Origin of the sequence: Neorhizobium vignae (genome assembly GCF_000732195.1) — a bacterium.
GTDB classification, from domain to species: Bacteria; Pseudomonadota; Alphaproteobacteria; order Rhizobiales; family Rhizobiaceae; genus Neorhizobium; species Neorhizobium vignae.
This window is the reverse complement of record NZ_JNNU01000002.1, coordinates 490223-547633: the sequence shown is the minus strand read 5'-3', so window position 1 is coordinate 547633 and position 57411 is coordinate 490223. Positions and strand designations below refer to the sequence as shown.

Sequence of the window (57411 nt, the reverse complement as noted above, 5' to 3'; positions counted from 1 at the left end):
CGCCATTTGCCGTCGGGGTCGAGGCGCCAGATGGAGCTGCGGTTGGCGAAGAGCCTGTTGCCGTCGTCGTTGACCCGGGTGCCGCGGTAGGTGGCGAGCGCGATCGTGTCGCTCAGCATCGTAGCGCTGAAATCGGAGATCGACGTGTTGTCCGGGCCGATCTCTGCGACAAGGCGGGTGACGATGTCCTCGAACGTGTAGGCGAGGCCGGAGCGGCCGAATTCGCGGAATTCCGGGTCCAGCAGTTCGCGCAGCTTTTGTTCGGAGCCGCGGACCTCGCGGCTCTGCAGCGCGATCTCGAGCGCAAGCAGATGATCCGCAAGGGTTTCGGATGCGGCCATTTACCGGCCCGCTCGGGCCATTTTGGCGGGGCGGGCGGCCTGCCGAGGGGCTTCCGCCGGCATTTCAGATCGGGCCGCCTGGGCGACGAGTTCGGCGGGGATCAGGCCGCGCAGCGAATTGCCGACGAAGAAGCGGCGGTTTTCGAGGTCGGCGAGCCGGAGAACATGGCTTTTCGCTTTTCCCTCGCGGATCAGGTCGGCGCGCAGGATGCCGGGTAGCAGGCCGCTCGAGAGCGCCGGCGTGAGGAGCGAGCCGTCCGGTTGTTCGACGAAGACGTTGGTGATCGTGCCTTCGCAGACCTCGCCGCGCTCGTTGAGAAGAATCACCTCATCGGCCTCTTCGGGCGTAAATTCGTCGCGCGCGGCCTCGTAGAGTTCGCGGCGGGAGGTCTTGTGGCGATAGGTCGGATCGTCCGAGGGCAGCGTCGTCCTGGCGACCTGGATCCGCCAGAGCGTATCGGCGGGCAGGGGCGTGAACGGCGTCGTGGTGATCTCGATCTTGCCGCGATAGGTCATGACGAGACGGACACGGAGCGGCGTCTCTGCGCCGGCCGTGGCCGCTTGAAGCTGTTTCAGCGTATCCGCCGGCGGCTGGCGGAAACCCAACGCGTCCGCCGACCGGCTGAGCCGGCGCAGATGCTGGTCTACCCGAAGCAAGCCGTCGCCCGGTTCCCAGCGCATTGTTTCGATCAGCGAGAAATCCATTGGTCGCCCACCGCAAAGCGTGCCTTCAACAGGCACTCATCATACTCGGCTTCGGCCTTCGAGTCGAAGACGATGCCGCCGCCGACATTGAAGACGGCTTTTTCGTCATTGAAAAGCGTGATCGTGCGGATGGCCACCGAAAAACGCATCGGGCCGGCCGGATCGCACCAGCCGATCGCGCCGCAATAGACATCGCGCGGTGCCTTTTCGAGATCGGCGAGGATGCGCATGGCCCACATTTTCGGCGCTCCGGTGATCGAGCCGCAGGGGAAGAGAGCCGCAAGAATGTCCGGAAAGCCGATCTCGGGCAGCAGCTTCGCCCGCACGTGGCTGACCATCTGGTGGACGGTCGGATAGGTCTCGATCGCGAAAAGTTTCGGCACCGAGAGGGTGCCGACCTCGCTGATCATCGAAATGTCGTTGCGCAGCAGATCGACGATCATGCGGTTTTCCGCGAGCGTCTTTTCGTCGGCGAGCATGTCCGCGATGATCGCTTCGTCTTCCTCGTCCGTCACGCCGCGCGGGGCGGTGCCCTTCATCGGATGGGTCTCGATAAAGCGATCCGCATCGACCGAGAAGAACAGTTCCGGCGAGCGCGACAGGATGACCGGATCTCCTGAAACTCCCCCAAGATCGACGAACGCGCCGTAGCGCACCGGCTGGCGGGCGACGAGGGACCAGAAGGCGGCAAGCGGATCGCCGTGCCAGCGGGCGGTAACCGGCATTGTCAGGTTCGCCTGATAACAATCGCCGTTGCGCAGGTGCCGGTGGAGCCGGTTGAACCGTTCCCGGTAGGTGTCCAGATCCCACATCGCGCGGGGTTCGCTGAGAAACGAACCCTCTGAGGAGCCATCATCGACGACGGTGCCGGGCGGACCCGCAAGCGGATGCTCGTTGCCCGAGGGGTGATCGAATATGCCCATGGCAATCAGCGGCGTCGGCCGGTCGTCGACGATCAACGGCCGTAGCTTGTCCTCGAAGACGTATCCGGCCTCATAGGAAATATAGCCTGCCAGCCATTGGCCGGCGAGGCGCGCCTCTTCCAGGCGCCGAAGTGCGGGCAGCACCTCGGCGGCGGTCCGGGCCATGACGATGTCCTTCGGCCGGTCGAAGACGAGGCTCCGGCCGGCGGGATCGTCACGAAAGAGCGCGAACGGGGAGTGATTTGTCATTCCATTGCGATATCCAATTGCCCCTTATGCAGGGTGCGTGCCCTCATCCGGCTGCCGCCAACTTCTCCCCGCATGCGGGGAGAAGGTTAGGGTGAGGGACTTTGGGCCTTACGCCCGATCCAGAGCCTCCAGCTCCTCGATCAGGCCTTCGATCATCGACAGGCCCCTGGACCAGAAGGACGGGTCGGTGGCGTCGAGGCCGAAGGGTTTCAGCAGTTCCGAGTGATGCTTGGTGCCGCCGGCCTTCAAGAGCTCGAAATACTTCTGCTGGAAGCCCGGAGCGGCTTGTCTGTAGACCGCGTAGAGCGAGTTCACCAGGCAGTCGCCGAAGGCATAGGCATAGACGTAGAAGGGTGAGTGGATGAAGTGGGGGATATAGGTCCACCAGCTTTCATAACCCTCCGAGATCTTGATCGCCGGTCCCAGGCTCTCGCCCTGGACGGAGAGCCACAGTTCGCCGATCTGCTCGGCGGTCAGTTCGCCTTCCTTGCGGGCGGTGTGGACCTTGCGCTCGAACTGGTAGAAGGCGATCTGACGCACGACCGTGTTGATCATGTCCTCGACCTTCTGGGCGAGCATGGCCTTGCGCTCGCGTTTGTCGGTGGTCTTTTCCAGCAGCGCGCGGAAGGTCAGCATCTCGCCGAAGACGGAAGCGGTTTCGGCCAGCGTCAGCGGCGTCTGGCACATCAAAGCGCCCTGGTCGCCGGCGAGAACCTGGTGCACGCCGTGGCCGAGTTCGTGGGCTAATGTCATCACGTCACGCGGCTTGCCCATGTAGTTGACGAGCACGTAAGGGTGGGCGGAGGGCACGGTCGGGTGCGCGAAGGCGCCCGGCGCCTTGCCGGGGCGGACCGGCGCGTCGATCCACTCCTCCTCGAAGAAGCGGCCGGCGATATCCGCCATTTCCGGCGCGAAGCCGCGATAGGCGTTGAGTACGGTATCCTTAGCCTCGGTCCAGGAGATCAGCGCGTTCGGGGTTTCCGGCAGCGGCGCGTTGCGGTCCCAGAAATTCAGCTGCTCCATGCCGAGCCATTTTGCCTTCATCGCGTAATAGCGATGCGAGAGGCGCGGATAGGCTTCTCTGACGGCTTCGGCCAGCGCATCGACGACTTCCCGCTCGACGCGGTTGGCCAGATGGCGACTGTCGGCGATGTCCTCGAAGCCGCGCCAGCGGTCGGAGATTTCCTTGTCCTTGGCGAGCGTATTGGTGATCAGCGTGAAGACGCGCAGGTTGTCGCCGAAGGTTTTCGACAAGGCTGCCGCTGCCTTGGCGCGGATTTCCGGCTGCGGCTCCTGCAGCATGTTGAGGGTGATTTCCAGAGGCAGCTTCTCGCCGTCGACCTCGAAGCGGAGTTCGGCCATGGTCTCGTCGAAGAGACGGTTAAAGGCGGCGGCGGAGGTCATCGACTTTTCGAGGAAGAGCTGTTCCAGCTTGTCGTCGAGCTGGAAAGGCTTGTCCTTCCTGAGGTCGACGAGCCAGGGACGGTAGTGGCCGGCGGCAGGATCACGGTCCATGCAGGCGTCCATCACCGCGTCGTCGATGCGGTTGAGTTCCAGTGCGAAGAACAGCAGGTGCGCGGAGAGGTCGGTGAGCTTTGCCTGCACATCGCCGTAGAACTTGCCGTTGGCCGGGCTCGACGTATCGGAGAAATAGGTGAGGCCGGCGAACGAGCCGATCTTGCCGAGCAGGTCGTCGAGCGCCTCGTATTCCTTGAGCGCCTCGCCGATGCCGCCAGCGCCGGTCTTCGTCGCGGCTTCGGCAAGCCTGCCCTTCCATTTTTCCTCGAAGGCGATCGAGAGCTTGTTTGCCTTTTCCATGTCGGCGGTGAAGGCCGGGGCGTCCTTGGCTTCATAGAGGTCCGAGAGCTTCCAGACCGGCAGGAGGCCGAGCGCCGGGTCGGAGGCGGCAGCGCCCGCGGTGGGCGCGGCCGGAATTTCGGGGAGGGCGGGTGCGGACATTCTCATCGCTTTTTCCTTCTCAACCTGTTGCGCCTGTTTTCCTTGCCGGCCGTTAAAATGCAAGCTTTTCTCAAAAGGGGATGTTCAAGGCTTTCTGACACAACCAGCGGCATAACAGCCTAAAAGGGCCATGATGACCATTGCTGGGAGCCGAGCATGATTGCGCAAATCCTCGTTGTCGATGACGATCCGATTCAGCGTCGCCTGTTGAAGAATGCGGTGGAACGTTACGGCCATGCCGCCCATCTTGCCGAAAACGGACTTGCGGCGCTGGAGTTCCTGAAACGCACCGCGACCGACATCAATGTCATCGTGCTTGACCTGATGATGCCGGAAATGGATGGCCTCACCTTCCTCGCCGCCATCCGCGAGCTCGGCATCGAAACGCCGGTCATCGTCCAGACGGGCCAGGGCAGCATCGAATACGTGGTGCAGGCGATGCGCGCCGGCGCCTTCGACTTCGTCGTCAAGCCGGTATCGCCGGAACGGATCGGCGCCTCGATCACCAATGCCCTGAAGGTCGACCAGAAGGAATCAAAGGCCCGCGTCGGGCGGCGCCATCGCACCGGGGCGGTCGGCTTCGGCGACATCATCTCGGCGAGCCCGGACATGCTGAGGGTCATCGATCTCGCCCAGCGCGCCGCCCATTCCAACATCCCGGTGGTGCTGGAAGGCGAATCCGGCGTCGGCAAGGAAATGATCGCACGCGCCATCCAGTCGAACAGCGACCGCGCCGGCAAGCCGTTCATCACCGTCAACTGCGGCGCCATTCCCCACAATCTCGTGGAAAGCATCCTCTTCGGCCACGAGAAGGGCGCTTTTACCGGCGCCTCGGAAAAACATACCGGCAAGTTCGTGGAAGCCGACGGCGGCACGCTTTTCCTCGACGAGATCGGCGAACTGCCGCTCGACGTGCAGGTGAAGCTCTTGCGCGCCGTCCAGCAGGGCGAGGTCGAGACCGTTGGCGCCTCCAAGGTCCAGAAGGTCAATGTCCGGCTGATTTCGGCGACCAACAAGGACCTGATCGAGGAAGTCCGGGCCGGTCGCTTCCGCGAGGACCTCTATTATCGCCTCAACGTCTTCCCGATCACCATTCCGGCGCTGCGCCGCCGCAAGGAAGACATCCCGCATCTCGCCCGCGTTTTTGCCGAGCGCTTCTCGACTGAACAGAAGCTCAACAGGACGCTGTCGGTCGGCGCCGGCGCGCTGGCGCTTTTGACGGCCTACGACTGGCCGGGCAACATCCGCCAGCTCGAGAACGCCGTGTTCCGCGCCGTCGTGCTTGCCGAGGGCACCGAACTCACCGAGGACGATTTTCCGCAGATCGCCGCGCAAATCCCGGAATTCAGGCAGGCGGAACTGGCGGCGACCGCCGTCATGCCCGCACCGGGCGTCCTGTCCGACCACGCCATGCGCGAGGCGCTTGCCGATTCGCCGGTATTTGCCAACAGCGACAAGGCTCGCGCCGGCAGGCCGGACGCGAAGGCGATGCTCGCCGCGGCTTATCCCCAGGAAAACGTCATCGTCAGCACCGACGAGACCGGCGAAGTGAGAAAGCTTGCCGATGTCGAGGAGGAGCTGATCCGCTTTGCCCTGAAGTTCTATCGCGGCCAGATGAGCCAGGTTGCCCGTAAACTCGGCATCGGACGCTCGACACTCTACCGCAAACTCAAGGATTACGGCATCGATCCCGATGATCCGCTGAAGGAAGCCGCGTAATTCCTAATGTATTAGCTAATGTTAACCTTCGCGCAAGGATGTCCTGTCAACGTCTGTCAATCTTCGATTAGTCAATTGTTGACTATACGTGAGAAGCTTGTACATGTGTGGCACATTTGCCATCGTGTCACCGCAATTGACAGTCATTTGAGGCAACGTGGGACGTTGTCGACAGGACGGGGATCGTTTTGCCGGATCAGTATGCAAAAGAAGCGCCTTCGGGTGAGAAAAGGCGCGGCGGCAAAGCTGGGCTTTTTGTCGGTCTGACCCGGCGCGTCATGGCCTTTACCCTGCTGGCGTTGATGGCACTGCCCGTGCTTTCGGTCTCCGCAAGCGGTGCCGCGGCCCAGGACAAAAGCCTCAAGCTCTATTTCGTCCATACCGGCGAAAAAGCCGTCATCACGTTCAAGCGGAACGGCAAGTTCGATCCCAAGGGCCTCGCCCAGATCAACCAGTTCCTGCGTGACTGGCGCCGCAACGAACCGGCCCGGATGGACCCGCGGCTCTTCGACCTCGTCTGGGAAGTCTATCGCCGTTCCGGCGCCTCCGATTACATCCACGTGGTCTCCGCCTATCGTTCGCCGACCACCAACAACATGCTGCGCACCCGTTCGCGCACCACCGGTGTGGCCAAGAACAGCCAGCACATGCTTGGCAAGGCAATGGATTTCTACATTCCGGGCGTGAAGCTCTCGACCCTGCGCGGGCTCGCCATGCAGATGCAGGTCGGCGGCGTCGGCTATTACCCGACCTCGGGTTCGCCTTTCGTGCATCTCGACGTCGGCGGCGTGCGCGCCTGGCCGCGCATGACGCGCCAGGAACTGGTGCAGATCTTCCCGAACGGCAATACGATCCATCTTCCCGCCGACGGCAAGCCGCTTCCCGGCTACGAAACCGCGATGGCGGATTACAAGCGGCGTGTCGGCTCCGATTCGATCCAGATCGCCAGCACCGCCGGTGGCGGCATCCGCGGCGACTCGGAACGCAAGCGGCAGCCTAACCTTCTGGCATTCCTGTTCGGCGGCGGCGGTGCCGACGAGGAGGAGGATAACGAGGAAAGCGCTGCTCCGGCCGTGGCGCGGCGTGCGGCTCCGGCTGCAAAGCCTGCTGCGGACGACGAGGGCGAAGCTCCCGTCGCGGTTGCGTCGGCTTCGCCTCTGACAGGCCAGATGCAGAACCAGGCCCAGCCTCCGGCGCAGGCGCAGATGGTTTCAGCGCCCGTACCCCTTTCGCGCCCGGCCTTCCGTTCGGACAGCGGCGGGCTTGCCACTGCGCTCTATTCTCCGGCACGCAACCCGGCCCAGGAGGCGCTCGCCCTGCAGGCGTCAGCTCCGGTCCAGCCCGGCGGCGAGAGTTTCGCCGATCTTTCGACCTACAATATTCCGGTTCCGACGCTGCTTGGACCGCGCGGCTTCAAGGGTGATGCAGAAAGCGGCGTGATGACCGCGTCCGTCGGCCCGATGCAGCCGCCGGAGGATCTCGCGTCCGTTCCGCTTCCCAGTCAGCGGCCGAACATCGCCGCTGCGGCTCCCGCCGCAAAGGCAGAGGAACAGCAGGAGCTGACGCCGGCCCTCGTTGCGGCGCTTGCCCAGAGTGTCGAGCCGCCGCGCCAGTCGGCGGTGCCTACGCCTGTTGCTCCGGCCCAGCCTGCTCCGGCAATGGCGGCGGCTGCGATGCCGGTCCAGAAGCCGATCGAAACTGCATCGGCTTCCCCGAAGGTGATCCATTCCAACAAGGGCGTGCAGTTCGGCGACGGTTTCGACACGCCGCGCAGCCCGGTCACGGCTTCGACAAGCGCGCTTCCGATCCCTGCCAAGGGCGGCCGTCCGAACCAGAATGCCCCGCAGTCGGCAAATGGCGGCACGCTGACGGGCGATGCGCTGGCGAAATGGGCTCTCAACAACAATCGTGCCAGTGCGGCCGCCTCGATGAAGGCCCCGCGCGTCGTCAGCCGGACCCTCAACAACGAATATTCGGCAGGCTATTCCGGCGGCGGCTTCAGGCCGGTTGCCGCCACGGTGGCGATCGACCCGAACCGGTTCAGCGGCCCGAACAACTGATCGCCCGCCTGATCGAAGACCATAAAAAACCCGCCGAAATGGCGGGTTTTTTCATGATTTCTGTTGGTCTGCACGCCTGAGAAAATTCAGGCGGCGTCCTGGTCGGCAGGGGCCTCGATCATGCCGAGCGCCTGGAGGTATGTATCGAGGATCAGATCCTCTTCCATGCGCTCCTGGTCGTCCTTCTTGCGCAGGGCGATGACCTTTTTCATGATCTTCGTGTCGTAGCCTTAAACCCCTGCATGTTATATCTGTTCTTCGCAAAACAACTTATCCGCCGACTAGGCGGATTCCGCTTCTCCTTGATTCGAATGCATGCCGGCACTAGCGTGTCCTCTCGCTGGCGCAGGGCCGGCATGCTTTCATTCGAATCGAGAAAAACTGTCGGGCGCAGCCCGTCCGGTACGACCTTTAGGTCGCATGGACCCGTCCGCAGGACGGGCTTTGACACTCCGATGGCAGCCGGCCGATGTTTCTCCTTTACCTGGCCGCGTTGATCATGGGCTTATCATCAGGTGTTCGTTTCATTAGGAAGCGCCGCTTCCGCTGGAGCTTCGGCGGTCGATTTCTCGGCGTCGTCAAACCGGTTCAGTTCGCGTGCGTTCGCAGCGGTATTGTGGTTGAACACACCCCATCCACGATCGCCGATAGGAGCTATGAATTCGATCCCACTTTGCTCATAAAAGTGCTGAACCAGTAGTGCGTACTGGGGAAGAGCGCGCACGCCCCGTTCGACGCGATAGACCGTTGCTCGCGAAATTCCCGAATGCTTCTCGACCTGCTCCCGGCTTAAGCCAAGGAATGCTCTTGCGACCTGCAGGATTTCTGGCGGAACCATCAGCATAAGGATTCAATGGCATGTATCCACAGGCGCCGCAAATCGATGGAAAAAAATGTTGACGCCGAGCAGAAGACGCCATCCATTGGATGAAATTTTCATCCAATGGAGTTTTAATCGTGCTGAATCCTTCCTGTTTCATCTCCCAGACGTTCTTTGCATCCCGAATCAGTCTGCCGATTGTGAACGGGCTCCAGGCGGCAGGGGCGGTTTGAATGCATCACCGCCTCGACAATAAGGTCTTCTTGGAGACCAGTAGAAACGTTCCGAAGTTCCTCATGCTTTGCTCTCTTCGGCACGCGCTTCGCGGGACGGATCAGTTCAAGAACAACGCTGCGGGGATCATTGTATGCCTTGTCGATAAAGAATGGATTTGGCACGCAAAATCGGCGGCGACGGTCATGATGACCGGCGGCCGGGACCGTTCGTACTATGACGACTTCCGTCGGCCGGTATACATCATCGGAGAGTCGCTGCGTCGCACAGCCGGCAAAGGCGTCGAGGACTTCACAGTTTTCCGTCCCGAACATCAGGTTATCTACCTCGCAACGGCGCTGGAGGGCGTGAGGCATTCCCTTCAGTTAGCTGCAGATGTGATCGTGGAAGTAAATGCGCCGACAGCCAAGCACGTCATCGCCGCGCGAAGGGTACTGGGCTTAGGGCAAATCGACATGCCGCTTGCAGAAGCAATCGCACGGCAGCCGGCGGAGATCCTGATCGGTCTCACAGCCAGGAAATCGTTGGAGGGTCTCGACCTGGCCGGCCTCGAAAAGCCCGTTTCGACAGCGGACCGTTCTCCTAAGCTTTCCGATCTCCCAGGGTATGGACCCGCTCGCAACTGGGTTGGTGCTATAAAGCAGGACGTGGCAGACTGGCGGGAAGGTAGGCTTCCCTGGTCAGACGTCGATAGAGGGATCCTGCTAGTTGGCCCGCCCGGAACTGGCAAGACCCTGTTCGCGACCGCACTAGCTAACGAACTAGGATTCGACCTTGTTTCGACGTCGGTCGGCGCCTGGCAGGGCTCCAATAAAGGCTACCTAGGCGACATGCTGGCCGCAATGTCCGCGTCTTTTGCCGACGCCACATCCCGTCGAGGCGCGGTATTGCTCGTAGACGAACTGGACGCGATCGGCGATCGCTCGACTATGCGCGGAGACCACGCGTTCTACGAGGGCAACGTGATCGGCAGGTTTCTTGATCTGACGACGCATGCGCTCGAGAAGCCTGGAACAATCATTGTCGGGGCGACGAACTATGGACACCTGATCGACAACGCAATTCAGAGGTCAGGCCGGCTGGAGAAGCACGTCTATCTCGATCTTCCGGAAGAGGAGGAGCGCGCCGAGATTTTGGCCTATCATGTCAATCATTCCCTATCGGCAACGGATCTCCGTCAGGTCACCGACAACCTAAGACTCGCGACGCCTGCCGACCTGGAAAGGCTTGCGCGGGCCGCAAAGCGGGTAGCAAGGATTCGGCAGGGCGTCGTCAGCATTCAGGACGTCAAGGCGAGCCTTCCAGCGAAGATCCCGCTGCCGGAAACGGTCGTTCACCGGATCTGCGTGCACGAGGTCGGTCACGCGCTGATGACGATGGCGTCGGGGATGGCGGACGTGATCAACATAAGGGTGGAGTCCCATATGATCGAAGGTGAGCCCGTTCAGGACGGCGGACGTGTCCATTACCAGATGCGGAACACGGCGCTGCCAGTCGACAAGGACCTGCTGGCAAGGATTCGCATTATGCTCGGAGGCACCGCTGCCGAGGAGGTGGTGTTCGGCGGTAGGTCGATCGGAGCCGGCGGTTTCGAGGGCAGCGATCTCGACCAGGCGACCCGGCTGGCCTATCGCTTGGTGGGGAGCTATGGCCTTGGAAAGTGGCTCCGCTACCAGGTGAGTGCCGATCGCGTCGATGGATCTTTTCTCCCTACGCCCGAGATGCGCGCCGAAGTCGATAATATCCTTGCTCGGGAATATCGAGCGACCAAGGATCTCTTAACGAAGGAAAAGACTCGGCTGATGCGGCTAGCAGCCGAACTCGTCGTCGACCGACAGATGACGATCGATAAAATTTGAAGGTGGGAACCCATCGCGGTAAGATTCGCGTGCCTCGACACGCCAGTTGAAAGGCGACTGCAGGATGGAATTCACCGTTTATGGCCATGAGGTGATATCTGGGTCCAATATTGGCATGCATTTTTTTGCGACACTGGCGTTGTCGGAAGCAGCAGCGTCAGATTATCGCGAAGCATTCCGGCTAATGGACCCCGCGGGCGAACCGCTGGGCCGCTTGGGCATATATGAATTCGTGCTCAGGATGCCTGAAATCACGACTATGATCGACCTCTTAAACTCGCCCGAATCCCTCCTCCGGACCTGCTTGATCAGCAGGAAGCGAGTGGGGTTCGCGGACGGCTAGAAGGGGACCAGCCATGACGACCAGCTTTTCGACTTCCTCAATGGCCCTGAAGAGATCGGCTCCACTGACTTCGACCAGGCGGTCGAACCATGAGGATGGATCATCCGTGTTGAGCATAGTGAACCCGATTCACACCGTCAGTAGATTGACGGTTTTCGATGGTCTGATGCGTGGTGGTGGCGGCGTCTGAGGTCCCTGGCGTTCCGATGTGATGCACTTGCCATTCTCTCGGCGCAAAAAGGAAACTTCTTCCCCCTTCACGATGCAGAAGGGAGGCTACCTTTATGCTCCCGCATCGAGAGCTTCAGCCTCTGCAATCAACTCGGGAGCTAATCGTGTCCAAAACGCTTGATGTAGATCAGGAACGACTTCGTTCCCGCAACCTTACCCTAGCAATCCAGACCGAGATTTCATGCGGCCATGCAATGCGGGTGACCTTGGCAGATTTGCTTCAAGATTTAGAAGATCTACGTGGTGATGCCGGCTCGCACGCTTCTTATCTGTGTGAATCCCTGGAGCGAGCCTTGGCTGACGATATTCAACAAAATCTTCGTGTTGCCAATCTACTCGGCCTCAACGTGCCTCCTAAGGAGAAACCCGAGTAGTCGGCACTCGTCCTTTCCGGCCTTTTCCCACAGCGTTTCTCTTCAGTACAAAGTCCTTCTGACCCGTCAAACATGCGAGCTTCGACGCACTCTGAGCATCAGGCAGATATCGATCAGTTCACGAAAGGACTGGGCAAGACATCGCCGGTTAAATATGAGTTGAAAGTCTGAGCTGATATTGAGCCCGTGAGCATTGAATACGTGAGTGTACAGGAACTGAAATCTGCCCTTTGGGACGCAGCGAACACGTTGCGCGGATCCGCCGTCGACCGAACCGATTGGAAAGGTTACATCCTCCCCCTGCTGTTCTTTAAGCGAATTTCGGACGTTTGGGATGAAGAGTTGGCGGAGGCAAGGGAGGTCTATGGCGACGTTGATCCCTCTCAGTTTCCGGAGGTGCATCGATTCGTACTTCCGGACGGCTGCCATTGGAAGGATTTGCGGAGCGTGGCTTCCAACGTCGGCACGGCTTTGCAAAAGGCGATGCAGGAAATTGAACGGGCCAACCCGGACACACTCTTCCGGGTCTTTGGGTCAGCGGATTGGGGTAACAAAGAAAAATTCAGCGATGAGCTTCTTAAGGATCTGATCGAAGGATTCACAGAGATCCAGCTCGGCAACAAGGCTGTGAGTGCCGACCTCTTAGGTGACGCCTACGAGTACCTCGTCGGGAAATTCGCCGACGTCACAAGACGGAACAAGGCTGGTGAGTTCTACACGCCTCGGGGCGTCGTGCGCATGATGGTCGAGATTCTCGAACCTAAGGAAGGGGAGAGCATTTACGATCCCGCTTGCGGTACAGGCGGTATGCTGCTCGGAGCGATAGAGCACGTGATGCGCAACGGCGGCGACCCGCGTACGTTCTACGGCAAGATCTACGGCCAGGAAAGGAATCTGACTACCGCGGCCATTGCGAGAATGAACCTTGTCCTTCATGGAATAGAGGATTTTCAGGTCGCTCGTGAGGACACATTGCGAACTCCGGCTTTCACTGATTCAAGCACGGGCGGCCTCGCTACTTTCGACTGCGTCATCGCGAACCCACCGTTTTCTCTAAAGGAATGGGGGCGTGATCTATGGGAGGCAGATCCGTGGGGCCGCGCCCAGTACGGCATCCCGCCTGAGAGCTACGGCGACTACGCCTTCGTTCAGCATATGATCGCTTCGATGGCATCATCAGGAAACAGTCGTATGGCCGTTGTCCTGCCACAGGGAGCATTGTTTCGAAAATCTGCTGAAGGCTCTATCCGGCAGGCTCTGCTTGAACGGGATATGGTCGAGGCGGTCATCGGTCTTGCACCGAACCTGTTTTACGGTACCCAGCTCGCGGGATGCGTGGTGATCCTACGCCGCCAGAAACCGGCCGAGCGCAAGAACAAGGTCCTGATCATCGATGCGTCCAGCCTGTTCCGCAAAGGCCGGGCGCAGAACTTCCTGGACCAGGATCACAGCGACCAGATCGTCGCCTGGTACCACGCCTTCGAAGACGGCGAAGATCGCGCCAAAGTCGCGACCCTCGATGAGATCAAGAAGGAAGGCTGGACGCTGAACATCTCGCGCTACGTCCCGCCGCCCATCGGGCAGGACATCCCGCCGTTGGCCGAGGCCGTCGATGCATTCAAAACAGCGCTGATCGATGCGCGCGCCGCCGAAGACCACCTGGGTAAGGTTCTGACCGAAGGAGGGTGGCTGCAATGAGCGCGCTGACTCAACGCGAGCTTGAAAGCTATCTCTGGGGTGCCGCCACGCTGCTGCGCGGGCTGGTTGATGCCAGCGACTATAAGCAGTACATCTTCCCTCTGCTGTTCTTCAAACGCCTGTCTAACGTCTGGGATGAGGATTACCAGCAGGCGCTCGATGAAACCGGGGACGAGGGCTATGCCACTGACACGGCCAACGACCGCTTCGTGATCCCCGAAGGCGCGCATTGGAAAGACGTGCGTGCAGCACCGCGCGATGTCGGCCGAGCGCTTCTGTCGGCCTTCCTGGCCATCGAGGCGGCCAACCCCGAGCGCCTGCAAGGCGTCTTCGGCAATGCAAACTGGACCGACAAGGCCCAGATGCCCGACAGCACGCTGAAGAACCTGATCGAGCACTTCTCGAAGCACGACCTGACCCTTGCCGCCGTGCCGGAGGATGAGCTCGGCAACGGCTACGAATACCTCATCAAGAAGTTCGCTGACGACAGCGGCCACACCGCGCAGGAGTTCTACACCAACCGAACCCTCGTTCATCTGATGGCGCAGATGCTGGAACCCCAGCCGGGCGAAAGCATCTATGACCCGACCTGCGGCACCGGCGGCATGCTGATCTCGTGCCTAGCCGAGGTGAAGCGGCGCGGCGGCGACATCCGCACCACCGGCATTTACGGGCAGGAACTGATCACCATAACCGCCGCTATCGCGCGGATGAACTTGGTAATCCATGGCGTAGATGATTTCCACATCGCCAGTGGCAACACGCTGGCCGCGCCCGCCTTCGTGCAGGGCGACCGGCTGCGCACCTTCGACATCGTCCTCGCCAACCCGCCCTATTCGATAAAAAAATGGAACCGCGGCGCGTGGCAGCAGGATGCCTGGGGTCGCAACTTTCTTGGCACCCCGCCGCAAGGGCGGGCCGATTACGCTTTCTTCCAGCACATCCTGTCTTCGATGCACCCGAAGACCGGGCGCTGCGCGATTCTGTTTCCGCATGGCGTGCTGTTCCGCAACGAAGAGGCGGAAATGCGGCGCAGGCTGGTCGAATCCGACCAGGTGGAATGCGTGCTGGGCCTGGGGCCGGGGCTGTTCTACAACTCGCCGATGGAGGCCTGTGTGTTGATCTGCCGGTCCACCAAGCCTGATGCGCGCAGGGGGCGCATCCTGTTCATCGATGCTGTGGCAGAGATTTCACGTGAACGGGCGCAAAGCTTCCTGCGCGCCGATCATCAGGCGCGAATCCTGTCGGCTTATGAGGCCTTTGCCGATGAACCCGGCTTCGCCTCGGTTGCCAGCGTGGCCGATGTACTGGCGGCCGATGGCAACCTGTCGATTGCGCGCAATGTAAAGCGGCCCAAGGCGGCGGTGTCGGAAGCGGGCGCCACGCTGGCGACGACCTGGGCGGCGTTTGACGAGGAAAGGCGCGAGTTCTGGTCCGGCATGGACGCGCTGGTGGACATGCTCGATGGCCTGACGCCTGCGGAGGATGCCGATGCTTGAGCGGCCGGGTTTCCCGGCGGGGTGGACGCGCGTGCGCTTTGACGAGATCGCCACGCAGATCAACGACCGTGTCGACAACCCTGCCGAGGCCGGGGTGGAACGCTATGTCGGTCTGGAGCATGTTGATCCCGACAGCCTCCGCATCCGGCGCTGGGGCGAACCCACGGATGTGGAGTCGACCAAGCTGCGGTTCCAGCCAGGCGATATCATCTTCGGCAAGCGAAGGGTCTATCAGCGCAAGGTGGCGGTGGCTGATTTCGAGGGCATCTGTTCGGCGCACGCCATGGTGCTGCGCGCCAAGCCCGGCGTGATGCTTCCTGATTTGCTGCCCTTCTTCATGCAGAGCGATCTGTTCATGGAACGGGCCTTAAGCATTTCTGTTGGGTCGCTGTCGCCCACGATCAACTGGAAGGCACTCGCAGCAGAAGAGTTCCTGCTACCGCCAGTCCAGGAGCAGGCACGGTTGATGGAGGCTTTCACGGCATCCCACAGCGCCATTGAGGCACTACTGGATGCGCGTGCAAAATTGGACCAACTCGAAACCGCATCGCTTCTTGCAAAATTCGGAGAGAAGTATGGGAGCAACCCGGAGGGTTACGAGCTGCGGCCGCTCGCCCTGATTGCAGAGATCAGAACGGGGCTCGCTAAGGGTAAACCTTCTGGCGCTGCCACAATCAATCTACCCTATCTGAGCGTTGCGAATGTAAAGGACGGCTTCCTTGACCTGTCGGAAGTAAAAGAAATCACGGTAGAGCATAATCGAGTTCAACGATATTCGCTTCAATCTGGCGATGTCTTGATGACTGAAGGCGGTGACTTGGACAAGCTCGGCCGAGGAACCGTATGGCAGGCCGAAATTCCACTCTGCCTTCACCAGAATCATGTTTTTGCTGTCCGCACTGACATTGGTATTCTGGATCCGTGGTTTTTGGCTGCGATTGCTCGTAGTGTTTACGGGAAGTCCTATTTTCGCAAATGTGCAAAGCGCTCGAGCAACCTTGCCTCGATAAACAAGGCACAGGTTTCAGCGTTTTTAGTTCCCGCCGTACCTGTAATTGAGCAAAGAAATTGGCTTCAAGCCTATCAGGAAATCCGTCGTCAAGGAGATCGTCTCTCCAAAAGGATTGCTGAGTTACGTGCAGTCATGAAGCGCATTGTTGAGGCTGAGTTTGCGGATGTCGTTTAACGGGTCCAACATGGTCGAAACTCATCTGCGCAACCTTCTTGCGGACGCCGCCTCGGCCCGCCTGGCGCAACTCTTCATCAGCCCCGCCCGTACGGGCAGCAGGATCGCGGGCCTCGGGTGGCATTACATCGCCCCCGCCGAGCACTACCTCTTCTGCTTTCGACTAGGCTCGACAGTTGGCCGGGGAAGGCAACTGCAATGACGACGCGCCCGCCTGTCCCAATGGACATCCAGCGAAAACTCATGGTCGAATGCGGACATCGTTGCTGCGTCTGCGGAGAACACGTGTCGTTGGAGAAGGCTCACATCGTACCTTGGTCCGCCACCAAAGATCATTCGTTTGAGAACCTATTGGTTCTATGCAGCCTGTGCCATACTCGATCTCATGACGAAAACTGGGATCAAAAGACGCTCAAGGACTACAAAGCACTCCCTTGGGTGGCCAGATACAAGGGTGTACCCAGCGATTTCGGGCCGAAGCAGCTTGTCACTCTGAAACTGGACACAACTAAAGAGGATTTCGAGAAGGACAAGGAACGCTTGCTGGTGGCGATTGCTGCGGTCATCGATGCATCTCCAAAGGACATACTCACAGTGTCGGTGAAGCAAGGTAGCATTATCCTGACAGTTGCGATCCCAGCGAATGGTGCGGGCCGCTTGCTGAACTCTGAAGAAACTCAGTCAGAATTGCAGGCGCTTCTCGATCCAATCCAGCTAATCGGGATCGAACCCGGAGCAGAAAGCTCGTCTTATCCGAACGAGCGCGCTCGACGGATCGCTAGCTTTAATGAAAACAACACAGTCGAAGCCCATCTCCGCGATATCCTCGCGGGCCCGTCGAGCCACCGACCGCGGGATCTCAGCCCTGGCCTCGCTAGGGCTGGCAATCGGATTGTTGGCCTCGGGTGGCACTACGTCGCCCCCGCCGACCTTCCCCGGCAGCCACAGGAAGTGCTGGTTGAACCCGATCTGCGTGATGCCCTGATCCGCTTGAACCCGGACATCGCCGCCAACCCCGGCCGGGCCGATGATGTGCTCTACCGCCTGCGCGCCATCGTTATGAGCGCGCGGTCGGATGGGCTGGTGAAGGCGAACGAAGAATTCGCTGCCTGGCTGCTCGGCGAACGCTCAATGCCGTTTGGCGCGGATGGTGAACACGTCACCATCCGCCTGATCGATTTCGAGGATATCGAACAGAACAGCTTCGTCGTCACCCAGCAATTCACCATCCGCGCCGGCAAGACCGAAAAGCGCGCCGATCTGGTGATGCTGGTTAACGGCTTGCCACTGGTACTGATCGAGGCCAAGACGCCGGTGCGGTCCAGCCAAAGCTGGCTCGATGCTGCGCTTCAGGTGCATGACGACTACGAACGCAACGTGCCGGAACTGTTCGTGCCCAACGTCTTTTCGGTGGCGACCGACGGCAAGGAGTTCCGCTATGGCTCGGTCCGGATGCCGGTCGACATGTGGGGTCCCTGGCGCGACGGCGACGGTCCTCAGACGATGGGTGCGGTGGAAAAGGCCGCTGCGTCGATGCTGCCGCCGGCGATGGTGCTGGACATGCTCGACAGCTTCACTGCTTTTGCGACGCAAAAAGGTAAGCATCGCATCAAGATCATCGCCCGCTATCAGCAGGTGGAGGGCGTCAACAAGATCGTCGCGCGGGTGGTGGCGGGCCAGCCGCGCAAGGGGCTGATCTGGCATTTCCAGGGGTCTGGCAAATCGCTTCTGATGCTGTTTGCCGCCCGTAAACTGCGGCTGCACCCGGCGCTTAAGAATCCGACGGTGTTGATTGTGGTCGACCGAATCGACCTCGACAGCCAGATCGCGGGCACCTTCTATGCCGCAGACATGGCCAACATGGTGCGCACCGAAAGTCGCAAGGATCTGGCCGATCTGCTGGCGAAAGATGCGCGGAAAGTGGTGATCACCACGATCCACAAATTCGCCGAGGCCGGCGGTGTGCTGAACGAGCGCGACAACATCGTCGTGCTGGTGGACGAAGCGCACCGCACACAAGAAGGCGATTTGGGCCGGAAGATGCGCGAGGCACTGCCGAACGCGTTCCTGTTTGGCCTGACCGGCACGCCGATCAATCGCGCCGATAAGAATACCTTCTACGCCTTCGGCGGCGAAACAGACGTTGGCGGCTATATGAGCCGCTACGGCCTGAACGACTCGATTCGCGACGGGGCGACGAAGGAACTGCACTTCGAACCGCGGCTGGTGAATCTGCACATCGACCAGAAAGCCATCGAGGAAGCCTATGCCGAACTGACGCAGGGCCTGACCGACGAGGACAGGGATCGTCTGGGCAAGGCGGCGGCCAAGATTTCGATCCTGGTCAAGGCGCCTGACCGCATCCGTGCGATCTGCGCCGATATCGCCAAGCACTTCCAGGAGAAGGTCGCCCCGAACGGCTTCGGCGCGCAGGTGGTAACTTTCGACCGCGAGAGCTGTCTGCTTTACAAGCAGGAACTGGACAAGCTTCTGCCGCCCGAGGTGTCGGACGTGGTGATCTCCGTCAACAGCGGCGAGCCGGAATATGCGGCTTATAAGCGAGACCGGGATGCCGAGGAAAAGCTGCTTGATCGCTTCCGCGATCCGAAGGACCCGCTGAAGATCATCATCGTAACGTCGAAGCTGCTCACCGGTTTCGACGCGCCAATTCTGCAGACGATGTATCTGGACAAGCCGCTTCGCGACCACACGCTTTTGCAGGCGATCTGCCGGACGAACCGCCCCTACGGCGAGCAAAAGACCCATGGTCTGATCGTCGACTACCTCGGCATCTTCGACGATGTCGCGCAGGCGCTGAAGTTCGACGAAGAAGGCGTGCAAAAGGCGGTGTCGAATATCGCAGAGCTTATCAATGCTCTGCCGACCGCGCTCCAGAAGTGCCTCGCCTACTTCGCGGGCGTTGACCGCAGTCTTGCCGGATACGAAGGTCTGATCGCTGCGCAGGAGTGCATTCCGAACAACGAGCTGCGCGACGCATTCGCAGCGGATTTCAGCGTTCTGGCACGGATTTGGGAGGCGTTATCACCCGATCCGGTGCTGACGAAGTACGAGACAGATTATCGCTGGCTGGCCCAAGTCTACGAATCACTGAAGCCCTCCAGCGGCACCGGGCGGCTACTCTGGCATCGGCTGGGTGCCAAGACCATCGAGCTGATCCACGAGAACGTCCATGTGGACGCGGTGCGGGACGATCTCGACACGCTGGTCCTTGACGCCGAACTGCTTGAGGCCGTGCTCGGCAATCCGGACCCCGAAAAAAAGGCCAAGGAAATTTCTGTCAAGCTGGCGGGGCGCCTCCGTAAACACGCTGGCAATCCGAAATTCAAGGCGTTGGGCGAGCGCCTTGAGGACCTGAGGAACCGGCACCAGCAGGGACTGTTGCTGTCGATCGATTTCCTGAAGGAACTCCTTGCTCTTGCAAAAGACGTGGTGAAAATCGAGCGCGAGACGCCAGAGGAAGAGGATATAGATCGTGGCAAAGCGGCGCTGACCGCACTTTTTGATGAGGTCCGGAACGGCGACACGCCGGTGATGGTTAAGCGGGTTGTGGATGATATCGACGAGATCGTACGCGCTGTCAGGTTTGATGGGTGGCAAGCCACCCATGCGGGTGAACGCGAAGTTAAGAAGGCCTTACGACAGACGCTTTTCCGGTACAAGCTTCATCAAGACGCCGAGCTGTTCGAGAAGGCCTATGGATATATTCGCGAGTATTATTGAATCCGATCCGCAGGCATATCCGACGGTCAACTAAGTCTGTGGGGACTCAGACAGTTGGTTTGAAATGCAGCGGTACCCCCTTGTGCCGCACCCTGAAGGGGCGCCCTGTGTTGCCGTGATCATGAACCGATCGGAGGACGATAGCATTGTCCTCCGGGGGTTCGAACGCCACATCGGCCCTCTTTTCGGCAAGGCGTTTTCGATACTCCGCCATGACCTTGTCCAGGCGTGCACCGAAGCAGTAGATGATCATCTCCCCGGAGTCCTGCCCCGGCAGGCCTGTACTGTAGCGCCGGTCCAACTGTTCGAAGCCGTCGAGAAGCCAGTCGTAGCTGTCGTGCTTCTTCGCTTCGGCTATCCACAGGAATTCGTCCCTTGCCTCGACGACGACGTCGCAATGGCCCCCATACTGAGTGTCGTGGCTTGCCTGGAATCCCATCGTCTTCAGATGGCTGACGATGTCGATCGTCAGAGCGTCCTCGGACTTGTCTTGGTGAACGTGGCGGTTCTTCACCATCTCCTGCGTGATGTAGTCGACCGCCCTCTCGACCAGGTCAAGGCGTTCCTCGTGGGTTTCCGCAAACGCCATCTCGATCATAATGCCGACCGGCGTCGGGTTGGACGCGGCGGCCTTGATTGCAGCCAGCGTGAACTCCTTCTCAGCCATGCGACAGCTCGCGGTAGATCGCGTCAGTCGGAGCGAAGAATGGCACGACGTGGGATTCGAAATCGGCCACTGGGCTGCCGGTCTCAGGATGTATCAGTGTTCCCGTGCGCTTCGCTTCCGCGAACTCATCCGGCGTAAGCTCATGCTCCGTCTCGTCGTCGTCCACAAACATCGCGTGGGCGTCGAAGATCGCCAGCTTGGAAGATGTAAGAATGGTTACGGCGGCAAGGACGTCGTAGTCCGGGCCGTCCTTGCCAACCGCGGTCGACAGCGTTTTGAAGGTCAGGAAATGAAGCTCTTCCGGCGGCGTCGAAGCCACGAAGTCGATGATCCCCAGGCACAGTGTTCCAACGGGCAGCCCCCCCCAAATCTTGCGATATTCTTCGCGAATTTCATTCAGGGTCACAGGGTGCTCCGAACGCTACCATCCAAGATGGTAAGCGATGCGAGATCGAACGTAATCGAAATCATCATTGCCCATGCATTTCCGGATTACAACACGGTCGAGGACAGGCTCGGTCGAGCCTGCGGCCCGCGAGTTGCTGTTCAAGGACAGCTCCGGTTCCGAAAATAGCTTGGGCCCGAGCGGACGTCGCCAGATGATGCTGACCTTGAACGGCTCGATCGGCGTGCCGAGCGCAGCCTTGCCTCCCTTGTGATAGGTCTCGTTGCGCAGATCGAGCTTTTTGCGCCGCATCTTCTCACGCTTGATAGAGGCAGTCGTGGTGCCGAAGCCGAGTTCGACGACGATTCCTTCCGAGCTGTCGCCGTACATCCGATCGATGAGCGCGAACACGTTCGTGGGTTCCGGCAGCGCCACACCGATTGTAGTTTCGAACGCCTGCACCGAGAGCTTTCGAGCCGCGAGAGCAACTTCTCCAAGTGTGCCCTCCGGGAAATCGACGCGGACATCGATCGTGCTGCCCTCGTCGGGAATCCATATGACGTCGAACGCCTGAAACCTTACCGTCTTGACGCCGATGATCTCCTCGTAGTCGTCAAGTTCCGCGGCGATCCCTTCGTCCAGGGACGACAAGCTGATGGGCTCGCGTACCGTGACGACGCGAGCGGACGCGAACACCAGACCGGTGCCGGTTTCGGTCCGTTCGACAGCGGCGAGAACGAGGCCGGCAGGCATCTTTTTCAGTGCTTTTTCGGAAAGTGTGACCGGATAGGACGCTGAGAACGGATTCGACGGCGGGACGATCTCGGCAGCTTTCGCCCGTATCGTTGCTATGGTCTCAGCGTCGAGTTCATAAAAGCTGGCGAGCTTTTCCCCGGAAATCGCATGCATCCGCAATGCTTCCAGGATGTCGTCCTCCTTGCTTTCGAACTTACCGATCGCGTTGTCGGCCCGCTCCAAGGTCAGGTCCCAGCTTTTGCTTCGCTCGACGCCAATCTGCTGAAGTATCCGCCTAGCGACCGTCCAAGGGGTTCTGTCGCGGAAGCTTTTAAGGATGTCGAGAACGTCGGCACTCATGCTAGGTGACCTCGATGCACGAACGGTTTATTGGTGTTTTATTCGCAAAGGAGCGGCTGGCCACTGGAGCGCGGTGGCCTATTGTATGATGCCGCGATCGCGAAGGTCGGCTCTGTTTGAGTGCTTGAAGTTGGCGGGGACGAAGTCGATTCGGTCGTCGAGATCTGCGAGGAAACCTTCGAAGGTCCTGTTGATCTGCTCGATCCCGAACCTCTTCGAGTACATCCTTCGGACTTCTTTATCCGCACGTGGAAATACCGCGTACCAAGGTATTCCATCGCTTTTCTTCCGAAGCGAATAGAGCTCAGACCCGATGTCCATGTCGCCAAACGAATATCCAATTATTATAACGCAGGTCGAAGAAAATCCGGTCATCGCGTTCTGCAACATTTTGCGATAGTCCGATATCATTTCAAGGTAGTCGAACTGCGTAATTACCAGACCTCCTTGACCGACCGGCTGGTTGATGTGGGTCAGGCTCCCGTGCGGTTTGAACAGAGCCGTCTGAGCGGCCATTGGCTTGCGGTTCGAGCAAATGACATCAAGAACTTTTCCACAACCCGAATACCCGAGCTCGATCAATTGATCATAGTTTGTGGTGAACAGCGATGCTGGGTTGAGGTGTGGGAGCACAAGGTGCTGCCACAAAGGCTTCGAACATGAAAAGGCTTCCTGAAGATACTCTCCGAGAACGGTCCGCCCTGTCTTCGCCTCGATTATTGCAGCCGCATGCTCTAGGCTCATGAGCCGCAGCGAGGCGGGGTCGAAGATACCGTCGGAAGCTCGCCACTTGTACTTCTCCCACAGGTCATTTCGAAGTTGGTATGCGCTGGGTAGAGATTTGCCGCTCTGATTCTGGGCGCCGATCGAGGCCCCTGCACCGAGGAAGACTGTGACGCGGTTCTGAAACGACGGCCAGTTATCCGCCAAGTCGTCCATGTTGTCGTCGGGAGCGAACATATGTCTCCAGGCCCTCATTGCTTGCGCTTAGGTTGCAACCTTGCTTAGATTGATAATAGATTCGCGGGGAAATGGAAGCATGGTCGAGAACACGGTCGGTGGACGGTACCGCCTGAACAAGAAAATTATTTCCGGCGACCCCGTTCGCGGTATTCCCGACCTTTGGATGGCGCAGGATTCCGGCGATCTTTACTATGTAAAAATCTGGAAGAAACGTGGCGGCGACCATGTTGAAATGAAAGCTCTTTGGAACCGCGAAGTTCGGGCTCTATCCCGTCTGCAAGGCTATCCTGGAGCTGCGCAATTGTTTGTCAGGCTGCAAGACCTCAACTACGATGAGAAGCAATTCTACGCTGTTCTTGATGGCGGCAGACGTGTCTTGCTGTCGGAAGTCCTTCGCGATCGGACGCGATCTCCATGGTTGTCGAACCTTTATGAACTGGGTAGGAGACGACCTCTGTGGGAAGGCCTTTTAAGGGTCGCCGAAGCCCTTTCTCTTCTCCATACAGAAGGCACGCTGCATCGCGCGCTATCGCCGGCGTCAATTTTCGTCGATCCCGACGGCGCGGGCGAGTTTAGGTTGAGCGGTTTCGAATGGTCGCTTCGCGTCGCCGGCACGGATGGCGCGGTTGCCAAGGTCGTTCGCATGTCACAGGTCGTGGCGCCGGAACTCGAGAAGGCAGACGGAGAATACTCCACGGCAACTGACTGGTTCGACTTCGGGCTAGTCGCGGCCGAGTTGTTCGGAGTTTCAGCAAGGACGATCAAGAAACGCGAAGCGATACGTTCCGCCGTCGCCGGCTTGCAAGCGCTGCGTGATGGTGAAAAGAACATAATACTCCGGCTGCTCGAAGAAGATCATGAACATCGCCTTGCATCGTCGAATGAGGTGCTCTCCGAGATCCGGAATCTGATCCGGGACTTGGCGGTCGTCAATGCCGGTTTCGGTCGCAATCTGGTTCTCTCGGTGAGACTCGGTCCGGGAACCAACTTGTCGAAGTCGATCGAAATCAGTTCAGGGAGAACGGCAAAGGCCGACGAACCGTCCAAACAACGGGAATGGATGGAACAGGACCTGCGCGGAGATCCGCGCGTGACCTCAAGGAGCCTTCCGTATCCTCATTTCGTCATTCGCGGAGAAAAGCTTGAATATAAAGTTAAGCCGTGGCGTCTGAGCACGCTTGAGACCTGGGACATCGCCTACTGCGAGTCAATAGAGGCGGTCCCTAGGCCACTGGTGGACGACCAGTATTTCAGTCTGGGTCAGCGTCGCCTTGAGATCATCTCCTATCCTGATGTCAGGAAGACGTACCAGACTATTCGTGACCGAAGCGCTCCGTGGAACAAGGTATTCGCATTCTCCATCAGTAAACGGGAAATCCAACCGCACCTGAAGCTCGTTCACGACTTCTTCCGGGTCACCCAGCAATTGGATACGGTGCTTACCGCGGCCAGAATCTGCCCGGTGCAGGTCCTCGACATCCACCACACTCAGCAGGACACGACCATTGTCGTTACGCCTCGGGAAGAAGCGAGTCGAAACCTGCTGGCACAGCATCTTGGGTTGGCACGCCCGTCGGAGCAGTTGCGGGACTGGTTCAAACTCGGCGCGGAGGTCGTCGGCACGGATGACGACGACGATCCAAATCGTGACACCTACGCCCTTCTTGAACGCAAGACGGTGGACAGCGAAAGCGTGCCGGCGGATTGGAGGTTCTTGCTTTCGAGCTCGGAAGCGGATGGACCGCGCTACATTTTCCGGGCAGCAGGCAATCCCCCTGTGCGGAACTCGCTCATGTACCTTGCCCGAAACCACGGAGGCACGATCGCGCAGATCAAACGGCGGTTCGAGGCGATAGAGGATCTAAGGTCGCACGAGAGCCTTTTGAGGCTTCTAGGCGACCCGCTGGGTGCGAGTCGTCCCAGCGGCGACCAGGAGCCGCAGAGCCGCACCCAGATCGAACTTGACCGATCGAAGGACGAGGCTCTGAAACGGCTGTGGGAAACTCAGCCTTCGTTCGCTCTTCAGGGGCCGCCCGGAACGGGGAAGACCACGCTCATTAAGGCGTTCGCTGATCGCCTTTTCAACGCTGAGACATCGGCTCAGATTCTGGTGACGGCGCATTCGCATCACACCGTCGACGACGTGCGCAAAAAACTTAGCGAACTGTTCATGACGATGGACGAGGACAACAGACCTATACTCCTTCGGCTGGGTCCCAAAGAACCGACCGAGCACGACGTCGCACCGGTCACCCAGTCCATGGTTCGAAGGCTTCAGGGGAGCGAGCTCGCCTCCCGCGTTCCGGACCGCCTGAAGTCAAGGCTTGCTGCGCTCATACCGGAATCCGCCCTTCACGACGAAGCAGCCGATGTCGAGCTGCGCACGATGCAGATGCTCATTCAGGACGCGGCCAACGTAACGTTCACGACGCTGAACTCGCCTGATTTGGCGGACCTCTCGGAAAGGGGCCGCAGATTTGACTGGTCGATCATCGAAGAGGCCGGAAAGGCGCATGGATTTGATATGGCCGTCGCTCTGACCGAAAGCCATAGAATACTTCTGATCGGCGATCACTTCCAGCTTCCCCCATTCAACTCGAAGATTTTCAAGGATCTGCTTGGCGACGCGTTGCGAGTGAAGCGGGCTATAGAAACAGGAGAAGAGTTTGCGCCGAGACTGGTAGACAAGTCGATCGTCGACGACGAGGAGGGAACAGGATCCTTCGAGGAGCGATGCGATCAATGGAGACGAATGGTAGATCTATTCGCTCGGATCTTTCAAAATAGCCTTGATGAATCGGGGTCCCGTGGCCCTGCCGCGACGCTCACAGACCAGCATCGAATGCATCCCGATATCGCGGATCTTGTCGGAAAAGTTTTCTATCCAGCGGACACACCCAGCGAAACCATCCTGTCGTCGCCTCAGGAGACGCACGACAAGTTCGTCGGCGCTCCGCCTTTCACGATAGTAAGGGATTCCTGGTTGCCGGAGCAGCGGATCGTCTGGTGCAATGTTCCCTGGAAACAGAAGGAGGAGGACGCCGAGGGGGAGAGAGACGGCATCTTCGAATCCCCGGCCGAAACGCGCGCCGTTGTCGGCGTGCTGTCGCAAATTCGGGCAAGCGGCGACGCTCCTTGCGAGGTCCAGATCCTCTCACCGTATAACCATCAGCTAGTCGCGATCAGACAGGCGGTCCTTCATGAAAAGAGGACGGGGCTTCTCGAGCACATGTTCCTACCGCCTTTCGATCTCAATCATGGCAAGCGAATGGGAGCGACAGTCGACGAATTTCAAGGCAGCGAGGCGGACGTCGTAATCGTCAGCCTCGTTCGAAACAATCCGCTCGTCCCATGGAAGAGCGTTGGCTTTCTGAAGGAAGCGAACCGAATGAACGTGCTGCTGAGCCGGGCGAAGCAGAAACTGATTATTGTCGGCAGTTGGGACTTCTTCAGCTCTCGTTGTACCGAGCATACCTCGCCCGACGAAGAATACGCGTACATCGGACGCCTGATGAATCGGCTAGCTCAGGCCAGAACCGCCAAACGCCTTGGATGGGTGGAGGCGCCGCGATGAAAATCCTTTACCTGCCCGTCTTTCGGGCTGCCATCGGTTATCAGGTTAGCCTGGGAAGAAGGTGGAGCCTTCTTGATCATATGCTTCTCGTCGAATTGAAGGCAAACCGACGGTCGCTAGCAGACCTTGCATCTTTGGCGAACCTACCACCGAGGTTGGTTATCGAGTCGCTGATCAATCTGCTTCGATCTGGATGGATCGAGGTTCGTTCCAGCGGGGACCAGACATTGTTTGCTGCGACGCCCGTGGGTGTGAAACGCGCCGACGAGGACGAACTACGTCCCGAATTGAGGAGAGAGACCAGATACGCCTCGTTATGCATGGACCGTGTCACCGGGACTTGGCTCCGAACCGACGATCTCGAACTTGTTTATGAACCAGAGCTACCCGAAGACGCCGAAGTCCTCGATCCGATCCACTTCACCTTGAACTACGACGATCCGGGTGTCCGAGATTTGATCTACTTAAATTCGAGCGAAGGTTTCGACGGATTTGTCCCGGCAAACCGAGCGCCATCGCGAACGTTCGCGCGAATTGTCCTGACGTACGACGAGGTTCGCCGTGGATTGCCGAGCTACGCGCCGTTGAAGCTCCGTGCAGAAATCGAAATGGCCGCGTCTCTGATATCGGAGCTTGCGCTCGAGGACGCGGACCTAGATTCGTTCTCCGAGCTTCCCGACGTCGCCCGCGACAACGTGGGGGCGGACAACTTGATTGTAGGCGGCCCGGAACATCTGGCGGCGCTAGAAAGCGCTTTGGCGGCGAGCAAGACCCACATCGTCATCCATTCATGCTTCCTTCACCCGGAGGTCGTCCGACGGTTGCTTCCCGACATCGAACGCGCGGCCAAACGAAAAGTGCGCGTCGATTTGTTATGGGGTCTGCACTCAGATCCCGAAGCCACGGAGAAGCCCCGGCCGATCCAGGAGACCAACCAGGTTCTCGACTCCCTTCCGCCGAATATTCGGGTGCGGGTGCAACTCTCCCCAAATTCGTCGGGCTCCCACGCGAAGGCAATCGTCTTCGATGACCGGACGACGGGGCGGTGGACTACCATCGTGGGGAGTTGCAATTTCCTGTCGTCGTGGTTCACCGCGATCGACGTGTCATTCAAAACGGTCAGCCCGCGATTGACGTCGGAAATCCTAAGTCACCTGATTTCGGCTCAGTTGCCGGCGTCGGGGTCCTGGCCTGCTGTCGTACGGAGATTGAACCACTCTTGGAACGCGGTGAAGCTAGTTTCGCGCCGACACGCGGAGTCTGGAACGCATGCGCTCAACCTGATGTCCGATGGTGACCACTATGCGTGCGTCACGATGGCGCGTGACCGGGCGAGAAACTCGATCGTCGTCGGCTGCGATCTTTTTGGACTGGCGGCCGAAACGTCTGTCCTCGTTCCCATGGAACGTGCAGCCCAGCTCGGCAGGAAACCGCTGATCAGCTACCAGCGCCCGAGCAAAGGACTCGTGGAGAGCGGACGGGCGCCTAGGGCAGAGGAAGTCGAGCGGCGCGGTATCGCGATCCGGCAAGTCCCCGAGCTGCATGGAAAGTTCCTTGCATGGGACAGCGACGCGGTGGCGATAACTAGTTTCAACTGGCTGTCGACCGTTGTTGACGGATCAAGAGCAAAGGGCGCGGAGCTTGGCGTCCTCGTCAACGGAGCCGGTGTCGCTGAACTGCTTCTTACCAAATTGCGAAAACTGGGCGTCGAGACGGAGGTGTCGCTCGGAGACTAGGTTTGCGGCCTCGATGCGGGGCGATGCTATTCGAACGACGGCTATACAGGACCGACCGGAATGGGTGCAGAGTCGCCGAGCGACCCACTTCCCGACCTTTGGCGTCGATTGGGTTCGCGGCTAGCGTCGCACCAAGGCCTCGTGCGCAGAGCCGAAGTTAGTCGGCCTACTGATTCGATTTCCAGACTTTTTGCACCCTGCGGCTCTGTCAAATGCCGTGGGCCTCGGCGGTCCACACTTTTTTCCTTTTTTTTATAAAAAAATTGCACATCATCGAGTCCTTTGTCGATTGCACTGTCGACCAAGGACTCGCGTACGACGGGCCGAAAAATCCTGAAGCCGGTTTCGCTGGAAAAACAGTGCCCCTTAAGGATTCGACGCCGCCGCCTGACGGAGGCCTCTGCTCGACGCCGATCTCTGAACGGGAAGGATTCCAGCATGTTAGGCCGAAGTTGACCCGCCGGCGCGGGATGTGCAGCCTCGTGTGTGCAGGTGGGACACACACGAGCCACCTTGCGTGAAGAGGAAAACTTGCGAGGCACGATGAGCTTTGGAGAACTATCAGACACACTTCCCAATACGTCTGCAGAAGGGCGATCTGGATCGATAGAAGATTGGGCGATCTATGTCGTCGACGAGAGGTCGGATCGCTGGCGCGACCGGATACGTAGCCATAAGGTGAGAGGCCCGCTTCCCAGCGACGGGCTGCTTTCCGCCAATGCCGACCAGTTCGATGTGCTTGTTGCCCAGTTGCGTCTCGGGGCGCTCGTACCGGGTTTTCCGAATAGCTTCTTTAGGATCCTGAAGTCGGCTCGGCTGGTCTTTCAAAATTTGGCCGCGGTCGATCTGTCCGACCACCTGGACTTCCGTCCGGCACTCTATGGTGTCGCCGTAGAGGCAGGTTACATCAAACAGCTAAGTTTCTCTGGCGACGTCATCGACGGCAGACCTGAAGCGGAATTTGAAGGTGTTTTCAGTTGGGAGAATGATAGCGAGTACGCCATCGAGCTTCTGATTCCCTTGGGGGACGGGAGCGTCGGCTTCGTAAGTGGGCTGCCCCTGCTTTCAGATGACGTTCTCGGAAAGATTGTGGTGTTCGTAGGCGGGCGTGACGAAGCGGAGGAGGTACGAGAGGTCATCACTGCTCGCCGAATGCTGCTGGTGAATCATGAATCCGAAGGCCGCTGGCAATGGATTGCTAAATATCTCGACGACGCAATGATCGTGTGGCCTGGAGTTCCGGTCAGCTTACTTGGCGACGAGGATTTCTGCTCGATCGAAGGCCTCCAAGGCTACGTCGAAATGGCCGGCGTCGATCCGCTGCTCGAGCATCGCCTTTCGGGTAAAGCCGCTCGTCTTGCCGGCGAAATCGGTCCGTTCACAAGCGTCACGCAAAAATCGGCCAACGCCGATGAGACGGTGACGTTCCAGACATTCGAAGCCTCGGATCTTATCATCCCCCTTTTTCTTCGGGACGTCGGGCTGGCCGTTCCAGCCCCGTATTGCGCCGATGGAACTGTGTGGATGCTCATGGCTGACGAGCTGCAGCCACTTCTCGAAGACAAGTTCGGCTGCGTCTTCACCGAGCGCTCCTTCGTGCTCAGAAACTAGAGGAACGGTGGCGGAGAGTGGCAACGTCCATCCGATTAACAATGTCGGAAGGAGCGGCTCGCCGAACAATAGTAGCTCGAGAATGACGGAGAAGCCGCTGCGTTCGCGGTCGCGTCGCCTCCGTTCCGTTTGAAACAGCACTACCGAGAGGCGGAGGCAGTCCACAGGGCGGTTTCCCACGTCATTCACGGCTCCTCTCACCTGTAGCTCGTTTAAGAAAGCCACCATGGACGAAAATCTGAACGACGCCTACCAAAGGGCTCCTGACGCTACCGCTATCGTTATCGACGTTCCGGTCCGATTGAAAAGGTTCGGTGGCATCATGGATGTGCCGTTGCCCATTCTTGTGGTCCTAGAGCGAGGAGAGGTCAGCGTTCCATCGGACACATACCGATTTGCCCTCAATAGGGCCGGGGTCGAGAAGTTTGAAGCCCTGCACCGAATGCTCGTTACGGTCCGCTCTCTATATGTCTTCTGGCGGTCATCGGGGTTGTCGATCCGAACCGATGAAGAAGTCGACGTCGTGATTTGGAGCTATCTAGGCTGGCGGCTCACCGGACCACAAAGCGTGGGCTACGAGACGGTACGGATCGAGTTTTCGGACATTCGCACCTACGTCAGATTTTGCCGGAAGCAAGATCTTCTGGACTCGCCGTTCGCTCGGGCCCTGGGGTCTGAGAGCCGACTTTTTGAAACGAGAATGCCGGTTCGTCCGACGGCTGCGTTCCTACAGCATCTCGAAATTCAGCGCGAGAGATTTCTCGAACTTCAGGAGTTGGAGGCTGTCTTCCCTATCGATCTCGGGAAGATCGCGATGCCTTCGACCAGGAAGGCGAAACAGATCATACGGTTCCCCACCGAAAGCCAGATGGACGATCTAATCTTTTCGGAGCCGAACTTGGTTTATCGAGCCATCTATTGCCTTCTTGCCGCCACCGGCCCCCGCCTCTCTGAGGCGCTGCACATGTGGCGTTGCGACGTGCTTCCACCAAGCTACGCCGGAAGGTTCAGCGGTTCGAACGATGGAAACCCGTTCGTGATCTACGCGCATCCCGAGGCGTCAACATGGACGGGCGAGAGCTTCGGTACCAGGGGTGCGCGGTCCCGGAAAGAGGTTCTCGAGTTGGAATATAGCGCGACGTCTCGCCTCTGGAAGCTATCGAAGAAGGAGCGCCTCGGCTGGAAGGGAATGCTGCTGTTCGATCCGCGCGGCTTGTCGTGGGGGTTCTGGGTCGTGGACCGGTACGCCAAGGAGTTCGCACGTCTTCTGCCTTCCATCCACGCCCTTCACGAGGAGCTCAGCACGGACGAAAAGCATCCGTATATCTGGATCAATCCTAGCAACTTGGCCCATCGGGGAAAGCCGATGCGCCAGCAGATGCTTCGGAGAGCGATCGGCGCCGCCTGCGCACGGATCGGCCTCGAACCATTCATCGACGAGGGTGGACACGGACACGGATTCCGTCACTTCACCGGCTGGTACGCCGAAGCGAAGCTCGGGATGTCTCCTTCGGAAAAACAGCTCGTCCTGCGGCATGCCGACGTGCAGTCGCAAGAAGACTACGGGCGCCGGTTGGCGGACATCTTCTCGAAACTTGCATCAGGGAGATAAATAAATGGAAGTCTATTCTGAATCTCACGTGAAGTACTTCGATGAGGATGGAGGATGTACGGTCAACGTCTCCGACCATATCGTACTGCTCGCAAACCCGCAGACGATCGATCTTGAGGCCCTGTGGTGGGAGTTCGACAGGACCGTGCGCCGCGAACTGGGAGCCTTGCTGAAGACGGAATACGGCCAGATAGTCCAGAAGTACGGTCTGCTGAACTTCAACGAAAGGTACGTGGTAGAGCGGCACAACACGCTTCTAGGCCTGTTTCTGCGCGGTAAAGGCAGCAAGCTTCACGTCTTCGAGAACTCGCCCGTCGTAAAAGCTCTGGTGGACCTGAAACTGGTTCACGGCGGGCCGGCGAAAGGCGGACGCTGGCAGAATACGTACTCGGGCGCTATGGGCGATTTCGTTGCGACGTTGCCTAGAGAAACCCAGCTTCAGATCATCGACCGGGTTTTGAACGATGATCTCGACGATGCTATTCGTCTCGGACAGCGCGAGACCCTGGGCATGTCGGATCTGGAGACTACGCTGTTCCTTGGGAGGCCCCGCGCCATCGACGCGCTTAGTAGCCTGGCCGGTTTGATGGAGAGCAACGCCGCACCGGTCGCCAGATCCAAAGGGGTATTCGCCGGAACGGGAACGGGTCGGGCGTACGCGCCGATCTGGTTCGCGCAATTCCTTGCAGCCAGAGGGGTGTGGCTGTTTCCATTGCGGCTCTACGACCGTATACTTGCGTTTTGGCCTTACCACCTCCGGCCGCTTCTGTTGCTGCTTTCCGTCCCTCCGCATTCTCGCGATGTCGCCGACGGCATATTGGCGACCTTTAACCGCGATCTGACGTCCCTGCGCCAGGTCCCGAGCGCGTTCGTCATGGCTGCGCTTTCGAGCACGATGTGGTCGGAGCGCCGGTTCTGCCCCGCGGCACTGTTCCATATGAAGATGCACTACGGAACGGCGGACCAGGGCCGCTCGTCGTCTATCAATCATGTCTACACGGTTCTGGCCGAGGCGTTCGACGTCGACTTTAGAGAGCGCGGAGAGGCGCGGCTGCTGGACGGAAGGAAGCGGGTTTCTTCAATCGAAGCGTTCCGGTGGATCGAACATCCTACGGCGTCCAATCTGAAAAAGGCGTCGCGCATCCTCGGGCGGGACTGGAACGAAATAAAGATCCCGGACCATACGCGGCAGTTGGCTGCGGAGATGCGGGAGCTGCTGCCGACCTTTAAGGTCCAGAACATGCGCGCCGTACGCGACGCGCTCGATTACTTTCTCATCTATTCGATCCTGCTCGGACCCGAACTGCAAATCAGTCGTCTTCGCGACATCACACGCCATCATCACGTTAGGTCGGAGGTCGCACCCCATGAGACGTTCTACGAATTTCTCTTGTCGAGATGTCTCGCCGTTGGATCGGATTCGGCTAGGTCGGCGATGTCGAAAATGCAGGATCTTTGGAAGGCCGGCGCGGCCAGGGGCGGATATGATCAAAATGTTCCATGCCCATTCGACGCCATGTTCGACCGCCTTCCTTCCAAGAAGAAGGAACGGGGCCGCGCAGGGCGGGCGCTTGAGAAGGAGGTTATCGATCTTCTTATCGAAATCAACCGCTCGGGCGGCTGGGCATTCGCCAGAAGTCTTTCAACATCCTATGCCGTCGTACGGAATCCTGACGGTGTTTTCGAGCGCATGTTCTGGCCGTTGGCTCCGCTTGCCTTGGAAGTCTCCCTGCGAACCGGCCATAGGCTGAGAACGGTTCGCTGGCTCGATAGCGGCGAAGGCGACGAGCAAACCTACGATCCCGTAACGATGACGCATAGCCGGAATACGCTTCCGTGTGCGATCGCTGGCCGTGATCAGTTCGCGATCAGATACCTTCGTCTCGACGACGCCAAGCGGACACCTGTCAACGCCATGTACCTGTGCGTCGCCAAAAGCGGGGCGTACGAAAGCGTCTACCTGCCGGAAGAGCTGATCGAACCGATCTGCGAGCTTCGTGATCTTCAGATCCGCTACAACCCCATGAACAAGCCGGTGCCGGCCGTCGACAACAGGGCGAGGACGGCCGAGACGGACGAAGATCTTTTCTCCAACGTGTTCCATCTCTTTCGCTTCCCCGGCATGTTCCAGGACGTCTTGTCGGACGCCAAGATGCGGACCTACTACAAGGCCTTTCTCAAATACGCGCAGCCGATCGTCGCCGAAAGGCTCGGCCGCGACTACCCGTTAGTCGATCTGGAACGCGATCTGGTGCTGACCACCTTCCATGACCATCGCCGAAGCCTAGTGACGAATGGTGAAGAGCGCGGGGTGCCGATCAGCGTGCTGCGGCTGCTCCTCGGTCAGGCCTCCAATGAAGCCGCGAACACCTACAATCGAGTTCGCAGTCGCCGGATCCACGCCATCACGCAGCACGGGACTTACGACGCCGCGTTGATTGAAGGGATCGCGCAGAACCAGCCGGAGGCTCTGACGTCCATACTGGAGCAAGTGGAGGCCGTCGCCGGAGCCGAATCCCCTGCCGCCGTTCGCATGCGCGAGGTCGTCACGGGCAAGCGACCGGCCTTTCTCGATATCTTCATGCATGGCCTTTGTATCGTCGGTGACTGCGCGACCGGAAGGATCAAAGGGGGACATCGAATTCCAGTGTGGCGACCACGCGCCTGCGGGGGATGCATGTACCGTGGCACTGGCTACGCTTTCCGCGCAGGCGTCGTTAATCGCATCAATCTGCTCACGATCGAACTGCGGATGTCCGGAGCCCGTAGCATCGAGTTGAATGAAAGGATCGGGAAGGAGTCCGCCGCGGGTAGACCTGTAAAGGCTCTCGAAAAGGGCCGCGCGACCGAGGAAGGGCTCCGTCGGAACCTGACCGACGAGCTTCGGCTGGAGCAGGACGTCCTTCGGCGCATAGACGCCGCGGCGAAGGCTGCCCGAATCGCCGGCCGCTCGCCGAATAGCGTCGTCATCGCCAACGCCATGTTCGATTTCGACAAGGTCGAGACGGTAGAAAACAGGGTCCACGAATTCGAGTTGCTGCTCTCGGTCATCAGGGACGTCGTGATCATTCCGGCGGCCGCGATCGAGCTGCCGCCCGTAGTTCCTCTCGAAGCCGAGAAGCAGGTGCGCGCAATATTGCGTGCCAACAAGCTGGAAGACGTGATGCACAGGATCCCGGAGAGCGACAAGGTCGAAGCGCTCGTGGCGATAGGCGACATTCTCCTTGATATGTTTGGGGAAGTCGAGGAGTTCCAACGGGTACTCGACGAAAGCCGCACTGGCATTCCACAGCCTGCCATCGAGGCAGTCGCGCATCGAATCCGGGAGGCTGCCGAACGTCCCTCTGGCGCGCTTCTAGGGTCGCTGCGAGGACTGCCTCCCGCGTCTGAGGCCCGCGCATGAGCGAGGAACCCGACGGGCGGTTGTCCGCGCAGATAATGGCGAGGCTTGTACAGGAGGCGAAGGATAACGGCAGCGACAGACGCCTGGGCACGCTCGCCAGGCTCAAGGAGGCCTGCGACGACATCGTTTCCGGTCGCGCGCTCGAACTGGCGAGAAAGAAGGGCTGGCGCACGACGTACTTTCATCCACATCGTCGACTGGTTGCACTCAGCGTGCACGAATACAGGAAGCTGAAGCAGTATCTCTCGCCCCGGTCGGAGCCACCGGGGCCGACGAAGGACACCATCGCCCACGATGAAGGGCTGTCGGACTACCTGCGGGCGCGTGACGGCGAGCGGAATGGAGCCCGGCCTCCCGCGCGAAAGGGCACGCGGGCGCGCAGGATCGACGAAATTCTGTTGGAAAATCTCGACTTCAACGATCAGTCGGCTGTCAGGACGGAACTTGAGGACGGACGGCTGGCCCGACTGCGCTACAACACGCTGGCCGCATTCTTTCACAAGCTTTCGGGCGTCGACCTCCGCGATCGTGAAAACTTCTCCTTCGAGGACGTGGCCGCCGAGATAAGAGGGCAGATCAGCGGCGATGATCGACATGCACTCTCGAGCCTCGTGGCTCGTCTGCACGACGACCGCGTGCTCGCCGGTATGGGCCTGCAGTACGAGCAACACACCGGGAGGGTCATGACGGATCTGGGCGACCTCGTTCTCATCACGGCGGGCGAGATGCGAGTGCTGGTACGCCTGTCCGGTCTCAATCCTGACAGTCTAAAGCCGATCAACTGAAGGACGGTTGCCTATGGCAAGGTTCGAGAGCCTTGGGACGCCGCCGTGGTCTCGAGCCTCAATATGCATTGGACAGTTGTTGAAAGTATTCAATTTTCAGTGGTGGTCTTCGAAAATATCGTCCACATATGCGAGATCGCAACTTGACGGCTGGTAGACGGGTCCTCGACGCCGCCAGGAAGGGCAGGCGTCGGCAGTGGCAACTACATTCATCGTCAGGCGCGGGCGCTTCACGGACGTAAACAGATATTTCGACCTCGTGAGCGAGCATGCCGATCTTGCGACCACCCATATTTCTATCCTGGCTGGCCAAAACGGAAGCGGCAAGAGCCGGATCCTTGCATCTATCGCGAATCTTTTAGGACTGATCTACAACGCGTCTGGATTTCGCAAACCACCAGAATATGAAGGTCGGGGCTTCTGCCGCGGGTTGGACGTCCACGATGGAGAGACCACGGGCAGAGTCGGGCTCGGTACGCTATATCGCGACGACGCGAGAGCACGACTTCCTAGCCGCGTGCTCGCGATTTCCAATCTTGTATCCGATCGTTTCCACTTTCAAAAAACACAGGGTAAAGAGGACTTTTACTTTTATCTCGGAGCGCGCCAGAGCAGCAATTTGATGACGACCGGCGCGGTTGAGCGCGGAGTCGCGGAAGCACTCCTGAACATGGGTGCGGATCGCGCAAGGCTGGCCGCATTTCGTCGCTGGCTTTCTCTGGTTGTCCAAAATGCGGCCGCGGAAATCTGGATCATGTTTCCGAAAGTCTCGATAGGTGAATTGACCGGACTACTGCAGTTGGACGACGTCGAATGGAGTGACCGCGTACGTCAGCGGCTCGGCCGCCGCGCGTCACGCATCGAACCGACGGAAGAGAACGTACGGAGCTACGCGGATCACGTACGCCGGCTGTTCGTAGGGCTGGTCGGTGCGACCGCGCGGATCAGGCATCCAGACAGCAGGAAGTCGACCTTGGCGATTTCGCTGGATGATCTTCCTTATCGGGACGGCGCGTTTTTGGCCGATGAGTTTGGCGATCTTGCTCCTTTCGCCCAGAGACTCGGATTCAACGTGTCGCCATCCGTGTCGTTTGGCGCGCCTTTCGAAATCGAGTTCGGGCACCTCAGTTCAGGCGAGCAGAACATTCTTGCCACCGGATCGAAGCTTATTTCGTACGCCCGTCCCGGATCGCTCGTTCTAATCGACGAACCCGAAGTCAGCCTGAACGTAACGTGGCAGCAACGATATATCGAACTCATTTCGCAGTCGCTGGATCACGCTGAGGGGTGCCACGTACTGGTAGCAACACATTCTCCGCACCTCATCTCCAATTTGCCGAAAGGGCGCGCCAGCGTCGTCACAGTCACAGGAGACGCCGAGGGCGTGGTGCTCGAGGCGGTGGACGCCCGCTTCGAAGGATGGGGCTCCGAAGCCGTTCTCTACCAGGTGCTGGGAATTCCGTCCGCGTCGAGCACGCTTTTCTACGAGGATCTGGCTACGGCTCTCGAACACGTACAGGCCGGAGGCAAGGATGTCGGGTTCCTCGATGCGTTCCTGGGAAAGGCCTCTGCACTGGATCTGGCTGGCGACAAGCCTCTGCAGATCGTCGTGGAAGAGATAAAGGCATATCGACGGAAGATTCGATGATCAGAATACGCGTTCCCGCCTACGACTGGGCGCTTGTCCAGAATCTGTCAAGAAAGGATGATGGCGCGAAACCGACCCTTTGGGAACGGACGACGGGCCGCGTGGGCCGCTTCAAACGCGACGTCACCACGCTCTTGATGGTCCAGCAACGCCGTCGATGTGCCTACTGCCGTTCGTATCTTCATGAGGACTATCCTGCGAGAGACCATGTCGCACCGAAGGCGGTCTATCCGAAGTGGACGTTCCGGCCGGAAAATCTCGTTCTCGCCTGCTATGCTTGCAACACGGACCGGAAGGACACTTACGATCCCATCGAAGTCTGGCATCGTAAATACAGACGCTGCCGCTTCAAAATCGTTCATCCTTACTTCGACGCGCCGGGCGCCCATCTCGACTACTCGATCGGCGGCCTGCGGCAAATTCTGATTGCCGGTATCACGGCAAAAGGCGAGGAGACGATAAGTCGTTTCGAGTTGATGACTCCGGAAAGGGTCAAGGAACGTGCCGCCGACGCCCTTGTCGAAGAGCAGCCGAACCGGCTGCAGAAGCAGTTCCAGAACAATTATCGAGCATTGCTCGCGATGCGTGCACCACTGAAGCCTGCTGCGAGAATTAGGCCGACGCGGCTCTAGGTATTCTGCACTGTGGTACCGTGGCGCAAAGGTTGCCTCGCGCCACGGCGGGCGATGTGAACGAAGGGCGCTCCGCGCTTGTCGGGCGCCCGTTCGAGCTATTCCATTCCAAGGGCGGCCATGTAGGTCTGAAGGATGGACTCCTCCTCGAGGCGCTCGTTGGCGTCCTTCTTGCGCAGGCGAATGATCGTTTTCATCGCCTTCGTATCGTAGCCGCGGCCCTTGGCCTCTCCGAATACGTCCTTGATGTCGTCGGCGATCGTCTGCTTCTCTTCTTCCAGACGTTCGATCCGTTCGATGAACTGGCGTAGTTCGGAAGCGGCGACATTGATGTCTCCGGTCGTTGCGACTTCTTCCATTGTTGTCCCTTCTCTTTTGTCCCTTCGGCCGCTTGCACACACGGCCGGCAACATATATGGTCATTCTAAGTTATTGATTCTACATCAATAACATACGATCTGAGGGGGTTTAGAAGCCCATGCCCTTGGCTTCGCCGTAGACATCCTTGATGTCGTCGGCGATGGTCTTCTTTTCTTCTTCCAGTCGTTCGATACGCTCGATAAATGCGCGAAGCTGGTCGCGGGCGACGCCATGAGCATCAGACATCGGGGCCTCCTGATCGTGTAGATTTCAATGAATGGTCGTCAACTGCCGAAAAGCCGCCGCGAGGTCAAGCCCAATCGGCAAATCGATCAGCCATGGGCCGGCTTGTTGACGTCGAATGCGGCTTTTTGTGCATTCGAGGCTTCCGCCTGATGCAGATTTTTCCAATCCTCGTAGGGCATGCCGTAGACGATCTCGCGGGATGCGTCCTTGGAGAGATCGACGCCGGCATCGCTGGCGGCATCGCGATACCAGTTCGACAGGCAGTTGCGGCAGAAGCCGGCAAGGTTCATCAGATCGATATTCTGAACGTCGGTGCGCTCGCGCAGATGCTGGACAAGGCGGCGGAAGGCGGCCGCCTCGAATTCGGTCTGCTGTTCTTTCGTGAGTTCGCTCATGGGCGCACCTCCTGGTGTCGTGTCACACCGGATAGGGGCCGGTGCGCGAGGGAAAAATCCTGTATTCATGCAATGTGGGGTCGGCGTTGAGTGTCTTGAAGACCGGCGCCAGCCTTTCCGCCCAGGCGGCGATGCCGGTCTCGTCGCCGATCAGGTCCTGGCGGACCTCGAGAAGCGCGTGCGGGGTTCCCGACACCATGCAGTGCCGGTACATCGTGTCGCCTTTAAGCGCCCCGTCATAGGGCTCGTTGTCGCCGACGACGATGTCGCCCGGTTCGTCGAGCAGGCGGAGGAGCGGCGTCACGGCGCGGTCGTCGCTGTCCCACAGCACCGCCGCATGCCAGGGGCGGGCGACGCCTTTCCAGAACGGCGTGAAGGAATGCAGCGACAGGACGAGCGGCGCGCGGCCCGACGCACCTGCCTTGGCGATCGTGCGCTCGACGGCGCGGTGATAGGGCCGGTGATAGGTGTCGAGGCGGAAATCCCACTCCTCCTGCGTGATCGGATGATTGCCGGGAATGATCGCTCCGTCGGAAATCTTCATGATCAGGGTCGGATCGTCCTCGCCGCGGTTCGGATCGATCAGCAGGCGCGAAAAGCAGCCGAGCACTGCCGGCACGTTCAACATCGCCGCCAAGCGGCGGGTGAGCTGCTCGATGCCGATGTCGAAGGCGATATGGCGGTGAAAGGCGCTCGCCGGCAGGCCGAGGCTGCCGTAGCGGGCGGGCAGGCGGTTCATGGCATGGTCGGCGAGCAGCACCATGCCGCTGTCATAATCGCCTTCTATGATCTCGAAAGGAATGAAGTCCTGCATCGCCATCGGAAATGAAACGGTTTCGAAAGGTCGGTCGGAAGACGGGTGTTGATGGCATGGGGAAAGCCGCGACGCAAGCCGTGTTGGGGCGACGATCAGCTTGGATTGAGCGCATGAGACGGACTAATCGATTAGAGTTACGTTGACTTTCCGACTCCGCCGCGCGAAGAAAGTGCTTCACGAATAACCATGGAGTCCTGACGGAAACCGTGTCGAAAAAATCCCCCAAAGCCACTCTTCGCTCCCTCGTTTCCGCTTCGGCGCTTGCCGCCATGGTCGCCTTCGGCGTTCCGCTTTTGGCGGCGACCGTCGCGCATGCGGATTTCCGTGTCTGCAACGCCACGCAGAACCTCGTCGGCGTGGCGATCGGCTATCGCGCCACGGAGGGCTGGACCACCGAAGGCTGGTGGCAGGTTCCGGCCTCCACCTGCGCGACGCTGATCGAGGGCGAACTGCAGTCGCGTTATTATTATCTCTATGCCGAGGACGCGGCCCGGGGCGGCCGCTGGACCGGCAATGTGAACATGTGCGTCGCGGAGAACGAGTTCAAAGTCGTCGGCGTCAATGACTGTTTTGCCCGTGGCTTCCAGCGCATGGGCTTCAAGGAATACGATACGGGCCGTCAGGGAAGCTGGATGGTCCAGCTTTCGGACACGCCTGGCACACAAGAAGGCCACAACTGATGAGGCGCAACCGCAAAGTAAAGATCCTCGCCACCCTCGGGCCGGCTTCGTCCGAAGAGGCGATGATCCAGAAGCTGCATGAAGCGGGGGCTGATCTCTTCCGCATCAACATGAGCCATGCGAGCCACGACCTGATGCGCACGCTGATCACGCGCATCCGCTCCGTCGAGGCGCGCTGCGGCCGGCCGATTGGCATTCTCGCCGACCTTCAGGGCCCGAAGCTCCGCGTCGGCAAGTTTGCAGCGGGCAAGGTGACGCTCACTCCGGGGCAGACCTTCACGCTCGACAACCGCGACGAACCAGGCGACGAGACCCGCGTATTCCTGCCGCATCCGGAAATCCTGGAAGCCGTGAAAGTGGGCCATCGCCTGCTGATCGACGACGGCAAGCTGGCGCTGAAGGCCGAGAAGGCCGATGGCAAGAGCATCGTCTGCAAGGTCGTCGCCGGCACCAGCATTTCCGACCGCAAGGGCGTCAGCCTGCCCGATACGCTGCTCGGCGTCGGCGCGCTGACCGAAAAGGACCGTATCGACCTCGACGCGGTTCTCGCGACCGACGATGTCGACTGGGTGGCGCTTTCCTTCGTCCAGCGCCCCGATGACCTTGCCGAAGTGCGCAAGATCGCCCGCGGTCGCGTCGGCATCATGTCGAAGATCGAGAAGCCCCAGGCGCTGGAGCGCATCGACGAGATCATCGAGCTTTCCGATGCCGTCATGGTGGCGCGCGGCGACCTTGGCGTCGAAATGCCGATCGAAGCCGTTCCGGGAATCCAGAAGCAGCTGACGCGCTTGTGTCGGCGCGCCGGCAAGCCGGTCGTGGTCGCAACCCAGATGCTGGAATCGATGATCACCGCGCCGGTTCCGACCCGCGCCGAGGTCTCGGACGTGTCGATCGCCGTTTTCGAAGGCGCCGATGCGATCATGCTCTCGGCCGAATCGGCTTCCGGCCAGTATCCGGTCGAGGCGGTGTCGATGATGGCGTCGATCGCCAGCACGGTCGAGCAGGATCCGCTTTATCCGAGCATCATCTATGCACAGCGCGCGACGCCCGAGGCGACCGGTGCGGACGCCATCTCGCTTGCCGCCCGCCAGATCGCAGAAACCCTGAAACTGTCGGCCATCGTCACCTATACCTCGTCGGGCACGACGGGCCTGCGCGCATCCCGCGAACGTCCGGAGGTGCCGATCATCGCGCTGTCGCCGATCGTCCAGACGGCACGCCGGCTTTCGGTCGGCTGGGGCATGCATTGCGTCGTCACCCATGACGCGACGGACCTCGACGACATGGTCAACCGCGCCTGCCGCATCGTCGTGTCGGAAGGCTTCGGCAAGCCCGGCGACCGGATCATCATCTCGGCCGGCGTTCCGCTCGGCACGCCCGGCGCCACCAACATGCTGCGCATCGCCTATATCGGCTCAGACGGCCAGAGCGGCATCTGAGACGCAACGCCCCGACAAACGAAAACCGCCGGAGCGATCCGGCGGTTTTTTGTTGTGCGCAGTTTCGATGATGGGCCGTCAGACGGTGATGCTGACTGTCGGCATGGCGGAGACCGTGCCGGTCAGCGTGTTCACCGAAGCGTCGAGGCTCTGGGTGCCGGGTACGGTGGCGGTGTTGTTCTGCTCGCGCAGCCTGCGGGCCGCCTCTTCCAGAAGTGCCTTGATCTGGCGGGCGACGGTGCTGAATTCCACCGCCGTCCTGATGTCGTCCAGCGACAGTTTTGGCGCCTCCAGCGGCGTCTCGTCCATTTCGTCGAGATAGGCTTGCTCGGCATAGGAGACCGGCTTGTCATCCTCTGTCGGCTCGTCAGCGGCGCTATCGGCGGCTGCGGCCTGTTCGCCGGCATTCAGGATCGGATCCGACGTCGCTGCACTGAGCGGGGCGTTGGCGGAGGGCATGGCGCCGCTGCCGCTCCCGGTCAGCGCCTCGGTGAATTCGCGGGCAGCGCCGGCAACGACGACGCCGAGCTGGGCCGCCTGCCTGGCGATCACTTGCGGATCCAACCCCCAGCGGCGCATGAACTCGAGCTGCTGCTTGGCGTCATCGAGCTTCTGCTTGGCGCGGGCCTTTGCCTGTTCGTCCGCCTCGTCGCTCGCCTTCTTCAGCGAGGTCAGGCCATGGACGAGGCGATCGTAGGGCTCATCCTTGGGGCCGGATGGACCGGACGACGCGGCTGTTGCAGCATCCGTCGAGGCCGACGCTCCGTCCTGCTTCGCAGGCCGAGCCGGGTGGTTACTGCCAATGCTGCCGATCTGCATCTCGTCTCTCCGATTCCGTGTGGCCGGAGGTTGGGACGGTCAGCTTGCTTCGGGCTGGCGTCGTCCGAGCAAGGCTCAGGTTTTCTCGATCGAGAGATCCATCTCGGGAGCCGAGTCTTCCGCGGCCGGCGCGATGCGCGCTTCCGCGATGTGGGCGGCGGCCTTCAGGTCGCGGGGGAGGCCGGCGAGTTTTTCGATTGCCGCAATCGCCACATCGATCGCCAGATAATCCGGCTTGTGGCCGAGATTGCGGATGGAGACGAGTTCGGACCCGGCGATATCGCGGGCAAGGCCGCGCGAATGGATTTCTTCCGCGACGATCGCATCGCTGTCGCCGGTGATGATCACCGTCGGCGCAGCAATCTCCGTATATCGCGGCGCGACGCGCGTCACGTAGCCGTTGAGGTTGGCGACGTCGATGGCGTTGCTGCGAAACACGTTCGGGCGCAGGACCAGATATGGCGCGCCGTCGCGAAGATAGGTCTCGGGACAGGGGTTGGGATGGAAGACCGAGCGCGTGGCGGCCTTCATCACCATGAGGCCGGCCGGCAGGGCGAGAAGATGGCTGAACAGCCGGCCGATGACCGGGCGGGCGGTGAGATTGTAGTACCAGTCGATCCGACCGGGCCAGGGATGGGTGGCTGGCGCCAGAAACAGCAGACCGGCGGTCTTCTCCGGATGGTAGAGGCCGAAGCTCGCGGCAATCGCGCCGCCGAAGGAATGGCCTGATATGATCGCCTTGTCGATGCCGCGCTTTTCCATCAACCTTGCGATCGCCGCCGCCTGGCCGTCCGGGAAATCGTTTTCAGGGCCGCCGCGCTCGGAATACCCGTGGCCCGGCCGGTCGACGAAGAGCATTTCGGCGCGGCCTTCGAGCGCCTTGCGGAAGGCCGCCTCCTGATCGCGTAAATTGCCGCTCGCCCCATGAATGAAGACGATCGCCGGGAGATCGGCGCCGGCAGGCTTCGGCACATGCAGCGAATTCAAGGAAAAGCCGCCAACGTCGATCAGTTCGCCGGTATTCGGAAATTCGGTCTCGATCGCCTTCGCCTTCCAGGCGGTGAAGCAAAACGCGGCGGCAACAATGCCGGCGATGGCAAGGGGCAAGATCATCATGGATGGGCTGCCGTAGGGCTTCAGGTCCGGTTGCCGGCGAGCTTCTCGGAAAGCTTGGTGACGGCTTCCTGAGCGTCGCGGTCGGCGGGGTAGACGGCGAGATAGTCCTGCCATGCCTTCAGCGCCAGATCGTCCTTGCCGGCTTCGCTGAGGATGCCGGCCATGCCGGCCAGGGCTCCGAAATGGCGCGGCTCGCGCTTCAGCACTTCGGCGATGTCGGCCATGGATTTGCGCGGATTGCCCATCGTGTAATGCAGCGTGGCGCGACGGTTCCAGCCTTCGGCAAAGGCGGGATCGAGCACGGTCACCTGGTCCAGGAAATCGAGCGCCGCGGCGTTGCGCTTTTCCTTGATGGCGGTCGCAGACCACTGCATCAGCAGGTTGACGGTGGCGCTGCCCGAGTCGTTGAGGTCGGCGATGATCTGGCTGGCGATGCCGCGTGCCTTTTCCGGATTGCGTTCGCGCTTCAGGGCGTCGAACAACGGATCCACGGGCTTGCCCGGTTTCTGGGCGACAGCCGGAATGACCGGGGCGGCGGCAGGGGGGGCTGCGGGCGGCTTGGGCGTCGCTGTCTGGGCGTGAGCGGACGAAGCGGCGAGGCTCGCGGCGAGAATCAGGGTGCTGAAACGAAAATAGCGCATGCGGATAAGGTAATCCGCCTGCGCTGAAGGTCAAACCCGATTTGTCGTGTTATCGACAATTTGATCGGCTGCGGTCGAGGCCGAAGCCGATTGCCTGTATCAGCCCTGACGAGCCTTGAAGCGCGGGTTCTGCTTGTTGATGATGTAAACGCGGCCCTTGCGGCGAACCAGACGGTTATCGCGGTGACGAGCCTTCAGCGCCTTAAGCGAGTTCTTGATCTTCATTTTCCTGGTCCAGCAGTCTGTGGGCTCGAAGCCGCATGTCTATCAATCAAAAGCGCGCCGCCAAGATTCTTCGAGGGGGCACGCTCTCAGTTGGGCGTGCAGATAACCCGAGGCAATCTGCGTGTCAACCTTGTGACGGCGTTTTCAGGCCGTTCAATTCGGTCACATGGCCCATTTTCCGGCCCGGTCGGGATTCCGTCTTGCCATAGAGGTGGACGAGGACGTCTTTCCTCAGAAGCCAGGCCGGCACGTCCAGAATATCGTCGCCGATCAGGTTGGTCATCACGCAGTCGGAATGGCGGTGCGGGTTGCCGAGAGTAAGCCCTGCGACAGCGCGGATATGCTGTTCGAACTGAGAGATGACGCAGGCGGCCTCCGTCCAGTGGCCGGAATTGTGGACGCGCGGGGCGATTTCGTTGGCGATCAGCGTGCCATCCGCCATCACGAAGAACTCCATGCCGATGACGCCGACATAATCGAGCGCGGCGAGCAGCTTCTCGGCCGATTCGCGGGCGGTCTTCGCCGTCGCCTTAGAGATCCTCGCGGGCAGGGTGGATGTGTGGAGAATGCCGTTGCGGTGGACGTTCTCGGCCGGATCGTAGCAGGCGACCGTGCCGTCCCTGGCGCGGGCGGCGATGATCGACACTTCACGCTCGAAGGGCACGAAGCTTTCGAGAATCAGCGGCACGCCGCCGAGCGCATCATAGGCGCCGGCGGGTTTGTCGTCGGCGGAGCGGAAGACGCGCTGGCCCTTGCCGTCATAACCCATCCGGCGGGTCTTCAGGACGCCCTGGCCGCCGAAATCTGCGAGTGCCGTTTCGAGGTCGGACTGGCTGTCGACGGCATGGAATCGGGCGGTGTCGATGCCGCAGGAATTCAGGAAGCGCTTTTCGGTCAGCCGGTCCTGCGACACATCGAGCGCCTTGGCCGGCGGATAGACCGGCACCGAGCGCTGCAGCGCCTCGGCAGCAGTGACCGGCACGTTCTCGAATTCGTAGGTGACGACCTCGCAGCGGCTGGCGAGTTCGGCAAGCGCTGCCGGATCGTCGTAGGCGGCGGTGATCTGGGCGTTGGCGACCTGGGCTGCCGGGCAGTCGGCCTGCGGTTCGAGCACGATCGTCCGAAAATTCAGCCGGGCTGCGGCCATGGCCAGCATGCGGCCGAGCTGGCCGCCGCCGATAATGCCGATCGTGTGGACAGTCATGGAGCCTCGTCGATTGGATAGTCGGCAACGGCCGCACTCTGTCGGGCGCGCCATTCGTCGAGCCGGTCGGCGATTTCGTCGTCGTTGAGGGCGAGAACCGCGGCTGCCAGCAGCGCGGCGTTGATGGCGCCGGCCCGGCCGATCGCAAGCGTGCCGACCGGAATGCCGGCCGGCATCTGGACGATCGACAGCAGGCTGTCCTGGCCGGACAGCGCCTTCGATTGAACCGGCACGCCGAAAACCGGAAGCGGGGTCATGGCGGCAGTCATGCCGGGCAGGTGGGCCGCACCGCCGGCGCCGGCGATGATGACCTGGAAACCTTCGGCACGGGCGCCCTTGGCGAACTGCATCATCCGCTCCGGCGTGCGATGCGCCGATATGATACGGGCTTCGTAGCCGATATCGAGCGCCTCCAGCGTGTCGGCGGCGTTCTTCATGGTCTCCCAGTCGGACTGGCTGCCCATGATGATGGCGACGGCAGGTCTTTCAGACATGGCGGGACCCTTACGCGATGATGTCCGGAACAATCTGGTCTTCGAGCTGAGTCATCTTGTCTTTCAGCGACAGTTTCTTCTTCTTCATGCGCTGCACGCGAAGAGCGTCGCAGCCGACCTGGATCATGGCGTTAATGGCGGCGTCGTAATCCTCGTGTTCCTGTCGAAGTTTCGCAAGCACCAGCCGGACATCCGCCTGTTCCTGATCTGCCATATTCCAGTCCCCATTCTCACGCCCGGCATTTCAGCGGTCGCCGGCATTCTCCGCAAGCCTCTACCACCAAACCGCGTTAACGGGAAGTTAGACAAGGTCACGAATTTGCCCACTTGAAACCATGATTTCACCTTCGACAAAGCCGGCCGATCGTGTCACACTTCCTTCGTAAACCTGAAGCCTCGGCATTAGGGAATGCCGTGGTAGGTGACTAAGGAAGGAACATGCCACATGACCGTCCAGGCTCATATCGCATCGCTTGAAAAGAAGCACGGTGCTTTGGAGGAGGAGCTCCAGACCGTTCTAGCGTCCCCCTCCGCCGACGACCGTGAAATAGCCGAACTCAAGCGGCGCAAGCTGCGCATCAAGGACCAAATGCAGCGCCTAAAGGCATCTACGCGTCATTAGTTCCTCAGTAGGAGAACCCCGCCGCTCGCCCGGTTTTTTCATCAGTCAGAGGCGAATAATAAAAGCGGCAAACCAATAATCCAGAAATAACAATGACAAGGTTCTGGTCGTGGAAGGGAGCCAAAATTCCCACGGTTTAAAAACCGGTCGTCACGACCAGAACTGATCCAGCCACAGGTTCAGCCTGTCGAAGCCCTTGCTGTTGACGGAATAGATGCGCCGCGTGCCTTCCGCCGTCACATTCACCAGATTGTTATCCAGAAGAGCCTTCAAATGCTGCGACACCGCAGGCCTGCTGATCGGCAGTCCTTGCGCAAGTTCGTTCACGGTTTTCGGGGCGCGCCGCAATTCCTCCAGCAGATACCGCCGGTTGGGATCAGCTATGGCTGCAAAGGGGTCAACGCTTGTCATGCGTTGAACTTACGGTAAACGCTCGGTAACGGCAAGATTTATTGTGCATCGCAATAATGTTGCTCGCCTTATTTTGCGCTGCTTTTTTAGCTGCTCCGCGTTTGCTTTGCCGGGTCAGAACGGCAGGCCGTCCCACAACAGTTTCAATCCCGCGCAGAATGCCAGACCGTAAGTCATCGGATAGAAGGTCTCCGCCTTCAGATGCTTGACGACGGCCGCGCCGATCATGGTCGCAATCAGGGCCACGGGCAGAAGGGTTGCGGAGATGGTGAGGTTCTCCGCGTCGAGTGCGCCGAGGAAGAAGTAGGGGATGACCTTGACCGCATTGACGATCGCGAAGAAGCGGATGCTGGCGCCGGTATAGGCTTTCGGATCGAGCCGTATCGGCAGGACGTAGATCTGGAACGGCGGCCCGCCGGCATGGGCGACGAAGCTCGCGTAACCGGACAAGGCGCCCCAGAAGGTGGCGGCGCCCGGGCGGTGCGGCAGGGGAGCCCTCGGCTGGTTGGATCGGGGGCTGTATACCTGCCAGAAGTAACGCACGGTAAACAGGAGCGTCGCCACGGCGATGACGAGGCGCAGCGCATTGTCGGAGACATAGGCCGAAGTCGCCCAGCCGAGCGCGATGCCGATGATGCCGCCGGGCAGGATCATCAGCAGCGTCTTGCGGTCGTTGAAGTTCCGCCAGGACCATAACGCGACGATATCCATGACGATCAGGATCGGCAGGAAGATCGCCGCCGCCTTGACCGGATCGACAGCGAGCGACATCAGCGGCACGCCGAGTAGCCCGATTGCGCCGCCGATGCCTCCTTTCGAGAGGCCGACAAGCAGAACGGCGGGGATGGCGAAGGTGAAGAACGCGAGGCTAAGCGTATCGGGCATGAAGACTCGGGGGCGATGAGGGAATGGTTGATCCGGCAGGCCGTCCGGTCTATCGAATTTGCGGACAGAAAACGAGTGCGGATTTTCACAAGCCGATATCCGCCGAACGGGAAGAAACATGACCGGACAGGAAGACCGCTGCCGCCTCGTGCTGATCGTGCCGCAATATGACGATGCCGATCAGCAGGCCAAGGATCTCGAAGCAGCGCTTGCCGGGGGCGACGTTGCGTCGGTGATCGTGCCGCAATACGGGCTCGACGACCAGGCGTTCCAGAAGCGTGCGGAAGCGCTGGTCGATCTGATCCAGGCGGCGGGTGCTGCGGCGCTGATCTGTGGGGACAGCCGGGTGGCCGGGCGCATCAAGGCGGATGGCCTGCATCTTGGCGGAGACCTCACCGAGCTGGGGGAGGCGATCGAGAAATTCGTGCCGAAGATGATCGTCGGCACCGGCGGGGCGGCCGACCGGCATCAGGCGCTGGCGATCGGCGAACATCGCCCCGACTATATCTTCTTCGGCAAGCTCGACGGCGACATCAAGCCCGAAGCGCATCCGAAGAACCTGGCGCTTGCTGAATGGTGGGCATCGATGATCGAGATTCCCTGCATCGTCATGGGCGGCACCGATACGTCCTCGGCGCTTGCCGTCGCGGAGACCGGCGCGGAATTCGTGGCACTCAGGGAGGCGGTATTTTCCAACCCCCGGAGCCCAGGCGCCGCCGTCGCCGAAGTCAACGCAATTCTGGACGAAAAAGCGCCACGGTTTGAGGCTTGATGGAGCCCATGCCGTCGAACCGCCTTTCCCGCGTGATTCTGAAAGGGCTGCTGGCGACGCTCATCGCTTCGGCGGCAATGCCCTGCCTTGCGCTGGCGCAGGCGAACTCCAGGGCCGTGACCCGGCCGCTGGAGCCCAATTTCCAGCCGATGAAAAAGGGGCGGGTCGAGATCCAGCCGGTTCCCGGTTCTGCGCAGGGAACCAGAGAGCCAGATGGCCAGCCGAGCGGGATCGTTCCCTCGGGCGGCGTCGAACTCTACCAGCGGATGGGGGCAGCCCTGCCGCCCGCGCCGCCTGAAAAAGCTTATACCGGTACCGTGGACGATGCCTATGGAGCCTACCAGCGCGGAATGTATGTGACGGCGCTCGACAAGGCGTTGACCCGCGCCGGGGCCGGCGATGCGGCGGCCCAGACGCTGGTCGCGGAAATGATGACCAAGGGGCTTGGCATCAAGCGGGATGCGAAGACGGCGGCATATTGGTATCAGAAGGGGGCGGAAGGCGGGGACCCGGCGGCCATGTTCCAATATGCGCTGCTGTTGATGACCGGGCGCGATGTTCCCCGCGACAAGTCAAAAGCCGACGATCTGATGCGCAAGGCCGCCGAAGCCGGCAATGCTTCGGCGCAATTCAACTGGGCGCAGATCCTGGTTTCCGAAAATCCGGGCGACAAGGGCCTGCATCGGGCGCTGCCCTTCTACGAAAAATCCGCAAGGCAGGGCGTCGCCGACAGCCAATATGCGGTGGCGCAGGTCTATGTGACGCTGAAGGACCTTCCGGCTGAAAAGAAGGCGCGGGCCCGCGAATGGCTGGAGCGCGCCGCAACGGCCGGTTTCGACACCGCGCAGCTCGACATGGGCCTCTGGCTGGTCAACGGCGTGGCGGGAGACCGCGATTACGAAAAGGGTTTCGAGTGGCTGCGGATCGCCGCCCATCGCGGCAATGTCGTCGCCCAGAACAAGCTCGCGCATCTCTATGTCAACGCGCTCGGCACTCGGCCTGATCCGGTCGAAGCGGCGAAGTGGTACGTGCTGTCGCGCCGGGCCGGCCTTCAGGACCCGGAGCTCGAGGATTTCTATCTCGGGATCAACGAAGATCAGCAGCGCCGCGCGATCGAGGCGGCGAACAAGTTCCGGCGTGGGTGAGGCGCGACGGCCGAGCCAAAGCGAAGCGCCCGGATGCGGTGGACAATCTCCTCGTCCTTCCCATGGCTTGACGCGAGGATCGACAACCGCGCTCGATCAGTTTCCCGACAATGCGTGACCGACGATCAGTGCGTGGCCTCCCGCCAGCGCGGTAATGACGAAGATCCAAAGGGCCGTATAGAGGACCGGCTTATCAACAGCCTTGCGGTCGAAGCGCGGGGCGAGCGCAAATATCCAGGTCGAAAGGAGCGCTGCGACGGGGATGATCGATAGCGCAAAAGGCGCTGGCGCATAGCGGTCGGGCCTGCCGTCGAGGCCGAAATGCACCGCGAGTTCGGTGCCCGGCATTATCATGAGCCATGCGGCGAGCGACGCCGCGATCATGGTGGTGAGCAGCGCCAGGCTCAAGGTCAGCGGCAGCGTGGCCTTCATTCTGCATTCCTCCGGAGCCGTCGAGCACCAATTTTACAGACGCGGTCGGCGGCAGCAATACCCGCATTCCGGCGGACGGCTTGAATTTCGCGCTGTTTTATGGTCTTGAAGCCGCCAATCACAAAATCGCTCATAAAACGCCGTCCCGTCCAGACGACAAGTCGGGACAACCCCAAGGATTTCCCGCATGGCCCGCTCTGCCCTTCTCAACGTCATGGTTCAGGCTGCCCTCAAGGCAGGCAAGTCGCTTTCCAGAGATTTCGGCGAGGTGCAGAACCTGCAGGTTTCGGTGAAAGGCCCCAGCGATTTCGTGTCCCAGGCGGATCTGAAGGCAGAAAAGATCGTCCGCGACGAGCTGCTGAAATCGCGTCCGACCTACGGTTTCCTCGGCGAGGAGAGTGAGGAGCTGAAGGGCACCGACGGCGCGCATCGCTGGATCGTCGATCCGCTCGACGGCACCACCAACTTCCTGCACGGCATTCCGCAGTTCGCAGTCTCCATCGCGCTCGAGCGCAACGGGGAAGTGGTTGCCGGCGTCGTGTTCAATCCTGCGACCGACGAGCTGTTCACCGCCGAAAAGGGCGGCGGCGCCTTCATGAACGACCGCCGCATCCGCGTCGCTGCCCGCCGGGTGCTGTCCGACTGCGTGATCGGCTGCGGCATGCCGCATCTCGGCCGCGGCAATCACGGCAAGTTCCTCGTCGAACTGCGCCACGTGATGGGCGAAGTGGCCGGCATGCGCCGGTTCGGCGCGGCCGCCCTCGACCTTGCCTATGTGGCTGCCGGCCGTCTCGACGGCTTCTGGGAAACCGATCTTTCTCCCTGGGACATGGCCGCTGGCCTGATCCTCATCCGCGAGGCGGGCGGGTTCGTCTCCGACATGAAGGGCGCCACCGATATCTTCGGCAGCGGCAATGTCGTGGCCGGCAACGAACTTATCCAGAAGGCGCTGGTCGAGGTCGTCAACCGACCCGTTCCGACCCGCTGAGGCATTTTTGCGCCACCGCCCGGCTTAGAGCTCCAGTAGTGAATAGCTGACTGTTTTCCTAAGCTTCTGCACTTCAATTCGTCGCAATTTTCAACTAGCCTCCGGCGCGGCAGACTACCGGAGGTGAAGCATATTATGGCGAATGCGACAGTGGACGATTTGGACGCGTCTGAAACGGGCCGCGGCGGTTATGCCTACAAACTGTCCAATCCGGCATCATTCTTATGGACGATGCTGATCTTCCTGATCATCGTCGGTTTCGTCGCTTCCATCCTCTACCGCCAGGCTGCCCACGCCTTCCAGACCAATCCCGGCCTGAACGGCCTCATTCTCGGCGTTCTGCTGATCGGCGTGATCCTGGTTTTCAACCAGGTGATCGCCCTGATGCCGGAAGTGCGCTGGTTCAATTCCTTCCGCGCCGCCGGTAACGCTGACAAGGTCGGCCGTGAACCGCGTCTTCTGGCGCCGATGCGCACCCTGATCGGCAGCCGCCGCAGGATGGCGCTGTCGACCAATGCCTTCCGCTCTATCCTTGATACGATCGGCACGCGCCTGGACGAATCACGCGACACGTCGCGCTATCTGATCGGCCTCCTCGTCTTCCTCGGCCTGCTCGGCACGTTCTGGGGACTTATCGAAACCATCGGCTCGATCAGCAACGTCATCGGGGCGCTCGATCCGAATTCCGGCAGTTCGAACGACGTGCTCGCCGCCATCAAGAGCGGTCTTGCCCAGCCGCTCGCCGGCATGGGCACGGCGTTCTCGTCTTCGCTGCTCGGCCTTTCAGGTTCGCTGATCCTGGGCTTCCTAGACCTGCAGGCGGGCCGCGCCCAGAACCGCTTCTATACGGAACTTGAAAACTGGTTGTCGTCGGTGACCGACCTTGGATCGGACATGCCGCCTGCGGTCGCCGAAACGCTTGCGAGCGGTTCCTCGGAGGATTTGAGGGCGCTGACGGAACAGCTGCGCGCGCTCGCCTCCGCCCAGACCAAGGGCCCGGTCGACGCTCATCAGAACGAACGGTCGCTGTCGGCGATGGCGAATCTTGCCGAAGGCATCCAGGGCCTGGTCAAGAACATGCGCAACGAACAGCAGATGCTGCGCGACTGGATCGAGGCGCAGCAGGAGGAATCAAAGGCCCTGCGCCGCACGCTCGACCGGCTTTCCGACAAGATCGGGGGGAAGTAAACGATGGCGCTTGGCAAGAGCCGCCGTCGCGAGCGGGGCGTCGACTATTGGCCGGGTTTCGTGGATGCGCTTTCCACGCTGCTGCTTGCCATCATGTTCCTGCTCACCGTCTTCGTGCTGGCGCAATTCCTGCTCAGCCGCGAAATCACCGGGCGTGACGAGGTGCTGAACCGGCTGAACAGCCAGATCGCCGAACTGACGGAACTGCTGGCGCTCGAAAAGGGCAATACCCAGGACGTCGAGGATCAGCTTGCCAACCTGCAGTCGTCGCTTGCCACGGCCGAGGCCGACCGCTCGCGCCTGCAGCAGCTTCTGAGCCAGGGCTCCGGCAGCAGCAGCGCCGCCAATGCCCGCATCGGCGACCTCACCAACCAGCTCAATCAGGAACAGCAACTGAGCGCCCGCGCCGCAAGCCAGGTGGAACTGCTCAACCAGCAGATCTCCGCGCTGCGGGCCCAGATCGCGGCCATCGAACAGGCGCTGCAGGCTTCGGAAGCCAAGGATGCGTCATCTCAGGCGCAGATCTCCGATCTCGGCCGGCGCCTCAACGTCGCGCTGGCGCAGCGTGTCCAGGAGTTGAACCGTTACCGCTCCGACTTCTTCGGCCGGCTGCGGGAGATCCTCTCCGACCGCGAGAACATCCGCATCGTCGGCGACCGCTTCGTCTTCCAGTCGGAAGTGCTCTTTCCGGTCGGCGGCAACGAACTCGACCCGGCCGGCCGGGTGGAGATGGACAAGCTTGCGGCGGCTCTTCTCGATCTCGCCAAGGAAATCCCGGCCGAAATCAACTGGGTGCTGCGCGTCGACGGGCATACGGACAACTCGCCGCTTACCGGTTCCGGCCGCTACCGCGACAACTGGGAGCTCTCCTCGGCCCGTGCCACCTCGGTGGTCAAGTATCTGATTTCCAGGGGCGTGCCGGCCAATCGCCTCGTCGCCGCCGGCTTCGGGGAATTCCAGCCGCTCGCCCAAGGCGATACGCCGGACGCCCGCTCCCAGAACCGCCGCATCGAGCTGAAGCTCACCGAGCGATAATCCGGCGACGGGGAAAACTTAAGGGATGGCCGAAAACAAGCCGGATATGAGCGCCGTGATGAAAGCGGTCGCCGAAAGCCCCAAACGCGATAACAGCGCCTATCACAAGGCGATTGCCGAGGCGCGCCAGGCCTTCGAAGAGGCCGAAGCCGCTCTCGGCGGGCCGGTCGAGGTGCGCACCAAGACCAAGATCAAACGCAACGGCGACTATGTGGTGAAGTGGACGTTCAGGCGCCCGGATTAGGTGGCTCTGTCGAGATGGAATAGGTGGCCGACGTGAAGCCCAGCCGCTCCAGGCCGCGACGAACCTCGGGCGCGTTCATGAACAGGCGCCAGAGCAGGCCGGATCGATAATTTTCGATCATCGCGATGATCGGGCCCTGGTCGATCGCGAGATATGTGCCGGCCACCCAGTCAGTCTTCGGGACGAACGCGTCGACGAAGCCGAATGCGCCGAGCAGCTTGCCATCGCCATACTGAAGCAATGCGCGCATGGCGCTTTCTGCCTCGGCGGGCAGGAAGGGGAAGCTCGACAGGGCGGCGGTCGGGGCGATGACGCCGCGATCGAATGTCGGCGAATGGGCGCCGTAACCCTGCGGTCCGTCGGATGCGCTGAGGCCCCAGACGCCGGCATCCGCATAATCGGGCACGCTCATGCAATAGTCGTGGTTGATGCGCGTATGCGCCACGGCCTGGTCCTGATAGTTGCTGCAATAGCGGTCGCTCAGGCCCCGCGGATCCAGCACACAGAAGGAATAATGCGAGATGAAAAGCGGGCCGCCATAGGGCTCGCCAAGCGGAAGCGCCGTTCCGAGATAGGTCTCGCCGTTCAGCATGGCGCCCGACCGCGCCCAGCCCGCATGGTAGCTTTCCGGCTTGATCGGATGGGTGCCGGAACCGGCCGCCAGGACGTAGCAGGACAATGCCTCGTTCCAGCCGCGGATCGGCAGGTTCATGGCCCAGTCGTAGTTCGGGCTCCAGTGCCAGTAGAGAGCGTCATCCTTGCCGCGGGTGAACCAGTCCCATTCCACCTCGTCGAACAGTCGGGTGATGTCCGCCCGCAATTTCTCTTCCCGAGCGGTCTCGCCGGCGAAATATTCCCGCGCGCAGATCAGGCCCTGCATCAGCAGCGCCGTTTCAACGAGGTCGCCGCCGTCGTCACGTCCGGAGAAGCGGATGACGTCGCTGGTCGAGCCGTCGATGAAATGCGCGAATGCCCCGTGGAAGGTTGGTGAGTGCCTCAGACGGTCGATGATGGTGGATATCCGTGCCAGTGCCTGCGAACGGGTGATCCATTGGTGTTCGCAGGCGACGATGATGGCAAGGACCCCAAAGCCGACGCCGCTGACGGATACGATATTGGGGGAAGGGGCGCCCGAGACGAAGCACTTGTCGAACGGCAGGCCCGATTCGGGATGGGCGCCATCCCAGAAGAACCGGAAGGTTCGGGATTGTATCTTGTCCAGGCAATCGTCGAGGGACAGGCTGGGCGGCAGTTGACTGAAATTCATGACCTCAAGCTTCTGGCGGCAATCGTATCTGCGATACTAACGTTTCTGCAATAGGTAGGCACTCCGCGTGCCCGGTTCACTTTCCAGCCCGGACAGGGTGGAACACGTTGGCGTGAATGATCAGAGCGCGGTCGCGGTCTGCCGTTCGATGTCGTGGAACTGCAGGCGGGCAAGCTTGGCGTAGAGGCCGCCTTCGGCGATCAGGCTCTGGTGGGTGCCTTCCTCGACGATCCTGCCGTCCTCCAGAACGAGGATGCGGTCGGCTTTCAGAACCGTCGCCAGGCGATGGGCGATGACCAGCGTGGTGCGGTTCCTCATCAGCCCGTCGAGCGCCTTCTGGACCAGTGTTTCGCTCTCCGCATCGAGCGCTGAGGTCGCCTCGTCGAGCAGCAGGACCGGGGCATCCTTGAGAATCGCGCGGGCGATGGCGATGCGCTGGCGCTGGCCGCCGGAGAGGGTAATGCCCCGCTCGCCGGCCATGGTGTCATAGCCGTTGTCCAGTTTGGAGATGAACTCGTCGGCCTGGGCTGCGATGGCCGCGGCACGGACAGCTTCACGGCTGGCATCCGGAGCGCTGAAGGCGATGTTGTCATGGATGGAGGCGGCGAAGATGGTCACGTCCTGGGGTACGATGGCAAGGCGGGAACGCAGTTCGGCGAGCCGGGCCTGGCGCAGGTCAAGGCCGTCGAGCCTCACCGACCCGGCCGAAGGATCGTAGAAGCGCAGCAGCAGCGAGAATATCGTGCTCTTGCCGGCGCCGGAGGGACCGACGATCGCCACCGTTTCCCCTGATCTCACCTTGAAGGAGAGCGAATTCAGCGTGATGGCGCTGACGCGGGCCGGATAGGCGAAGGAGACCTTTTCGAACTCGACCTCGCCACGCGGCGGGGAGGGAAGCGCGACCGGATTTTCCGCGTCGCGAATGGCCGGGACTTCGTGCAGCAGCTCGGTCAGCCGTTCGGCGGCCCCGCCGGCTGAGGAAAGCTCGCCCCAGACTTCCGATAGCTGGCCGAGCGAGCTTGCGGCGATCACCGAATAGAGCACGAACTGGCCGAGCGTGCCGGCGGTCATGGTGCCGGCCAGAACGCTCTGGGCACCATACCAGAGTACGCCGACAATGCTGCCGAAAACGAGGAGAATTCCGAAACCGGTCAGCAGCGCGCGGGCCTTGATCGCGGTGCGGGCGGCGTCATAGGCGCTTTCCACGGTGCTGCCATACCGGCCGTTTGCGGTCGTCTCGCCGCCAAAGGCCTGGACAGTGCGGGTGGCGCCGATCACCTCGGAGGCGAAGGCCGATGTCTGGGCAAGCGTATCCTGGGCGGCGCGCGAACGCTTTCTGACCGAACGGCCGAAACCGACCAGCGGAAAGACGATCAGCGGGATCGCGCCGAGCACCAGCAAGGAGAGCCGCGGGCTCGTGTAGATCATCATGCCCATCGCGCCGAGACAGAGGATGGTGTTGCGCAGCGCCTGGGAGGCGGAGGAGCCGAAGGCAGACTTGATCTGGACCGTGTCGGCGGTCAGCCGCGAGACGATCTCGCCAGACTGGTTGACGTCGAAAAAGGACGGCGACAGCGACGTGACATGGGAAAACACCTCGCGGCGCAGGTCGGCGACGACCCGTTCGCCGATCGTGATGACATAATAGTAGCGCATGGCGCTGGCGACGGCGAGCAAGGAGGCCAGCGCCAGAAGCATGCCGAAATAGTTGTTGATGAAATGGCCGTCGGAAGAGGCAAAACCGTGGTCGACCATGCGGCGGACCGCAAGCGGCAGAGCAAGCGTGGTTGCTGCGGCGAGCACGAGGAAAACGATTGCCGCGGCGACCATCGAACGATAACGGGCAAGGTAGGGAAGGAGCCTTGCGAGCGGTCTCAGGGCTTTGCCTCTCGGCTGGTTTTCTCGGGCGTCTGCCACGTCATCTCCATAGGCTC

Annotated in this window: 49 protein-coding genes and 4 pseudogenes (1 of these 53 running past the window's edge); 26 read left to right on the top strand and 27 right to left on the bottom strand. The window is 60.5% G+C overall.

What is annotated here, in order from left to right; all coding sequences use genetic code 11:
* The 4 genes from GQ59_RS02860 to GQ59_RS02845 all read right to left on the bottom strand — a co-directional run.
* Positions 1 to 341 carry the 5' portion of a nuclear transport factor 2 family protein gene (locus GQ59_RS02860; protein WP_037077166.1) on the bottom strand. Its footprint begins 37 nt before the window's first position, so 341 of the gene's 378 nt are visible here — the first part of the coding sequence; its start codon is at positions 339 to 341; the stop codon falls past the left edge of the window.
* Entirely contained in the window at positions 342 to 1046 is a 705-nt protein-coding gene (locus tag GQ59_RS02855; RefSeq protein ID WP_037077165.1) for an aminotransferase class IV family protein, read from the bottom strand. It abuts the gene before it with no gap.
* Positions 1031 to 2218 (bottom strand): aminodeoxychorismate synthase component I, encoded by a 1188-nt coding sequence (locus GQ59_RS02850; RefSeq protein ID WP_037077164.1) that lies wholly within the window; start codon positions 2216 to 2218, stop codon positions 1031 to 1033. The genes GQ59_RS02855 and GQ59_RS02850 overlap by 16 nt, the downstream gene beginning before the upstream one ends.
* Before the next feature lie 108 nt (positions 2219 to 2326).
* Positions 2327 to 4183, bottom strand: a complete 1857-nt coding sequence (locus GQ59_RS02845; RefSeq protein WP_152564196.1) for a M3 family oligoendopeptidase — start codon at positions 4181 to 4183, stop codon at positions 2327 to 2329.
* Positions 4184 to 4333: 150 nt separating this feature from the next.
* On the opposite strand from GQ59_RS02845, the pseudogene GQ59_RS02840 reads away from it, so the two are divergent.
* The 3 genes and pseudogenes from GQ59_RS02840 to GQ59_RS02835 all read left to right on the top strand — a co-directional run.
* Positions 4334 to 5522 (top strand): annotated as a pseudogene (locus GQ59_RS02840) (sigma-54-dependent transcriptional regulator); the annotation flags it as partial.
* A 197-nt stretch (positions 5523 to 5719) separates the two neighbouring features.
* Positions 5720 to 5896, top strand: a pseudogene (locus tag GQ59_RS33535) (helix-turn-helix domain-containing protein); the annotation flags it as partial.
* 278 nt (positions 5897 to 6174) lie between these two features.
* Positions 6175 to 7956 (top strand): peptidoglycan L,D-endopeptidase MepK, encoded by a 1782-nt coding sequence (locus GQ59_RS02835; protein ID WP_152564195.1) that lies wholly within the window; start codon positions 6175 to 6177, stop codon positions 7954 to 7956.
* An 86-nt stretch (positions 7957 to 8042) separates the two neighbouring features.
* On the opposite strand, the pseudogene GQ59_RS30885 reads toward GQ59_RS02835, so the two are convergent.
* Positions 8043 to 8186: pseudogene (locus tag GQ59_RS30885) on the bottom strand (DUF2312 domain-containing protein); the annotation flags it as partial.
* Positions 8187 to 8467: 281 nt separating this feature from the next.
* Positions 8468 to 8800, bottom strand: coding sequence for a helix-turn-helix domain-containing protein (locus GQ59_RS02830; RefSeq protein ID WP_037077157.1), 333 nt, complete (start codon positions 8798 to 8800; stop codon positions 8468 to 8470).
* 209 nt (positions 8801 to 9009) lie between these two features.
* Between GQ59_RS02830 and GQ59_RS02825 the strand changes: the two genes are divergently transcribed.
* The 6 genes from GQ59_RS02825 to GQ59_RS02790 all read left to right on the top strand — a co-directional run bounded on the left by GQ59_RS02825 (position 9010) and on the right by GQ59_RS02790 (position 19941).
* Positions 9010 to 10869 (top strand): AAA family ATPase, encoded by a 1860-nt coding sequence (locus tag GQ59_RS02825; protein ID WP_037077155.1) that lies wholly within the window; start codon positions 9010 to 9012, stop codon positions 10867 to 10869.
* Positions 10870 to 11547: 678 nt separating this feature from the next.
* Positions 11548 to 11817 (top strand): hypothetical protein, encoded by a 270-nt coding sequence (locus tag GQ59_RS31720; RefSeq protein ID WP_152564193.1) that lies wholly within the window; start codon positions 11548 to 11550, stop codon positions 11815 to 11817.
* Positions 11818 to 12003: 186 nt separating this feature from the next.
* Positions 12004 to 13515: a type I restriction-modification system subunit M gene (locus GQ59_RS02815; RefSeq protein ID WP_037077149.1), complete on the top strand. Its 1512-nt coding sequence runs from the start codon at positions 12004 to 12006 to the stop codon at positions 13513 to 13515.
* Positions 13512 to 15014, top strand: a complete 1503-nt coding sequence (locus GQ59_RS02810; RefSeq protein WP_037077147.1) for a type I restriction-modification system subunit M — start codon at positions 13512 to 13514, stop codon at positions 15012 to 15014. The genes GQ59_RS02815 and GQ59_RS02810 overlap by 4 nt, the downstream gene beginning before the upstream one ends.
* The gene (locus GQ59_RS32790) at positions 15007 to 16200 is read left to right on the top strand and encodes a restriction endonuclease subunit S domain-containing protein (protein WP_037077144.1); all 1194 of its coding nucleotides are present in this window, start codon (positions 15007 to 15009) and stop codon (positions 16198 to 16200) included. The genes GQ59_RS02810 and GQ59_RS32790 overlap by 8 nt, the downstream gene beginning before the upstream one ends.
* Positions 16201 to 16398: 198 nt before the next feature.
* On the top strand, positions 16399 to 19941 hold the full coding sequence (locus GQ59_RS02790; RefSeq protein WP_084682950.1) for an HsdR family type I site-specific deoxyribonuclease: 3543 nt from the start codon (positions 16399 to 16401) through the stop codon (positions 19939 to 19941).
* 46 nt (positions 19942 to 19987) lie between these two features.
* Here GQ59_RS02790 and GQ59_RS02785 read toward each other — a convergent pair whose 3' ends face one another.
* The 4 genes from GQ59_RS02785 to GQ59_RS02770 all read right to left on the bottom strand — a co-directional run bounded on the left by GQ59_RS02785 (position 19988) and on the right by GQ59_RS02770 (position 23048).
* Positions 19988 to 20608, bottom strand: coding sequence for a hypothetical protein (locus GQ59_RS02785; protein WP_037077136.1), 621 nt, complete (start codon positions 20606 to 20608; stop codon positions 19988 to 19990).
* Positions 20601 to 21014, bottom strand: coding sequence for a hypothetical protein (locus GQ59_RS02780; protein WP_037077134.1), 414 nt, complete (start codon positions 21012 to 21014; stop codon positions 20601 to 20603). The genes GQ59_RS02785 and GQ59_RS02780 overlap by 8 nt, the downstream gene beginning before the upstream one ends.
* Positions 21015 to 21029: 15 nt before the next feature.
* Positions 21030 to 22088: a hypothetical protein gene (locus GQ59_RS02775; protein ID WP_037077132.1), complete on the bottom strand. Its 1059-nt coding sequence runs from the start codon at positions 22086 to 22088 to the stop codon at positions 21030 to 21032.
* A gap of 78 nt (positions 22089 to 22166) precedes the next feature.
* Entirely contained in the window at positions 22167 to 23048 is an 882-nt protein-coding gene (locus GQ59_RS02770) for an SIR2 family NAD-dependent protein deacylase (protein WP_037077130.1), read from the bottom strand.
* 79 nt (positions 23049 to 23127) lie between these two features.
* Between GQ59_RS02770 and GQ59_RS02765 the strand changes: the two genes are divergently transcribed.
* From GQ59_RS02765 to GQ59_RS02730, 8 genes are all read left to right on the top strand, one after another.
* Positions 23128 to 26625 (top strand): AAA domain-containing protein, encoded by a 3498-nt coding sequence (locus GQ59_RS02765; RefSeq protein ID WP_037077128.1) that lies wholly within the window; start codon positions 23128 to 23130, stop codon positions 26623 to 26625.
* Positions 26622 to 28361: a phospholipase D-like domain-containing protein gene (locus GQ59_RS02760; RefSeq protein ID WP_051903747.1), complete on the top strand. Its 1740-nt coding sequence runs from the start codon at positions 26622 to 26624 to the stop codon at positions 28359 to 28361. Before GQ59_RS02765 ends, GQ59_RS02760 begins: the two co-directional genes overlap by 4 nt.
* 513 nt (positions 28362 to 28874) lie before the next feature.
* Positions 28875 to 29972, top strand: a complete 1098-nt coding sequence (locus GQ59_RS02755) for a hypothetical protein (protein WP_152564192.1) — start codon at positions 28875 to 28877, stop codon at positions 29970 to 29972.
* Between the two features lie 226 nt (positions 29973 to 30198).
* Entirely contained in the window at positions 30199 to 31584 is a 1386-nt protein-coding gene (locus GQ59_RS02750; RefSeq protein ID WP_037077124.1) for a site-specific integrase, read from the top strand.
* Between the two features lie 4 nt (positions 31585 to 31588).
* The gene (locus tag GQ59_RS02745; RefSeq protein WP_037077122.1) at positions 31589 to 34987 is read left to right on the top strand and encodes a VPA1269 family protein; all 3399 of its coding nucleotides are present in this window, start codon (positions 31589 to 31591) and stop codon (positions 34985 to 34987) included.
* Positions 34984 to 35772 carry a hypothetical protein gene (locus GQ59_RS02740; protein ID WP_037077121.1) on the top strand — a complete coding sequence of 263 codons (789 nt, stop codon included), beginning with the start codon at positions 34984 to 34986 and terminating at the stop codon, positions 35770 to 35772. The genes GQ59_RS02745 and GQ59_RS02740 overlap by 4 nt, the downstream gene beginning before the upstream one ends.
* Before the next feature lie 196 nt (positions 35773 to 35968).
* Positions 35969 to 37420 carry an AAA family ATPase gene (locus GQ59_RS02735; RefSeq protein ID WP_037077119.1) on the top strand — a complete coding sequence of 484 codons (1452 nt, stop codon included), beginning with the start codon at positions 35969 to 35971 and terminating at the stop codon, positions 37418 to 37420.
* On the top strand, positions 37417 to 38052 hold the full coding sequence (locus GQ59_RS02730) for an HNH endonuclease (protein ID WP_037077117.1): 636 nt from the start codon (positions 37417 to 37419) through the stop codon (positions 38050 to 38052). Before GQ59_RS02735 ends, GQ59_RS02730 begins: the two co-directional genes overlap by 4 nt.
* 98 nt (positions 38053 to 38150) lie before the next feature.
* Here the strand turns inward: GQ59_RS02730 and GQ59_RS02725 are convergent, their stop codons facing one another.
* The 4 genes and pseudogenes from GQ59_RS02725 to GQ59_RS02715 all read right to left on the bottom strand — a co-directional run bounded on the left by GQ59_RS02725 (position 38151) and on the right by GQ59_RS02715 (position 39867).
* Positions 38151 to 38411: a DUF2312 domain-containing protein gene (locus tag GQ59_RS02725; protein ID WP_037077115.1), complete on the bottom strand. Its 261-nt coding sequence runs from the start codon at positions 38409 to 38411 to the stop codon at positions 38151 to 38153.
* A 112-nt stretch (positions 38412 to 38523) separates the two neighbouring features.
* Positions 38524 to 38658 (bottom strand): annotated as a pseudogene (locus GQ59_RS30880) (GapR family DNA-binding domain-containing protein); the annotation flags it as partial.
* Positions 38659 to 38744: 86 nt separating this feature from the next.
* Positions 38745 to 39053, bottom strand: coding sequence for a DUF1244 domain-containing protein (locus GQ59_RS02720; protein WP_037077114.1), 309 nt, complete (start codon positions 39051 to 39053; stop codon positions 38745 to 38747).
* A 22-nt stretch (positions 39054 to 39075) separates the two neighbouring features.
* The gene (locus GQ59_RS02715; protein WP_037078126.1) at positions 39076 to 39867 is read right to left on the bottom strand and encodes an N-formylglutamate amidohydrolase; all 792 of its coding nucleotides are present in this window, start codon (positions 39865 to 39867) and stop codon (positions 39076 to 39078) included.
* A gap of 209 nt (positions 39868 to 40076) precedes the next feature.
* Between GQ59_RS02715 and GQ59_RS02710 the strand changes: the two genes are divergently transcribed.
* Together GQ59_RS02710 and pyk are read left to right on the top strand one after the other, a co-directional pair.
* Positions 40077 to 40550, top strand: a complete 474-nt coding sequence (locus tag GQ59_RS02710; protein ID WP_037077113.1) for a DUF1036 domain-containing protein — start codon at positions 40077 to 40079, stop codon at positions 40548 to 40550.
* Complete coding sequence (pyk, locus tag GQ59_RS02705) at positions 40550 to 41989, top strand: pyruvate kinase (protein ID WP_037077112.1); 1440 nt, start codon at positions 40550 to 40552, stop codon at positions 41987 to 41989. Before GQ59_RS02710 ends, pyk begins: the two co-directional genes overlap by 1 nt.
* A gap of 78 nt (positions 41990 to 42067) precedes the next feature.
* Here pyk and GQ59_RS02700 read toward each other — a convergent pair whose 3' ends face one another.
* From GQ59_RS02700 to GQ59_RS02670, 7 genes are all read right to left on the bottom strand, one after another.
* Positions 42068 to 42808 carry a hypothetical protein gene (locus tag GQ59_RS02700; RefSeq protein ID WP_037077111.1) on the bottom strand — a complete coding sequence of 247 codons (741 nt, stop codon included), beginning with the start codon at positions 42806 to 42808 and terminating at the stop codon, positions 42068 to 42070.
* Positions 42809 to 42883: 75 nt separating this feature from the next.
* Positions 42884 to 43924, bottom strand: a complete 1041-nt coding sequence (locus GQ59_RS02695; RefSeq protein ID WP_037077109.1) for an alpha/beta fold hydrolase — start codon at positions 43922 to 43924, stop codon at positions 42884 to 42886.
* Positions 43925 to 43944: 20 nt separating this feature from the next.
* Entirely contained in the window at positions 43945 to 44565 is a 621-nt protein-coding gene (locus GQ59_RS02690; protein WP_037077107.1) for a hypothetical protein, read from the bottom strand.
* 99 nt (positions 44566 to 44664) lie between these two features.
* Complete coding sequence (gene ykgO / locus GQ59_RS02685; RefSeq protein ID WP_003497670.1) at positions 44665 to 44790, bottom strand: type B 50S ribosomal protein L36; 126 nt, start codon at positions 44788 to 44790, stop codon at positions 44665 to 44667.
* Positions 44791 to 44914: 124 nt separating this feature from the next.
* Entirely contained in the window at positions 44915 to 45994 is a 1080-nt protein-coding gene (locus tag GQ59_RS02680) for a 5-(carboxyamino)imidazole ribonucleotide synthase (protein ID WP_037077105.1), read from the bottom strand.
* Positions 45991 to 46488, bottom strand: a complete 498-nt coding sequence (gene purE, locus GQ59_RS02675; RefSeq protein ID WP_007757842.1) for a 5-(carboxyamino)imidazole ribonucleotide mutase — start codon at positions 46486 to 46488, stop codon at positions 45991 to 45993. The genes GQ59_RS02680 and purE overlap by 4 nt, the downstream gene beginning before the upstream one ends.
* Positions 46489 to 46498: 10 nt before the next feature.
* On the bottom strand, positions 46499 to 46702 hold the full coding sequence (locus GQ59_RS02670; RefSeq protein WP_037077103.1) for a YdcH family protein: 204 nt from the start codon (positions 46700 to 46702) through the stop codon (positions 46499 to 46501).
* A 231-nt stretch (positions 46703 to 46933) separates the two neighbouring features.
* On the opposite strand from GQ59_RS02670, the gene GQ59_RS30875 reads away from it, so the two are divergent.
* Positions 46934 to 47110: a YdcH family protein gene (locus GQ59_RS30875; protein WP_037077101.1), complete on the top strand. Its 177-nt coding sequence runs from the start codon at positions 46934 to 46936 to the stop codon at positions 47108 to 47110.
* 150 nt (positions 47111 to 47260) lie between these two features.
* Here the strand turns inward: GQ59_RS30875 and GQ59_RS02660 are convergent, their stop codons facing one another.
* Complete coding sequence (locus GQ59_RS02660; protein ID WP_037077099.1) at positions 47261 to 47521, bottom strand: ArsR/SmtB family transcription factor; 261 nt, start codon at positions 47519 to 47521, stop codon at positions 47261 to 47263.
* A 114-nt stretch (positions 47522 to 47635) separates the two neighbouring features.
* Positions 47636 to 48406 (bottom strand): sulfite exporter TauE/SafE family protein, encoded by a 771-nt coding sequence (locus tag GQ59_RS02655; RefSeq protein WP_037077097.1) that lies wholly within the window; start codon positions 48404 to 48406, stop codon positions 47636 to 47638.
* Between the two features lie 118 nt (positions 48407 to 48524).
* Between GQ59_RS02655 and GQ59_RS02650 the strand changes: the two genes are divergently transcribed.
* Positions 48525 to 49178 carry a thiamine phosphate synthase gene (locus tag GQ59_RS02650; protein WP_037077095.1) on the top strand — a complete coding sequence of 218 codons (654 nt, stop codon included), beginning with the start codon at positions 48525 to 48527 and terminating at the stop codon, positions 49176 to 49178.
* A complete protein-coding gene (locus GQ59_RS02645; protein WP_152564221.1) occupies positions 49178 to 50323 on the top strand; it encodes a tetratricopeptide repeat protein in 1146 nt (381 codons plus the stop codon). Before GQ59_RS02650 ends, GQ59_RS02645 begins: the two co-directional genes overlap by 1 nt.
* A gap of 96 nt (positions 50324 to 50419) precedes the next feature.
* Here GQ59_RS02645 and GQ59_RS02640 read toward each other — a convergent pair whose 3' ends face one another.
* Positions 50420 to 50755 (bottom strand): SdpI family protein, encoded by a 336-nt coding sequence (locus tag GQ59_RS02640; RefSeq protein ID WP_037077093.1) that lies wholly within the window; start codon positions 50753 to 50755, stop codon positions 50420 to 50422.
* Positions 50752 to 50889: a hypothetical protein gene (locus GQ59_RS32290; protein WP_156376341.1), complete on the bottom strand. Its 138-nt coding sequence runs from the start codon at positions 50887 to 50889 to the stop codon at positions 50752 to 50754. Before GQ59_RS32290 ends, GQ59_RS02640 begins: the two co-directional genes overlap by 4 nt.
* A gap of 53 nt (positions 50890 to 50942) precedes the next feature.
* Between GQ59_RS32290 and GQ59_RS02635 the strand changes: the two genes are divergently transcribed.
* The 4 genes from GQ59_RS02635 (at position 50943) to GQ59_RS02620 (ending at position 54210) form a co-directional block, all read left to right on the top strand.
* Positions 50943 to 51743, top strand: a complete 801-nt coding sequence (locus tag GQ59_RS02635) for an inositol monophosphatase family protein (protein ID WP_037077091.1) — start codon at positions 50943 to 50945, stop codon at positions 51741 to 51743.
* A gap of 135 nt (positions 51744 to 51878) precedes the next feature.
* Entirely contained in the window at positions 51879 to 52931 is a 1053-nt protein-coding gene (locus GQ59_RS02630; RefSeq protein WP_037077089.1) for a hypothetical protein, read from the top strand.
* A 3-nt stretch (positions 52932 to 52934) separates the two neighbouring features.
* Positions 52935 to 53966: a peptidoglycan -binding protein gene (locus tag GQ59_RS02625; protein ID WP_037077087.1), complete on the top strand. Its 1032-nt coding sequence runs from the start codon at positions 52935 to 52937 to the stop codon at positions 53964 to 53966.
* A 25-nt stretch (positions 53967 to 53991) separates the two neighbouring features.
* Complete coding sequence (locus GQ59_RS02620; RefSeq protein ID WP_037077085.1) at positions 53992 to 54210, top strand: hypothetical protein; 219 nt, start codon at positions 53992 to 53994, stop codon at positions 54208 to 54210.
* On the opposite strand, the gene GQ59_RS02615 is transcribed toward GQ59_RS02620, so the two are convergent.
* Positions 54194 to 55477 (bottom strand): glucoamylase family protein, encoded by a 1284-nt coding sequence (locus tag GQ59_RS02615; protein WP_037077083.1) that lies wholly within the window; start codon positions 55475 to 55477, stop codon positions 54194 to 54196. The genes GQ59_RS02620 and GQ59_RS02615 overlap by 17 nt on opposite strands.
* Before the next feature lie 120 nt (positions 55478 to 55597).
* Complete coding sequence (locus GQ59_RS02610; RefSeq protein ID WP_037077081.1) at positions 55598 to 57394, bottom strand: ABC transporter transmembrane domain-containing protein; 1797 nt, start codon at positions 57392 to 57394, stop codon at positions 55598 to 55600.
* Between the last annotated feature and the right edge of the window lie 17 nt (positions 57395 to 57411).

Bases quoted from the DNA above. Each gene is read 5' to 3' on its own strand.
- GQ59_RS02680 (WP_037077105.1), bottom strand. From the start codon at position 45,994: ATGACTGTCCACACGATCGGCATTATCGGCGGCGGCCAGCTCGGCCGC.
- GQ59_RS02835 (WP_152564195.1), top strand. From the start codon at position 6,175: ATGGCCTTTACCCTGCTGGCGTTGATGGCACTGCCCGTGCTTTCGGTC.
- purE (WP_007757842.1), bottom strand. From the start codon at position 46,488: ATGTCTGAAAGACCTGCCGTCGCCATCATCATGGGCAGCCAGTCCGAC.
- GQ59_RS02740 (WP_037077121.1), top strand. From the start codon at position 34,984: ATGAGCGAGGAACCCGACGGGCGGTTGTCCGCGCAGATAATGGCGAGG.
- GQ59_RS02855 (WP_037077165.1), bottom strand. From the start codon at position 1,046: ATGGATTTCTCGCTGATCGAAACAATGCGCTGGGAACCGGGCGACGGC.
- GQ59_RS02775 (WP_037077132.1), bottom strand. From the start codon at position 22,088: ATGAGTGCCGACGTTCTCGACATCCTTAAAAGCTTCCGCGACAGAACC.
- GQ59_RS02635 (WP_037077091.1), top strand. From the start codon at position 50,943: ATGGCCCGCTCTGCCCTTCTCAACGTCATGGTTCAGGCTGCCCTCAAG.
- GQ59_RS30875 (WP_037077101.1), top strand. From the start codon at position 46,934: ATGACCGTCCAGGCTCATATCGCATCGCTTGAAAAGAAGCACGGTGCT.
- GQ59_RS02765 (WP_037077128.1), top strand. From the start codon at position 23,128: ATGGTCGAGAACACGGTCGGTGGACGGTACCGCCTGAACAAGAAAATT.
- GQ59_RS02810 (WP_037077147.1), top strand. From the start codon at position 13,512: ATGAGCGCGCTGACTCAACGCGAGCTTGAAAGCTATCTCTGGGGTGCC.
- GQ59_RS02715 (WP_037078126.1), bottom strand. From the start codon at position 39,867: ATGCAGGACTTCATTCCTTTCGAGATCATAGAAGGCGATTATGACAGC.
- GQ59_RS02790 (WP_084682950.1), top strand. From the start codon at position 16,399: ATGACGACGCGCCCGCCTGTCCCAATGGACATCCAGCGAAAACTCATG.
- GQ59_RS02745 (WP_037077122.1), top strand. From the start codon at position 31,589: ATGGAAGTCTATTCTGAATCTCACGTGAAGTACTTCGATGAGGATGGA.
- GQ59_RS02725 (WP_037077115.1), bottom strand. From the start codon at position 38,411: ATGGAAGAAGTCGCAACGACCGGAGACATCAATGTCGCCGCTTCCGAA.
- GQ59_RS32790 (WP_037077144.1), top strand. From the start codon at position 15,007: ATGCTTGAGCGGCCGGGTTTCCCGGCGGGGTGGACGCGCGTGCGCTTT.
- GQ59_RS02660 (WP_037077099.1), bottom strand. From the start codon at position 47,521: ATGACAAGCGTTGACCCCTTTGCAGCCATAGCTGATCCCAACCGGCGG.
- GQ59_RS02650 (WP_037077095.1), top strand. From the start codon at position 48,525: ATGACCGGACAGGAAGACCGCTGCCGCCTCGTGCTGATCGTGCCGCAA.
- GQ59_RS02655 (WP_037077097.1), bottom strand. From the start codon at position 48,406: ATGCCCGATACGCTTAGCCTCGCGTTCTTCACCTTCGCCATCCCCGCC.
- GQ59_RS02645 (WP_152564221.1), top strand. From the start codon at position 49,178: ATGGAGCCCATGCCGTCGAACCGCCTTTCCCGCGTGATTCTGAAAGGG.
- GQ59_RS02615 (WP_037077083.1), bottom strand. From the start codon at position 55,477: ATGAATTTCAGTCAACTGCCGCCCAGCCTGTCCCTCGACGATTGCCTG.
- GQ59_RS02830 (WP_037077157.1), bottom strand. From the start codon at position 8,800: ATGCTGATGGTTCCGCCAGAAATCCTGCAGGTCGCAAGAGCATTCCTT.
- pyk (WP_037077112.1), top strand. From the start codon at position 40,550: ATGAGGCGCAACCGCAAAGTAAAGATCCTCGCCACCCTCGGGCCGGCT.
- GQ59_RS32290 (WP_156376341.1), bottom strand. From the start codon at position 50,889: ATGAGCGATTTTGTGATTGGCGGCTTCAAGACCATAAAACAGCGCGAA.
- GQ59_RS02690 (WP_037077107.1), bottom strand. From the start codon at position 44,565: ATGCGCTATTTTCGTTTCAGCACCCTGATTCTCGCCGCGAGCCTCGCC.
- GQ59_RS02695 (WP_037077109.1), bottom strand. From the start codon at position 43,924: ATGATGATCTTGCCCCTTGCCATCGCCGGCATTGTTGCCGCCGCGTTT.
- GQ59_RS02785 (WP_037077136.1), bottom strand. From the start codon at position 20,608: ATGGCTGAGAAGGAGTTCACGCTGGCTGCAATCAAGGCCGCCGCGTCC.
- GQ59_RS02625 (WP_037077087.1), top strand. From the start codon at position 52,935: ATGGCGCTTGGCAAGAGCCGCCGTCGCGAGCGGGGCGTCGACTATTGG.
- GQ59_RS02825 (WP_037077155.1), top strand. From the start codon at position 9,010: ATGCATCACCGCCTCGACAATAAGGTCTTCTTGGAGACCAGTAGAAAC.
- ykgO (WP_003497670.1), bottom strand. From the start codon at position 44,790: ATGAAGATCAAGAACTCGCTTAAGGCGCTGAAGGCTCGTCACCGCGAT.
- GQ59_RS02620 (WP_037077085.1), top strand. From the start codon at position 53,992: ATGGCCGAAAACAAGCCGGATATGAGCGCCGTGATGAAAGCGGTCGCC.
- GQ59_RS02630 (WP_037077089.1), top strand. From the start codon at position 51,879: ATGGCGAATGCGACAGTGGACGATTTGGACGCGTCTGAAACGGGCCGC.
- GQ59_RS02750 (WP_037077124.1), top strand. From the start codon at position 30,199: ATGGACGAAAATCTGAACGACGCCTACCAAAGGGCTCCTGACGCTACC.
- GQ59_RS02760 (WP_051903747.1), top strand. From the start codon at position 26,622: ATGAAAATCCTTTACCTGCCCGTCTTTCGGGCTGCCATCGGTTATCAG.
- GQ59_RS02770 (WP_037077130.1), bottom strand. From the start codon at position 23,048: ATGTTCGCTCCCGACGACAACATGGACGACTTGGCGGATAACTGGCCG.
- GQ59_RS02850 (WP_037077164.1), bottom strand. From the start codon at position 2,218: ATGACAAATCACTCCCCGTTCGCGCTCTTTCGTGACGATCCCGCCGGC.
- GQ59_RS02670 (WP_037077103.1), bottom strand. From the start codon at position 46,702: ATGGCAGATCAGGAACAGGCGGATGTCCGGCTGGTGCTTGCGAAACTT.
- GQ59_RS02640 (WP_037077093.1), bottom strand. From the start codon at position 50,755: ATGAAGGCCACGCTGCCGCTGACCTTGAGCCTGGCGCTGCTCACCACC.
- GQ59_RS02730 (WP_037077117.1), top strand. From the start codon at position 37,417: ATGATCAGAATACGCGTTCCCGCCTACGACTGGGCGCTTGTCCAGAAT.
- GQ59_RS02845 (WP_152564196.1), bottom strand. From the start codon at position 4,183: ATGAGAATGTCCGCACCCGCCCTCCCCGAAATTCCGGCCGCGCCCACC.
- GQ59_RS02700 (WP_037077111.1), bottom strand. From the start codon at position 42,808: ATGCAGATCGGCAGCATTGGCAGTAACCACCCGGCTCGGCCTGCGAAG.
- GQ59_RS02720 (WP_037077114.1), bottom strand. From the start codon at position 39,053: ATGAGCGAACTCACGAAAGAACAGCAGACCGAATTCGAGGCGGCCGCC.